Source organism: Streptomyces sp. NPDC051561, assembly GCF_044454195.1.
GTDB lineage: Bacteria > Actinomycetota > Actinomycetes > Streptomycetales > Streptomycetaceae > Streptomyces.
On the sequence record NZ_JBITDM010000007.1, the window covers coordinates 1 to 54,821 of the forward strand.

Annotated in this window: 45 protein-coding genes; 21 read left to right on the top strand and 24 right to left on the bottom strand. The window is 71.0% G+C overall.

Annotated elements, in window-relative coordinates; genetic code table 11:
• The first annotated feature begins 483 nt into the window (after positions 1 to 483).
• Together ACIA73_RS17690 and ACIA73_RS17695 are read left to right on the top strand one after the other, a co-directional pair.
• Positions 484 to 1,119, top strand: a complete 636-nt coding sequence (locus ACIA73_RS17690) for a TetR/AcrR family transcriptional regulator (protein ID WP_399439785.1) — start codon at positions 484 to 486, stop codon at positions 1,117 to 1,119.
• A gap of 164 nt (positions 1,120 to 1,283) precedes the next feature.
• Complete coding sequence (locus ACIA73_RS17695; protein ID WP_399439786.1) at positions 1,284 to 2,843, top strand: MDR family MFS transporter; 1,560 nt, start codon at positions 1,284 to 1,286, stop codon at positions 2,841 to 2,843.
• A gap of 146 nt (positions 2,844 to 2,989) precedes the next feature.
• Here the strand turns inward: ACIA73_RS17695 and ACIA73_RS17700 are convergent, their stop codons facing one another.
• Positions 2,990 to 3,469, bottom strand: a complete 480-nt coding sequence (locus tag ACIA73_RS17700; protein WP_399439445.1) for a hypothetical protein — start codon at positions 3,467 to 3,469, stop codon at positions 2,990 to 2,992.
• 164 nt (positions 3,470 to 3,633) lie between these two features.
• Positions 3,634 to 4,602 (bottom strand): D-2-hydroxyacid dehydrogenase family protein, encoded by a 969-nt coding sequence (locus ACIA73_RS17705; RefSeq protein ID WP_399439446.1) that lies wholly within the window; start codon positions 4,600 to 4,602, stop codon positions 3,634 to 3,636.
• 570 nt (positions 4,603 to 5,172) lie between these two features.
• Between ACIA73_RS17705 and ACIA73_RS17710 the strand changes: the two genes are divergently transcribed.
• Positions 5,173 to 5,727 carry a uridine kinase gene (locus ACIA73_RS17710; protein WP_399439447.1) on the top strand — a complete coding sequence of 185 codons (555 nt, stop codon included), beginning with the start codon at positions 5,173 to 5,175 and terminating at the stop codon, positions 5,725 to 5,727.
• A gap of 66 nt (positions 5,728 to 5,793) precedes the next feature.
• On the opposite strand, the gene ACIA73_RS17715 is transcribed toward ACIA73_RS17710, so the two are convergent.
• Together ACIA73_RS17715 and ACIA73_RS17720 are read right to left on the bottom strand one after the other, a co-directional pair.
• Positions 5,794 to 6,738 carry a TIGR01777 family oxidoreductase gene (locus ACIA73_RS17715; RefSeq protein WP_399439448.1) on the bottom strand — a complete coding sequence of 315 codons (945 nt, stop codon included), beginning with the start codon at positions 6,736 to 6,738 and terminating at the stop codon, positions 5,794 to 5,796.
• A 285-nt stretch (positions 6,739 to 7,023) separates the two neighbouring features.
• Entirely contained in the window at positions 7,024 to 8,247 is a 1,224-nt protein-coding gene (locus ACIA73_RS17720; protein WP_399439449.1) for a cytochrome P450, read from the bottom strand.
• A 234-nt stretch (positions 8,248 to 8,481) separates the two neighbouring features.
• Between ACIA73_RS17720 and ACIA73_RS17725 the strand changes: the two genes are divergently transcribed.
• Positions 8,482 to 10,542 carry a phosphocholine-specific phospholipase C gene (locus ACIA73_RS17725; RefSeq protein WP_399439450.1) on the top strand — a complete coding sequence of 687 codons (2,061 nt, stop codon included), beginning with the start codon at positions 8,482 to 8,484 and terminating at the stop codon, positions 10,540 to 10,542.
• A 244-nt stretch (positions 10,543 to 10,786) separates the two neighbouring features.
• Here the strand turns inward: ACIA73_RS17725 and ACIA73_RS17730 are convergent, their stop codons facing one another.
• Positions 10,787 to 11,563, bottom strand: coding sequence for a GNAT family N-acetyltransferase (locus tag ACIA73_RS17730; protein ID WP_399439451.1), 777 nt, complete (start codon positions 11,561 to 11,563; stop codon positions 10,787 to 10,789).
• A gap of 211 nt (positions 11,564 to 11,774) precedes the next feature.
• Here ACIA73_RS17730 and ACIA73_RS17735 point away from each other — a divergent pair, with 211 nt between their 5' ends.
• The 3 genes from ACIA73_RS17735 to ACIA73_RS17745 all read left to right on the top strand — a co-directional run bounded on the left by ACIA73_RS17735 (position 11,775) and on the right by ACIA73_RS17745 (position 15,049).
• Positions 11,775 to 13,397 carry a metallophosphoesterase gene (locus tag ACIA73_RS17735; protein ID WP_399439452.1) on the top strand — a complete coding sequence of 541 codons (1,623 nt, stop codon included), beginning with the start codon at positions 11,775 to 11,777 and terminating at the stop codon, positions 13,395 to 13,397.
• A 210-nt stretch (positions 13,398 to 13,607) separates the two neighbouring features.
• On the top strand, positions 13,608 to 13,985 hold the full coding sequence (locus ACIA73_RS17740; protein WP_399439787.1) for a hypothetical protein: 378 nt from the start codon (positions 13,608 to 13,610) through the stop codon (positions 13,983 to 13,985).
• 125 nt (positions 13,986 to 14,110) lie between these two features.
• Positions 14,111 to 15,049 (top strand): YihY/virulence factor BrkB family protein, encoded by a 939-nt coding sequence (locus ACIA73_RS17745; protein WP_399439453.1) that lies wholly within the window; start codon positions 14,111 to 14,113, stop codon positions 15,047 to 15,049.
• Positions 15,050 to 15,109: 60 nt separating this feature from the next.
• Here the strand turns inward: ACIA73_RS17745 and ACIA73_RS17750 are convergent, their stop codons facing one another.
• The gene (locus ACIA73_RS17750; RefSeq protein WP_399439454.1) at positions 15,110 to 15,775 is read right to left on the bottom strand and encodes an alpha/beta hydrolase; all 666 of its coding nucleotides are present in this window, start codon (positions 15,773 to 15,775) and stop codon (positions 15,110 to 15,112) included.
• 332 nt (positions 15,776 to 16,107) lie between these two features.
• Between ACIA73_RS17750 and ACIA73_RS17755 the strand changes: the two genes are divergently transcribed.
• Positions 16,108 to 17,019, top strand: a complete 912-nt coding sequence (locus ACIA73_RS17755) for a helix-turn-helix domain-containing protein (RefSeq protein ID WP_399439455.1) — start codon at positions 16,108 to 16,110, stop codon at positions 17,017 to 17,019.
• Positions 17,020 to 17,097: 78 nt separating this feature from the next.
• Positions 17,098 to 17,946, top strand: a complete 849-nt coding sequence (locus ACIA73_RS17760; RefSeq protein WP_399439457.1) for a carbohydrate-binding protein — start codon at positions 17,098 to 17,100, stop codon at positions 17,944 to 17,946.
• On the opposite strand, the gene ACIA73_RS17765 is transcribed toward ACIA73_RS17760, so the two are convergent.
• Positions 17,947 to 19,512 carry a PTS ascorbate transporter subunit IIC gene (locus tag ACIA73_RS17765; RefSeq protein ID WP_399439458.1) on the bottom strand — a complete coding sequence of 522 codons (1,566 nt, stop codon included), beginning with the start codon at positions 19,510 to 19,512 and terminating at the stop codon, positions 17,947 to 17,949.
• Positions 19,513 to 19,558: 46 nt separating this feature from the next.
• Complete coding sequence (locus ACIA73_RS17770; RefSeq protein WP_399439459.1) at positions 19,559 to 20,335, bottom strand: PTS sugar transporter subunit IIA; 777 nt, start codon at positions 20,333 to 20,335, stop codon at positions 19,559 to 19,561.
• A 137-nt stretch (positions 20,336 to 20,472) separates the two neighbouring features.
• On the opposite strand from ACIA73_RS17770, the gene ACIA73_RS17775 reads away from it, so the two are divergent.
• A complete protein-coding gene (locus ACIA73_RS17775; RefSeq protein WP_399439460.1) occupies positions 20,473 to 21,555 on the top strand; it encodes a glutamate--cysteine ligase in 1,083 nt (360 codons plus the stop codon).
• A gap of 343 nt (positions 21,556 to 21,898) precedes the next feature.
• Here the strand turns inward: ACIA73_RS17775 and ACIA73_RS17780 are convergent, their stop codons facing one another.
• Positions 21,899 to 22,069, bottom strand: a complete 171-nt coding sequence (locus tag ACIA73_RS17780; RefSeq protein ID WP_399439461.1) for a hypothetical protein — start codon at positions 22,067 to 22,069, stop codon at positions 21,899 to 21,901.
• Between the two features lie 145 nt (positions 22,070 to 22,214).
• Between ACIA73_RS17780 and ACIA73_RS17785 the strand changes: the two genes are divergently transcribed.
• Complete coding sequence (locus ACIA73_RS17785) at positions 22,215 to 23,624, top strand: glycosyltransferase 87 family protein (RefSeq protein WP_399439462.1); 1,410 nt, start codon at positions 22,215 to 22,217, stop codon at positions 23,622 to 23,624.
• Between the two features lie 136 nt (positions 23,625 to 23,760).
• On the top strand, positions 23,761 to 25,182 hold the full coding sequence (locus ACIA73_RS17790; protein ID WP_399439463.1) for a PP2C family protein-serine/threonine phosphatase: 1,422 nt from the start codon (positions 23,761 to 23,763) through the stop codon (positions 25,180 to 25,182).
• 47 nt (positions 25,183 to 25,229) lie between these two features.
• On the opposite strand, the gene ACIA73_RS17795 is transcribed toward ACIA73_RS17790, so the two are convergent.
• A complete protein-coding gene (locus ACIA73_RS17795) occupies positions 25,230 to 26,726 on the bottom strand; it encodes a hypothetical protein (protein WP_399439464.1) in 1,497 nt (498 codons plus the stop codon).
• 348 nt (positions 26,727 to 27,074) lie between these two features.
• On the opposite strand from ACIA73_RS17795, the gene ACIA73_RS17800 reads away from it, so the two are divergent.
• The 3 genes from ACIA73_RS17800 (at position 27,075) to ACIA73_RS17810 (ending at position 30,832) form a co-directional block, all read left to right on the top strand.
• A complete protein-coding gene (locus ACIA73_RS17800; protein ID WP_399439465.1) occupies positions 27,075 to 28,199 on the top strand; it encodes an aminoglycoside phosphotransferase family protein in 1,125 nt (374 codons plus the stop codon).
• Positions 28,200 to 28,527: 328 nt separating this feature from the next.
• Positions 28,528 to 28,791 (top strand): GlsB/YeaQ/YmgE family stress response membrane protein, encoded by a 264-nt coding sequence (locus ACIA73_RS17805; RefSeq protein WP_399439466.1) that lies wholly within the window; start codon positions 28,528 to 28,530, stop codon positions 28,789 to 28,791.
• A 73-nt stretch (positions 28,792 to 28,864) separates the two neighbouring features.
• Complete coding sequence (locus tag ACIA73_RS17810; protein ID WP_399439467.1) at positions 28,865 to 30,832, top strand: N-acetylmuramoyl-L-alanine amidase; 1,968 nt, start codon at positions 28,865 to 28,867, stop codon at positions 30,830 to 30,832.
• Positions 30,833 to 30,894: 62 nt separating this feature from the next.
• Here the strand turns inward: ACIA73_RS17810 and ACIA73_RS17815 are convergent, their stop codons facing one another.
• The 9 genes from ACIA73_RS17815 to ACIA73_RS17855 all read right to left on the bottom strand — a co-directional run bounded on the left by ACIA73_RS17815 (position 30,895) and on the right by ACIA73_RS17855 (position 40,747).
• Positions 30,895 to 31,392 carry a hypothetical protein gene (locus tag ACIA73_RS17815; protein ID WP_399439469.1) on the bottom strand — a complete coding sequence of 166 codons (498 nt, stop codon included), beginning with the start codon at positions 31,390 to 31,392 and terminating at the stop codon, positions 30,895 to 30,897.
• Between the two features lie 79 nt (positions 31,393 to 31,471).
• Positions 31,472 to 32,281, bottom strand: coding sequence for an alpha/beta fold hydrolase (locus tag ACIA73_RS17820; RefSeq protein WP_399439470.1), 810 nt, complete (start codon positions 32,279 to 32,281; stop codon positions 31,472 to 31,474).
• A 164-nt stretch (positions 32,282 to 32,445) separates the two neighbouring features.
• Entirely contained in the window at positions 32,446 to 35,340 is a 2,895-nt protein-coding gene (locus ACIA73_RS17825; protein WP_399439471.1) for an ATP-binding protein, read from the bottom strand.
• Positions 35,341 to 35,566: 226 nt separating this feature from the next.
• Entirely contained in the window at positions 35,567 to 36,085 is a 519-nt protein-coding gene (locus ACIA73_RS17830; RefSeq protein ID WP_399439472.1) for a DinB family protein, read from the bottom strand.
• A 69-nt stretch (positions 36,086 to 36,154) separates the two neighbouring features.
• Entirely contained in the window at positions 36,155 to 36,391 is a 237-nt protein-coding gene (locus tag ACIA73_RS17835) for a DUF397 domain-containing protein (protein ID WP_399439473.1), read from the bottom strand.
• Between the two features lie 149 nt (positions 36,392 to 36,540).
• On the bottom strand, positions 36,541 to 37,731 hold the full coding sequence (locus tag ACIA73_RS17840) for a thiolase domain-containing protein (protein WP_399439474.1): 1,191 nt from the start codon (positions 37,729 to 37,731) through the stop codon (positions 36,541 to 36,543).
• A complete protein-coding gene (locus tag ACIA73_RS17845) occupies positions 37,724 to 38,800 on the bottom strand; it encodes a thiolase domain-containing protein (RefSeq protein WP_399439475.1) in 1,077 nt (358 codons plus the stop codon). Before ACIA73_RS17845 ends, ACIA73_RS17840 begins: the two co-directional genes overlap by 8 nt.
• A gap of 1 nt (position 38,801) precedes the next feature.
• Positions 38,802 to 39,770: a Zn-ribbon domain-containing OB-fold protein gene (locus ACIA73_RS17850; RefSeq protein WP_399439476.1), complete on the bottom strand. Its 969-nt coding sequence runs from the start codon at positions 39,768 to 39,770 to the stop codon at positions 38,802 to 38,804.
• Between the two features lie 164 nt (positions 39,771 to 39,934).
• Positions 39,935 to 40,747 (bottom strand): crotonase/enoyl-CoA hydratase family protein, encoded by an 813-nt coding sequence (locus ACIA73_RS17855; protein WP_399439477.1) that lies wholly within the window; start codon positions 40,745 to 40,747, stop codon positions 39,935 to 39,937.
• Positions 40,748 to 40,999: 252 nt separating this feature from the next.
• On the opposite strand from ACIA73_RS17855, the gene ACIA73_RS17860 reads away from it, so the two are divergent.
• On the top strand, positions 41,000 to 42,616 hold the full coding sequence (locus ACIA73_RS17860; protein ID WP_399439478.1) for an acyl-CoA synthetase: 1,617 nt from the start codon (positions 41,000 to 41,002) through the stop codon (positions 42,614 to 42,616).
• Between the two features lie 64 nt (positions 42,617 to 42,680).
• Here ACIA73_RS17860 and ACIA73_RS17865 read toward each other — a convergent pair whose 3' ends face one another.
• Positions 42,681 to 43,121, bottom strand: a complete 441-nt coding sequence (locus ACIA73_RS17865; protein ID WP_399439479.1) for an SRPBCC family protein — start codon at positions 43,119 to 43,121, stop codon at positions 42,681 to 42,683.
• A gap of 356 nt (positions 43,122 to 43,477) precedes the next feature.
• On the opposite strand from ACIA73_RS17865, the gene ACIA73_RS17870 reads away from it, so the two are divergent.
• Entirely contained in the window at positions 43,478 to 43,684 is a 207-nt protein-coding gene (locus ACIA73_RS17870) for a DUF4236 domain-containing protein (protein WP_399439788.1), read from the top strand.
• Between the two features lie 55 nt (positions 43,685 to 43,739).
• Here the strand turns inward: ACIA73_RS17870 and ACIA73_RS17875 are convergent, their stop codons facing one another.
• The 3 genes from ACIA73_RS17875 to ACIA73_RS17885 form a co-directional block, all read right to left on the bottom strand.
• Positions 43,740 to 44,114: a hypothetical protein gene (locus ACIA73_RS17875; protein ID WP_399439480.1), complete on the bottom strand. Its 375-nt coding sequence runs from the start codon at positions 44,112 to 44,114 to the stop codon at positions 43,740 to 43,742.
• Between the two features lie 83 nt (positions 44,115 to 44,197).
• A complete protein-coding gene (locus ACIA73_RS17880; protein WP_399439481.1) occupies positions 44,198 to 45,727 on the bottom strand; it encodes an alpha/beta fold hydrolase in 1,530 nt (509 codons plus the stop codon).
• A gap of 59 nt (positions 45,728 to 45,786) precedes the next feature.
• Positions 45,787 to 46,242 (bottom strand): hypothetical protein, encoded by a 456-nt coding sequence (locus tag ACIA73_RS17885; RefSeq protein WP_399439483.1) that lies wholly within the window; start codon positions 46,240 to 46,242, stop codon positions 45,787 to 45,789.
• Positions 46,243 to 46,488: 246 nt separating this feature from the next.
• On the opposite strand from ACIA73_RS17885, the gene paaK reads away from it, so the two are divergent.
• Positions 46,489 to 47,775 carry a phenylacetate--CoA ligase PaaK gene (gene paaK, locus ACIA73_RS17890; protein WP_399439484.1) on the top strand — a complete coding sequence of 429 codons (1,287 nt, stop codon included), beginning with the start codon at positions 46,489 to 46,491 and terminating at the stop codon, positions 47,773 to 47,775.
• 12 nt (positions 47,776 to 47,787) lie between these two features.
• Here paaK and ACIA73_RS17895 read toward each other — a convergent pair whose 3' ends face one another.
• Positions 47,788 to 49,317 carry a fatty acyl-CoA synthetase gene (locus ACIA73_RS17895; RefSeq protein WP_399439485.1) on the bottom strand — a complete coding sequence of 510 codons (1,530 nt, stop codon included), beginning with the start codon at positions 49,315 to 49,317 and terminating at the stop codon, positions 47,788 to 47,790.
• A 162-nt stretch (positions 49,318 to 49,479) separates the two neighbouring features.
• Here ACIA73_RS17895 and ACIA73_RS17900 point away from each other — a divergent pair, with 162 nt between their 5' ends.
• The 3 genes from ACIA73_RS17900 (at position 49,480) to ACIA73_RS17910 (ending at position 54,631) form a co-directional block, all read left to right on the top strand.
• Positions 49,480 to 51,858, top strand: coding sequence for a penicillin acylase family protein (locus tag ACIA73_RS17900; RefSeq protein WP_399439486.1), 2,379 nt, complete (start codon positions 49,480 to 49,482; stop codon positions 51,856 to 51,858).
• Positions 51,859 to 52,064: 206 nt separating this feature from the next.
• A complete protein-coding gene (locus ACIA73_RS17905) occupies positions 52,065 to 54,344 on the top strand; it encodes a germacradienol/geosmin synthase (RefSeq protein WP_399439487.1) in 2,280 nt (759 codons plus the stop codon).
• A gap of 113 nt (positions 54,345 to 54,457) precedes the next feature.
• Positions 54,458 to 54,631, top strand: coding sequence for a CsbD family protein (locus tag ACIA73_RS17910; protein ID WP_399439488.1), 174 nt, complete (start codon positions 54,458 to 54,460; stop codon positions 54,629 to 54,631).
• The last annotated feature ends 190 nt before the right edge of the window (positions 54,632 to 54,821 follow it).

Here is a 54,821-nt window from a genome sequence, read left to right on the forward strand (position 1 = left end):
TGGCGTTGACTTTTGGCACGCTGTTGAGTTCTCAAGGAACGGACGCTTCCTTTGTACTCACCCTCGCGGGCTTTCCTCCGGACGTTTCGTTCGGTATTTCGTGTTTCCGACTCTATCAGACCGTTTCCGTTCCGATTCCCAGTCGAACTTGGGTTGCCCTTGCGGCTGTTGGGCCGTTCCGACGAGTGAGACATTAGCGGATTCCGGCCGCCCGAACCAAATCGGGTTTTCAGCTTCCTCATTCACAAAAGGGCACGAGAAAAGGGTGCGACGAAGCGCCGCAGATTAGTCGTGTCCTTACTTGTGGATGGTCGTCCCGGGCCAGTCGTAACCGGTGCTCACATAGGACAACCCGAAGAACTATACGGATCCCCCTGGCCTGCGTCAACCCCGGGCTGCCACACGGCCCGCGACGGCCCGTGTGGCCCAGGACACTCCCCACGCACTCAAAACAATTTTGCAGGCTCTGCATCTTTGCGTAATCTGCAACATGTGAAAAGCAAAGACGGCGTGCCCGGACTGCGTGAGCGCAAGAAGCAGGCCACCCGGGCCGCGCTGGCGGACGCCGCGGTACGGCTGGCCGCGGAGCACGGGGCGGAAAACGTAACCGTCGAGGCGATCAGCAGCGCGGCCGGGGTCTCGCCGCGCACGTTCTTCAACTACTTCGACAGTCATGACGACGCCTTCCTCATGATCGACGCGGAGGTCGGTCAACGGATCAGGCGTGCGGTGCGGGAGGAGCCGGCCTCGCTGTCGGTGCTCGACGTGCTGCGCGACGCGTTCCTCGCGGAGCTGGCGGATGTGGCGGAACGTCACGAGGTCTGGAGCCTGCGGGCCAAGGTCTTCCAGCGTTCACCGCATCTCCTCGTCCGTGGGCTGGGGGCCCATCTGGCCGAGGAGCGCGAACTGACAGAGGCCATCGCCGAGCGTCTGGGGTACGACGTCGAACACCCCGGGCTGTATCCGCGGCTGGTGGCCTCCGTCGCCACCGCCGCCATCCGGACCTCGATCGAGGACTGGTGCGGGCGGACGCCGGACGTGGACTTCGCCGACGTCTTCCGCGAAGCCTTCGATCATCTGGCGTCCGGGCTGGCCGCCCCGGCTCCCGTCGACCCCTGAGCCCGTAGACCCACGGATCCGCAGCCCCGTGGGCAGGTCAGGCCCCGCGTGCCACAGCCCCGTACCCCCAGAGCTTTCTCAGATTTCCTGCCCGATCCTCGGATCGACATTCAAAGAAGGACACCTTGACTGCAATCGAGGCGCCCGAACAGGCGCCCACCTCCATGAACCACAAGCAGATACTCCAGGCCATGTCCGGGCTGATGGCCGGCATGTTCGTCGCCATCCTGGCCGGCACGGTCGTGGCCAACGCACTCCCCCGCATCATCGCGGACCTCGGCGCGAGCCAGTCGTCGTACACCTGGGTCGTCACCTCCGAGCTGCTCGCCATGACGGCGACCGTCCCGCTGTGGGGCAAGCTCTCTGACCTCTACAACAAGAAGCTGCTGCTCCAGCTCTCCCTGGTGATGTTCGTGGTGGGCTCGCTGCTCGCCGGGTTCTCGCAGGAAGTCGGGCTGCTGATCTTCAGCCGTGTCGTGCAGGGCATCGGCGCCGGTGGTCTGACCGCGCTCGCGCAGGTCGTGATGGCCGCGATCATTCCGCCCCGTCAGCTGGGCAAGTACGCCGGTATCTTCGGTGCCGTCTTCGCGGTCGGCACGGTGGCGGGTCCGCTGATCGGCGGCGTGCTGGTGGACACCTCCTGGCTGGGCTGGCGCTGGTGCTTCTTCATCGGTGTTCCCTTCGCCCTGCTCGGCATCGTGCTGCTGCAGCGCACGCTGAAGCTGCCTACTGTCCGACGTGAAGTGAAGATCGACTTCCTGGGCGCGTTCCTGATCGTCGCGGGTGTCTGTGCACTGCTGATCTGGACCTCGCTGGCGGGACACCAGTTCGACTGGGCGTCCTGGCAGACGGCCGCGCTGACCGGTGGCGGTGTGCTGCTGCTCGTCGCCGCGGTGTTCGTCGAGGCACGGGTGCCGGAGCCGATTATTCCGCTCACTATCTTCCGCAACCGCACGATCACGCTGACCACGGTCGCGAGCCTGCTCGTGGGTGTGGCCATGTTCGGTGGCACGGTCTTCCTGTCGCAGTACTTCCAGATCGCGCTCGGCAAGTCGCCGACGGTTGCGGGGCTGATGAGCCTGCCGATGATCCTGGGTCTGCTGGTGTCCTCCACCGTCGCGGGCCAGATCATCAGCAAGACGGGCAAGTGGAAGGTCTACCTGGTCTCGGGTGCGGTCACCATGACGGCCGGTCTCGGCATGCTGGCGACCATCGACGCCGACACGCACTTCGGTCTGCTCAGCCTGTACATGGCCATCCTCGGCATCGGCGTCGGCATGCTGATGCAGAACCTGGTGCTGGCCGCACAGAACGACGTGCCCGCCTCCGAGCTGGGCGCCGCCACCTCGGTGCTGTCCTTCTTCCGCAGCATGGGCGGCACGATCGGTGTCAGCGCTCTGGGTGCGGTGCTGGCCAACCGGGTCGCGACCGAGATGACCAAGGGCATGACGGCGGCGGGCATCCCGGTGCCGGCCGGTGGCGAGAGCGGGGCTGCCGTACCGGACGTGACGAAGCTGCCCGCGCCGATCCGCGACATCGTGGAGAACGCGTACGCGCTGGCGACCGCTGATCTCTTCCTGTACGCGGCCCCGTTCGCGGCGCTGGCGCTGGTCGCGGTGGTCTTCATCAAGGAGAAGCCGCTGAAGACGACCAGCGGTATGGAGCGGCTCGCGGAGGAAGCGGCTGCTGCGGCGAAGACGGACTCGCCGACGTCGGTCGGCTGAGGCAGGAGCCTTCTGCTGACTGGCCGTAGCCCGTAGGGCGTGAGATGCGAACGGCCCCGGCGGCCCCACAGGGGCGGCCGGGGCCGTTCGCACGCCCGCGGAGCGGGCAGCCCTTCGAACAGGCTCCGAGGTGAGTACGCGGGCTCCTACGTCGTCCCGTGCGGTGGCCGCACCTCGACGAACCAGCGGCGGCGCGGGCCCCGGTAGGGCAGGGCGTCCCAGCCGAGGGTGGTCAGTACCTCGGCGCAGCGCGCGAGTTGGTCGCGCTCTTCCTCGGCGGCTCCGCTGCCGGGTGGGCCGAGCCATTCGACGGCCGCGGTATGGGGTTCGTCGCCGGCGCGGACCCGGTAGCCAGTGGTGGTGCGGTGGCCTTTGGGGTCGGTGGCGGAGGGGGGCAGGGGTGCGGCCTCCAGGGCGAGGGCCACGGCGTTCAGGAATTGGCGCAGCTCCCAGGGGGCCGGGGCGGCATCGGAGCCCTGGGTGATCCTGCGGATCTGGAGGAGTCCCTCGAAGGCTGTCCTGACGGCGGCGGCGCGTTGCCCGGGGGGCTCTGACGGTGGGAGGCCGTCGCCGTGGGCGGGCGTGAAGCGGTCCGTCGACGGGGGTGGGGAGTCAGCTGCGGCCATGGGGCAAGTCTCCTCCGACTGCTGGTGGGTCGAGCGGGGAGGGGCGGTCCGGGTGGAGGGAGAGCCGGTTGGCGGGGCGGGCCGGCCTGTGGGTGGGCCGGGGGGCCGGGGGCCGGGGGCCGGGCCACTGAACCTGCGGTCGGGGCGGACCTCCGAGCCTGCGGTCAGGCTGCTCCGCCGAGCCTGCGGATCGGGGTGCCGTCCAGGTAGGCGCGGATGTCTTCGACCGCGTGGCCGTAGTAGGTGCGGTAGTTGGCGTCCGAGACGTAGCCCAGGTGCGGGGTCGCCAAGAGGCGGGGGGCGGTGCGCATGGGGTGGTCGGCGGGGAGTGGCTCGGTGTCGAAGACGTCGGTGGCCGCGCCGGCGAGGGTGCCGGCGCGGAGGGCCGCCAGGAGGGCGTCCTGGTCGACGATGGCGGCACGGGAGGTGTTGACCAGGTAGGCGGTGGGGCGCATCAGGGCGAGTTCGTCCGCGCCGATGAGGCCTCGGGTGCGGTCACCGAGTGCCAGGTGGACGGAGACGAAGTCGCTGGTGGCGAGGAGTTCCTGCTTGGAGGCGGCGAGGGTGACGCCGACCTCGTCGGCCCGCTCCTTGGTGAGGTTCTGGCTCCAGGCGCACACGTCCATGCCGAAGGCGAGGCCGACGGCGGCGACCCGGCTGCCGATCTTGCCGAGGCCGAGCAGGCCGAGGCGGCGGCCGTGCAGGTCGGCGCCGACGGTGGACTGCCAGGGGCCGCCGGTGCGAAGGGAGTTGGCCTCCGCCACCAGGCCCCGGGCGAGGCCGAGGAGGAGGGCCCAGGCGAGTTCGACGGGTGGGGTGGAGGCGCTTGCGGTGCCACAGACAGTGACTCCGTGGTGCTCGGCGGCGGCGTAGTCAATGACGGAATTGCGCATTCCGGAGGCGATGAGGAGACGGAGGCGGGGCAGCCGGGCGAGGAGGGTGGCCGGGAAGGGGACGCGTTCGCGGAGGGTGACGATGATGTCGAAGTCGGCGAGGGCGGTGGCGAGGGCGTCTTCGTCCGCGAAGTGCTCCTGGTAGGAGACGACGTCGACTTCGTCGGCGAGGGAGGACCAGTCCGCGAGGGTGGTCGCCACGGACTGGTAGTCGTCGAGCAGGGCGCAGCGGAACTTCATCGGTGGTTCTCTCCCGGGGGTACGAATGGGCGGCCTCGCCGGCCGGGGCGTTCGACGACCTTTCCATGATCGGGGGTTGGGAGGGTGGAGTCCATGAGGGGGCGGGGATCAGCGGCGCTGTACCGAACGGGTGCGGGGGGGGGTGGGGTGGGGTGGGGTCGACCCGGTTCGGTTCGGGCCGGACGTGGTCGGGCCGGACGGGTGGGATCAGGCAGAGCGGGGACGGGACGGATCAGGCCGGACGGAGTCGAATCGGGTCGGGCCGGATTGGTTCGGTTCGGATCGGGCCGTTTGGTCGGGTCTGATTGGGACGGACGGAGTCGGATCGGTCGAGTCAGGTCCCGGACAGGTCGGATCGAGTCAGGTCCGGGACGGGTCGGGACGGGACGGAGGGAGCCGAGGCCCGCCCAGCAGGCACAAGCCCCCTCCTGTTCTCGCCCCACCCACCTCACCGACCCAACCCGCCCCCGGGCGGACCACCGGTCCTGCCGGAGAATCAACCCCAGCACTCCGCCCCCCACTCCCCATGTGCCACCCTCATTCCCTCCACAAGCGAAAGGGCCACACCCCATGCTGGTGACACTGACCGGCGGTTCCGGTGCCGGGAAGACCACGCTTGCCGTCGCGCTGGCGGCCGTGGCCCCCGCGGCCCCCGTGCGGGTTCTGCACGGGGACGACTACTACTTCCGGGACCAGGCGCACGGGATATGGGCTCCCGACGAGTCGGGAACGCCGCGCCTGGATGTCGGGGACCCGTGGTCGGTGGACCTGGCGCGGCTCGCGCGGGAGGCGGAGGAGGCGCTCGGCTCCTGCGCGGTGGTGATCGTGGAGGGGCTGTTCGCGCGGCAGATCACCTTCCCGTCCTCGTACCCCCGCCTCGATGTGTTCGTCGACCTCGCCGCCGATCTGCGGCTGGCCCGGAAGATCGCGCGCAAGTGTCTGCGCGACGGCTTCCCCCTCGACGTACTGCTGCGGAACTATCTCCTGCACCGGCGCGACGCGCACGAGAAGCACGTCGAACCGGTGCGCCACGACTGCGATCTGATCGTGGACGGGGGCGGGGATCCGACGGAGCTGGCCCGTCAGGTGTGGGAGGCGGCGGGGGCGCTCCCCGCGAGCCGCTGACCGCGCGCCCGGTCAGGCGTCAGCCACGGGTTCGCAGGCCCTCAGCAGCCACGGGTTCTCAGGCCCTCAGCGCTCGGTGCGGGCCCTGCGGACCAGGTCGGCCGCCGCCTCCGGCCACGCGGGGTGCTGAAAGCTGAAGCCCTCGGCGAGGAGGCGGCCGGGAATCACCCGCCGGCTCTTGAGGAGCAGTTCGGTGTCGGTGCGCAGGACGAACGCGCCGATCGAAGCCATCCACTTCGTGGCGGGCAGCCCCAACGAGACCCCGGTCGCCTTCCGCAGCGCCCGCATGAAGGCGCGGTGCGGCAGCGGCCCGGGGGCCGCGAGGTTGACCGGGCCTTCGATGTCGTCGCGGGCGATCAGGAACTCCACGGCCCGTACGAGGTCCTGGTCGTGGATCCAGGAGAGGTACTGCGCGCCGCCCGCGACCGGCCCCCCGAGTCCCAGCCGCACCATGCGTCGCAGCACGTCGAAGACGCCGCCGCGGTCGGGGCTCATCACCATGGCGGCCCGCAGGGCGACCTTGCGGGTGTGCGGGGTGGCTGCCTGTTCCTGGGCGCGCTCCCAGTTCTTGGCGATGCGGACGCTGTACTCCCAGTACTCCGGAACGTCCGGTTCCGAGCCGCCGATGATGCCGGTCGCCTCGTCGTGGGGTGCGTCGAAGCGGTGGGCGTAGAGGGTGGCGGTGCTCATCTGGAGCCAGAGGGCCGGGGGCTTCGTGGCGGCGGCGATGACCTCGCCGACGACCTCGGCGGAGTGCACGCGGGAGTCCATCATGGCGCGCATGTTGGCCTCGGTGTACCGGCAGCTGACGCTGCGGCCCGCCAGGTTGATAACGACGTCGCTGCCGTCGATCGCCTCGGCCCACGGCCCCGGAGTTCGTCCGTCCCAGGCGAGTTCTCCCGGGCGTGAGGGGTTTCTGGTCAGTACGACGACCTCGTGCCCCGCGGCGGTGAAGGCGCGCTTCAGGATCGCACCTACCTGCCCGGTCCCACCAGGAATCACTATCTTCATCGGGGCTCCCCCTAGCTCTCTTGGCATGAGAGTAGACCGCCGCTGAACAGGGACGATCCGGGGGCCTTGCTCCACGGCCGGTCCGAGCCACACGGCCGGCCCGTGCTCCCGGGCAGCAGGACCGAACCGGCCGGTCTTGGGAGCGGACATCGGCGGCGAGTGGGTGCCCTCGCCCCCGGACCGGCCGCCGGGTACGGGGAGGCGAATGTGCGAATGGTCGCCCGGTTCGGCTGACCGAAGCGCGAACTGCCCAGCTGGCCGAGGCAGTTCGCGCTTCCCGGCCTTCTACCGTACGGGCGTGAAGACCACCGGCACCGACTGCGGCCCGCGGGTGAACACTCCCTGCTCCGTGACGGTCGTCCCCTGTGCGAGGCGTACGTCCGGCATGGCGTCCAGCAGTTGGTTCACTCCGATCTGCACCTCGGCCCTGGCGAGCAGCGCCCCGACGCAGAAGTGACGGCCGAGGGCGAAGGCGAGGTGGTCGGCGGCTGCGGAGAAGGCGTTGGTGGTGGAGAGGTCGTCGCGGAAGAGGTCGAAGGTGTCGGGGTCGTTGTAGCGGCGTTCGTCGCGGTTGGCGGAGCCGATCAGGCAGGTGACGGTGGCGCCGGCCGGGATGGTGCCACCGCTGACCTCCACGTCGACCGCCGCCTGGCGCATGATCATGTGGACAGGCGGGGTGAGCCGCAGGGTCTCGGCGAAGGCGCGGTCGATGAGGGTGCGGTCCTTCCGCACGGCCGCCAGTTGGCCGGGGTTGGCGAGGAGGTTGGCGAACAGGGCGGCTATCGCCTTGTCGGTGGTCTCGCCGCCCGCCGCGAGCAGCAGGCTGCAGAACGCCTTGATGTCCTCGTCGCTCATCCGTACGCCGTCGACCTCGGCGGCGCACAGGGTGGAGAGCAGGTCGTCGCCGGGGGTCTCGCGCCGCTCCCGGATGACCGGGATCATGTATTCGGCGAACTCCAGGCGGGTGCGGTCGCCCGCCGCCGCGATCTCGGGGTCGCCCGCCAGGTTGCCGAGGAAGGCGATGACGCTGGTGTACCAGCCGTGGAACTTGGCGTGGTCGGCCTTGTCGAGGCCGAGCATGTCGGCGATGACGTTGACCGGGAAGCGGGTCGCGAAGGCGTCGACCAGGTCGGCCTCCCCGGCGTCGCGGAAGGCGTCGATCAGTTCGCGGGCGTTGCGCTCGATGACGGGGACGAAGGTTTCCTGGAGTTCCTTGCCTCGGAAGGCGGGGGCGACCAGGGCCCGGCGCACCGCGTGTTCGCGGCCGCTCAACTGGAGGATGGTGCGGCCGTGGACAGGCTCGATCTGCCAGTCGTAGTTCTCGGTGGTGAACTCGGACGCCTTGTCCTTGAAGACGCGCTCGACGTCCTCGTACCGCGAGACGATCCAGCTCTGGGTGGCTTCGTGCTTGATCAGTGGGGTGTGTTCGCGCATCAACCGGTAGGCGGAGTACGGGTCGGCTGCGAACTCGGGCGAGAGGATGTCGGGGACCTGGGGGTGGGTGGTCATGGTGACGCTCCTTCGGCGCTTGAAGGTCGTGCGGGGTGGGGGGAATCACTCGGCGATCCGTGGTGGGGACCAGGGTGGGACAACTGCCGGTAAAGCCGAGGTTATTGATCATCCAACAGTAGGTACGAACTGACCCCACGGCCCCCTCCGGCCCTCCGCACCCCTTCCTAACCTGCGGGTTTGTTGGAACACTCCACGTGCTTCTGTCCCCCCGCAGCAAGGGTCCCCACACTCATGCCAGAACTCAATCGCCGTCGCTTCCTTCAGATATCGGGCGCCACGGCAGGTTTCGCCGCACTTTCGGGCAGCATCGAACGGGCCGCCGCGATCCCCGCCGACCGGCGGACCGGCAGCATGAAGGACATCGACCATGTGGTCGTGCTGATGCAGGAGAACCGTTCGTTCGACCACTACTTCGGCACGATGAAGGGGGTACGGGGCTTCGGCGACCCGCGCCCGGTGGTGCCGCACGGGCTGAAGTCGGTGTTCCACCAGCCGGACGGCGCCAAGGAGGTGCTGCCGTACCACCCGGACGCCGCCGATCTCGGCATGCAGTTCATCGCGGGGCTGAACCACGACTGGGCGGGCGGCCACCGGGCGGTCAACAACGGGTCGTACGACCAGTGGATCCCCGCGAAGTCGGCGGGCACGATGGCGCATCTGACGCGCGACGACATCCCGTTCCACTACGCGCTGGCCGACGCCTTCACCGTGTGCGACGCCTACCACTGTTCGCTCATCGGGGCCACAGACCCCAACCGCTACTACATGCTCACAGGTCACGCGGGCAATGACGGCAAGGGCGGCGGCCCGGTCCTCGGCAACGAGGAGGCGGGGTACGACTGGACGACGTATCCGGAGCGACTGGAGAAGGCGGGCGTCTCGTGGAAGGTGTACCAGGACATCGGTGACGGCCTGGACGCGAAGGGCGGCTGGGGCTGGATCGACGACGCGTACCGGGGCAACTACGGCGACAACTCGCTGCTGTACTTCAACCAGTACCGCAACGCCAAGCCCGGCGACCCGCTCTACGACAAGGCCCGTACCGGCACCAACGCCAAGAACGGGGACGGCTTCTTCGACCTCCTCACCGCCGACGTGAAGGCGGGCAAGCTGCCGCAGGTGTCCTGGATCGCCGCCCCCGAGGCCTTCAGCGAGCACCCCAACTGGCCTGCCAACTACGGTGCTTGGTACATCTCCAAGGTACTGGACGCGCTCACGTCCAACCCCGAGGTGTGGGCCAGGACGGCCCTGTTCATCACCTACGACGAGAACGACGGCTACTTCGACCACGTGGTGCCGCCCTACCCGCCGGCCTCCGCCGATCAGGGCAGGTCCACCGTGGACACCTCGCTCGACTACTTCGGCGGTAACGCCAAGTACGGTGCGGGTGCCTACGGGCTGGGCCAGCGGGTGCCGATGCTGGTGGTCTCGCCGTGGAGCACCGGAGGGTACGTCTGCTCGGAGACCTTCGACCACACCTCGATCATCCGGTTCCTGGAGCGTCGCTTCGGGGTGTCCGAACCGAACATCTCGCCGTGGCGCAGGGCCATTTGCGGTGACCTCACCTCCGCCTTCGACTTCCGGCTGGCCCACCTCGACCCGGCGAAGTTGCCGGGCACGGACGCGTATCTGCCGCCGGACAACAAGCGGCACGACAGCTATGTGCCGAAGCCCCCGGCGGCCGGGGCGCTGCCGAAGCAGGAGCGCGGGTCGCGGCCCTCGCGTCCGCTGCGCTACGCACCGTACGCGGATGCGGCCGTCACGCCCGCCACCGGGCGGATCACCTTCACCTTCAGCGGTGGCTCGGCAGCGGGGGCCGGCTTCCAGGTGACCTCGGCGAATCGCACCGACGGCCCGTGGACGTACTCCACGGAAGCGGGCAAGACCCTCTCCGACACCTGGAACTGCGCCTATTCCAAGGGGCTTTACGACCTCTCGGTGTTCGGGCCGAACGGATTCATGCGTACGTTCCGGGGGACGGCCGCCACTCCCGGACCCGAGGTGACGATCCGTCACGATGCGGGCGAGGGAGGGCGGCTGGTGGTGACCGCGACCAATGCGGCGGCCGCCGCGTGCCGCCTCACTCTCACCAACTCCTACGGGGGCGCCAAGAGTTCGTTCACTGTCCCGGCGGGCGGGCGCGTGGTGCGGACCCTGGACGTACGGGGCGGGAAGCGCTGGTACGACCTGACGGTGACCTCCGCGACGGATGCCTCCTTCCTGCGGAGGTTCGCCGGGCATGTGGAGACCGGTGCGCCCGGCGTGAGCGATCCGGCGCTCGCGACGGTCTGATGACGGACTGAACCGCGTTCACGCACGGCCGAGTCGGCATGTGGGACAGAATTCGTCCCACATGCCACTTGGCGTCCATGAACCCCGTGAGCAGTGTCGCGAACGTCGAGATCCCCCCACGGGGCGGCGGGCGGTGCCGAGCGGGGTCCGCTAGCCGGACCGGGCCGGGAGGCGGGCTGGTGGAGGGGGAGGGCCGACGCACGGAGGTCGTCGACCGGCTCTCCGCGTGGATGCGACTGGCTTACTACAGGTCGTAGTTGTACGGCGTCGTGGTGGTCAGCCGTGCGAAGCCGAGGCGTTCCAGGATCGGGCGGCTGGTTTCCATCGCGTCGACCTGGAGGTAGCGCAGGCCGCGCTCGGCGGCGATCCGGGCGCGGTGGGCGACCAGGGCGCGGTAGATGCCCCTGCCCCGCCACTCCTCGACGGTGCCGCCGCCCCACAGGGTGGCGAACCGGGTACCGGACGGAAACTCGGCACGGGCGGCGCTCACCGGTTGGTCGCCCGCCATGGCGACGACCGCCGCCACCGAGTCCGGGGCCTCGGTGAGCTGTGCGAGGAGGCGCTCCCCGAGCCGCGACGCGTCGTCGCCGAAAGCCAGCTCATGGGCGCGCACGACCAGGCCGACGCCTGCCCGGTCGGTGACCGGGACCAGCCGGACGCCTTCGGGCAGCACGGGTCCCTCGGGCAGTGCGGAGACCTCGGCGACCATCACCGACTCCGGCTCATCGGGCCGGAATCCCGCCGCGAGCAGCCGTTGGCCGAGGTCAAGGGGTTCGTCGTGGGAGTAGTGCTTCCACTCGAAGGCGAGGCCGTGGGCACGGTAGTGCCGTACCTGTTCGGCGATGGCCTCATCGGCGGTGCCGGCAGTGAGGCCGGACCAGACGATGCCGTTCCAGTCGCTGTCGCCGCCGGTTTGGCGGACGACCCCGCCGACGCGTTCCTGCGTCACGCCGGGGCTGTCCTGAGGGGCCTCGCGGCGCATTTCGGTGTCGAAGACTTCCCGTACCAGTGCAAGGTCCATCCGGTCACTGGACCATGCGGGCGGGTCGTACGCCACCGGGTTTCAGCGACGCGTGCGTCGCCCGACCCAGGGCCCGGGAGCCCGGCGGCCCCCTCGTGCACCAGGGTATTCATGCACGTGCCATGTATGCGTCACTCAGTGCGCCCCGGCGACTGGATCATGACGCCTACTGTCGCCGCTGTTCGAACAGCACGACAGAAAAGGGAACTTGATGAGATTCGCCCCGCTCGTGATCGCCGCCGCCTCCGTGGCGCTCCTGGCTCCCGCCACCGCCCCGGCGCCCGCGGCCCCCTCCCCCGCTACCGCCGCGGCCCTCGCCCCGCCGGTCTTCAGCAAGCCAGGCGGACGGTACGAGCGGAGCGTGTCGCTCACCTTCCGGGCGGAGCGCGGTGCCGTCGTGCGGTACACGCTGGACGGCTCGACACCCACCCGCGCGAGCAGCCTCGCCGTCCCCGGCCGTCCGCTCCGTATCTCGAAGGACACCAATGTCACGGCGGTTGCTTTCCGGGGAAGGCAGGCCGGCATCCCGCTCTCGCACGGCTACCTGATCAAGGGCACGGAGAAGCCGGTCGCCCGGCTCGTGGTGATGTCCGACGTGCACATCGGCAACCACCAGGACAACGACAAGAAGTACGAGAGCTTCTTCGACACCATCGGCTCAATCTTCCCCAAGCCGGACGCGATCCTGTCCAACGGCGACATGATCAACGACAACGGCGACGGAAAGGGCCCCGACCACCGCATCGTCTCGGAGATCTTCAGTGCGAACCTGAAGCGCAAGGGCATGACCGGCACCCAGCTGCTGATCTCCAACGGCAACCACGACGCGTCGCTCGCCGACATCCGCGCGGGCTACCCGAAGGCCTGGTTCCCCGACTCGGGCGGCGGCTACTACGAGTCCCGGATCAACGGGCTGCATCTGTTCACGCTGAACACGGAGACGTACAACTCCAGTCCGCAGCAGCAGAGCTGGCTGAGAGAGCGACTCATCGCCCTCACCGCCGCCGCCCCGAACACGCCCGTCCTGGTGCAGGGCCACCGGCCTGCCCCGGACACCGTGATGGACGGCCAGCAGACCTCCAACCCGCAGCTGACCAAGGATCTGAGCGCCTTCCCGCAGGCGGTGTTCTTCTCCGGGCACTCGCACCTCAATCTGAATGACGACCGTTCCGTGCACCAGCGGGACTTCACCGCGGTCAACGACGGTTCGATGTCGTACGTCGAGATGGACCACGGTTACCAGGCGATCACCGAGACCGGGCTGGCGAACCGCTTCGAGTCGCCGACCGCACAGGCCCTGTTCGTCGAGGTGTACAAGGACCGCACCGAGATCGCCCGGGTGAACATGGCCGCCGACAAGCACGACATCTACAGCGGTGGAAAGTGGTCGGCCGCCTGGCAGCCGCCGTACGCGAGCGCCGGCACGCTGAGCGGCCGCACCTGGACCGTGCGGCTGAAGGGGCGGACCCCGCAGGAGATCAAGGACGGCTTCACCTACACGGCCGCGCACCGCAACAAGGCCGCACCGGTCTTCACCGACCGCCGTCCGTTGTCGGCCGTACGGGGCGCCGAGGGCGGCCTCGCACTGCGGATCGCACAGGCCAGGGACGATCAGATGGTGCACCACTACCGGGTCGAGGTCACCGAGGAGAGGACCGGGACCAAGGCGGTCTCGGCGAAAGTGCTCTCCGAGTACTACTACACCCCGCTGCCGAATGTCCTGGACGTCCCGGTTCCGGCCGCGCCCGCCGGGACCCGGTACCTGGCGAAGGTGACGGCGGTGGACGCGTACGGCAATGCCTCGCGCGTGGCCTCACTGAAGTTCCGTCGCTAGCAGGCGGGTTGGGGCGGGGCGGCCGATCGGTTACGGCTGCCCCGGCTGCGCGCGCGGTGGGCGCACAGGGTAGTTATGGGGGCTGATCATTCTCCGTTCCGTGGACGCATCCCCAGGCGGGCCACCGGGCGCATCCCCACACGAATCCGTAGGTGAAGGACCCCCGTGAAGACCTCTGTACGGCTGCCCCGTTCCCCCTCCGGCTGGACCATGGCGGTCTTCGGTGTGCTCGCCACCTCGCTGGGGGTGGTGGGGCTGGTCGCCCCGGACGCCCAGCTCGCGATGATGGGCTTCGCGCCCGAGCCGGGCACGGTGCGGGCCGACAGCGACCGCACCCTGACGTTCCTGACCGCCTCCTCGATGGCGGCGGTCAATATGGGCGTCTACTACGTGCTGGCCGCGCTGTCCGACTGGAAGGCGTTCTTCCGATGGACCGTGCCGTTCCGGCTGCTGACCTTCACGGTCTTCACCCTGGCCGTGATCACCGGCAGGGCGCCGGCCGGATTCCTCGGGGTGGGCATCTGGGAGGGACTCGGCGCGGTGGCCACCGCCATGGCCTTGCGCTGGGAGACGCAGCGCGCGCAGTGAGCGCCGGTGGCCGAACGCGCCGGAATCCATCCGGAACGTATGGAACCACATGAGGAGAAGTACGACGCCGGGGTGAGAAGGTGGGGCAAAGCCCGAATGCCCGACCGATTCACGGAAGTACGCGCATGCCGAGTGAGCCCACCGCACCGCCCGCCGACCGGAGCGGCCCAGCCCCCGCTCCCGGTGCCCTGGCGCGCTGTCGCACCGCCCTGCGACGTACCCCCGCCTCGGTGTGGAACGACGACGTGTCCGACTGGGCGGCGGCGCTCACCTACTACGCCATCCTGGCGCTGGTGCCCGCGCTGCTCATCACGGTCACACTGATCGGCCTGGCCAATCCGGAAGCCACCACGGCCCTGATCCAGGACATCTCCGAGGTCGCCCCCGCCGAGTCGGGGGCGGCCCTGCGGGAAACTCTGGGGCACGCGGTGGAGGGCACCTCCGCCCTGTGGCTCCTGCTGTTGACCGGCACCGTCAGCTCCCTGTGGTCGGCCTCCAGCTATCTGGCGGTGTTCCGGCGTGCGATGCACGCCATGCACCATGTGAAGGACTCCCGGCCCGCGCTGCGCAAGGCGCACATCAACGTGGTGACCGCGATCTGTCTGCTGCTCCTGCTGCTGGCGAGCGCGGTGGCGCTGGTGCTGACCGGGCCGATGGCACGGGGACTCGCCGACTGGCTGGGCATGGGGTCGGTGGGCGAGGCGGTGTGGGCGGCGATGAAGTGGCCGCTGCTGGTGTGCCTGGTGACGATGCTGATCATGATCCTGTTCCACACCGGGCCGGCCGTCGCGAAGGGGGTCCGGCGGGCGCTGCCGGGTGGAGTGTTCGCCGCTGTCCTGTGGCTGACCGCCTCGGCGGGGTTCGCCTTCTACGCGACCAACATCGCCAGCTACAGCAGGCTGTACGGGTCGCTCGCGGGGGTGGTGGTCTTCCTGGTGTGGGTGTGGTTCGCGAATCTTTCGCTGCTGGCGGGCGCCCAGTTCAATGTGGAGCTGCGACGGCTGGACGGGCGAGGGCCGGGGCATCCGCATCCGCGCGCGGCGCGGCGGCCGCTGCCGAGCTAGGCGGGGGCGAGGGCCCGGGCAGGGCGGGGGCTGGAACAGGGGCTGGGCCGAGGCGCCGGGTCACACCTGGATTTCTGCCCCGGTGGGCTGCTTCAGTGCCGTTTCGACGGCGGGCGGCAGTGGGGCGAAGCCCAGCAGGCCGAGGGTGACGGAGGTGGCGAGCGTGTGCCAGGTGCCGGCCCGGCGGAGCATGGCGTGATCACCGCCGTCGATGCCCACCACGCAGGCACGGGCGTCGGCCCCACGGGCGCGGGCCGCGAATTCACGGGTCGCGCGAGGGCTGGTCGTACGGTCGCGGTCGCCGTGCAGCAGTACGAGATCGCGGCCCGCGAGGTGCTCGACGGGCTCGCCCGGCGGACACCACGGGGCAAGGCCCACGACGGCCCGCACCCGGGGGTGCCCGGCGATCCGCAGGGCGGCCCGGCCGCCCATGGAGTGGCCGACCAGGACCACCGGGAGCGGGCCGAGCTCGGCGACGAGGCGGTCCAGGGCACCCAGCGCGTCCTCGACCGGGTCGGCGCGGCTGCCGTTCCAGCCCCGGTGGCGGTAGACGGCGGTGCGTACGGCGAGGCGGTGGCTGCCCGCCGCGCGGCGGAGGGCCCGGCGGAAGGGGATCATCCGGCGGCCGGGCAGATTCAGCGGCGGGGGTGCTTCCAGACCGTGTTCACGGCCGCCGTGCAGCAGCAGGACCGCGGCCTCGGGGGTGCTGGTGGGTCGGGGGGTCATCCTGCCTCCGGTGTCCGGGTGCCTGTTGGTGGTAACGGCCTCGGGGCAAGAGCGCGCGGGCTCCCGAGGTCGTAGGTGCGTCCGGTGAATGCTGGTGGTGCACGCCCGCGTGGCTGCGTGTGGTGAGTGCCGAGTCTGCCCTGTGGGGAGCCGTAACCCGCACAGAGGGTTCGGCGCGGGCGGCGCCGTGGATGGGTCGGGGAGCGGACGGCCCCGTTCCCTCGGCAGCTTCGGCGTGGCATCGTGCATTGGTCCGGACCACTTCCGCCCCGCCGCCGCCCCGCATCGGCCGGGGACGGAGCCGAGCGCACGAGCTGAGGAGCGCGGCCCTGATGGAGACCGTGGAAAGTGCCGTGCCGCTGCACCGGCTCCAGGTGCCCGCACTTCAGCAACTCCCATTCGCCATGGGCTCGTTCGACGCGGTGGGCCCGTTGTCGAGGGCCTCCTTCCCCCACCGGCACACCTTCTACGAGATCGTCTTCGTGACCAGTGGCCGGGGCGCCCATGTGCTGGACCTCTCCCGCTGGGAACTGCGGCCGCCGCATCTGTGCTTCGTGATCCCCGGGCAGGTGCACTACTGGGAGAACGCCACCGATCTGCACGGCCGGGTCATCCTCTTCACCGAGGACTTCCTGCTCGACCATCCGGGCGACCGCGATCTGCTGCGGGGCCTCGGCGAGCGCCCGTGGTTCAGCCCGACGGGCGACGACGTGTCCGCGTTCGCGCGGCTGATCGCGGACATGGAGCGCGAGTACCGCACCGGTCAGTCCGGCTTCGCCTCCGTACTCCGCGCCTATCTGCACGTCCTGGTGGTACGCGCGTCCCGACTCACCGGGCCCGTCCCGCCGCGGCCCGACCCCGCGGGGCGTCCGGCACTGGTCACTCAGGAGTTCGTGCGGTTGCTGGCGCGGCCGGGGCCCGAAGTGTGGGCGGTGCGGTCGTGTGCGGCCCGGATCGGGGTGAGCGTCGGCTATCTCAACGAGGCGGTGAAGCAGACCACAGGGCGCACCCCGGGGCAGCTGGTGCGCCAGGTGCGTACGCACGAGGCGAAACGGCTGCTGGTCCGGACCGAGTTGACGGTGCGACAGGTGGCGGCGGAGGTGGGCTTCGACGACCCGGCGTACTTCTGCCGCTTCTTCCGCCGGGAGACCGGCCTCAGTCCGGGCGCTTTCCGGCGCGGCAGCGGTGCAATGCACCACGACTACCGGGTTGGGTCCCTCGCACACCCGGAGCTGCCGTCCTAGGTTCGACGGAGGAGCTCCGGAGCGCGCCCGGAGCCCCAACTCCCCATGCATCCACGATGACTTGGAGCCGTCCCCACCATGGACCAGTCCGACTCCACGGAGCCCACCCCCGACTCCCCCACCGCCTTCCGCCCGTCCCGCAAGACCGTGCTGAGAGCCGCGCTCGCCGCGGGCGTGGCCGTGCCGGTCGCCCTGGCCGGCGTACCCGCGCTCGCCAGGACCGCCCGCGACGGCGACGCACCCCCGCAGCTCACGCCGGAGTGCGACGACGGGGACGACCCGACCCCGCCGCAGACCGAGGGCCCGTACTTCAAGCCGAACTCGCCGCTGCGCACCTCGCTGCTCGACGGGAACCCGCCGGGGACCCGGCTGACCGTCACCGGGTACGTCTTCGGGCTGGCCTGCCGGCCGATCGCCAACACGCTGCTCGACTTCTGGCAGGCGGACGTCAACGGGGCGTACGACAACACCGGTTTCCGCTTCCGGGGCCATCAGTTCACCAACGCACAGGGCGCGTTCACCCTGACCACGATCGTGCCCGGCCTCTACCCGGGCCGCACCCGGCACATCCACGTCAAGGTGCAGGCCCCGAACCGGCCGGTGCTGACCACCCAGCTGTACTTCCCGAACGAGCCGCGCAACAACACCGACAGCATCTTCGATGCCCGCCTGCTGATGACCATGCGCACCAACGGGCCGACGAGGGAAGGGAGTTACGACTTCGTCCTCAATGTCCCGCAGGGTCCGGGGCCCACCGATCCGCCGACCACCCCGCCGCCGTCGACCGGCACCTGGAAGGTGGGCACCGCCTACCGGGCCGGTGACCGGGTGACGTACGACGGCCGCTCCTACTCCTGTCTCCAGGCCCACACCTCGGGTCCCGGCTGGGAGCCGCCGAACGTGCCCGCGCTCTGGCGCGCGGGGTAGCTACTTCCCGCCGGGCCTCGGCGGCGGCGCCGGGGCCCCGGCCGGAGGGGCGATGCGGGGGTACGTTCCGGTGGGCGCTGCGGCGTCCTCCGGGGCGGGCGCCGGCTTGGTCTGCACGCCGAGGATGGCGTCGCGTTTGGCGCCGGGGTCCCAGCCGGTCTCCACCACCCGCTTCTGCATCAGGATCGCGCCGCCGAGGATGATCGCGCCGACCACCAGCATCAGGATGATGGCGCCCGTGCCGCCCACCTTGGCGACATTGCCGATGACGGAGCCGAACCAGCCGAAGTCGGCGTCGCCGAAGGTGGTGTTGGCCTCGCCGAAGGCACCGAGCACCTTGAGGAGGAGCGCGGGCAGGAAGGTGATCAGGACGCCGTTGAGGAAGGCGCCGACGACCGCTCCGCGGCGGCCGCCGGTGGCGTTGCCGTAGACACCGGCCGCGCCGCCGGTGAAGAAGTGCGGGACCAGACCGGGCAGGACCAGGGCGAGGCCGAAGGCCGGGTTGAAGATCCAGGTGAGCAGTCCGAGGCTGATCAGGCCGCCGATGAAGCTGGAGATGAAGCCGATCAGGACGGCGTTCTGGGCGTACGGGAAGACGATCGGCGCGTCCAGGGACGGCACCGCGCCCGGCACCAGCTTGTTGGCGATGCCCTGGAAGGCGGGGACCAGCTCGCCGAGGATGGTGCGGACGCCGAAGAGGATCACGGCGACCGCGATGCCGAACTGGAGGCCCTGCATCACGGACTTCATCAGGTAGTTGCCGACGTCGCTGGCGGCCGCCGCGTCGACGCCGAAGGCCTTGAAGGCGGTCTCCTGGCCGACCTTGGCGAGGAAGACGACGGACATGATGACGTAGATCAGCACCATGGACAGGGCGGTGGCGACCATCGAATCGCGCAGGAAGCGCAGGCCCTCGGGGAGGTTCATCTCCTCGGTGCTGCGACTGCGCTTGCCGACCAGCTGACCGGCCGCGCCCGCCGTGATGTAGCCGGCGGTGCCGAAGTGGCCGATGGCGACGCTGTTGTTGCCGGTGACGCGTTTGGTCCAGGGGTGCGCGAAGGCGGGCATCGCCACCAGGAGGATGCCGAGGAGCACGCCGCCGACGATGACCACGGCGACGGATCCCTGTCCCGCGGTGGCCAGCACCATGGTCAGCAGGGTCGCCATGAACAGCATGTGATGGCCGGTCAGGAAGACGTACCGCAGCGGGGTGAAGCGGGCGAGCAGCAGGCTGACCGCGAAACCGACGATCATCAGCCAGGCCACCCGGGCGCCGTACTCCGCCTGGGCGATGCCGACGATGGCCTCGTTGGTCGGGATCACGCCGTGTGCACCGGTCGAGCCCTGGATCATCTCCCCCAGTGGTGCCAGGGAGTTGACGACCAGGCCGGCTCCCGCACCGATCAACAGGAAGCCCAGCGTCGCCTTGATGGCGCCGCCGACGATCTGGCCCGCGGACTTGCGCAGGGCGATCAGACCGACGGCGGTGATGATGCCGATCAGGTAGGCGGGTTGGCTGAGGACCTCGTTGACGAGGAATGTGGCGAAGGATACGAGCCAGTCCATGTGCGGCCTCTCGATGAGCGGACGTCAGCCTGCGGTGGGTCCGTGGTCAGACGTCGTAGGTGTCCCGGAGTACGCCGTCGACCTCCGCGGTGCTGGTGAAGTCCTCCACCACCTTCACCGGCACCCCCACGTCGCCGAGCGTCCTGGCGATCTCGCGGGAGGTGAGGATGGCGACCGCCTCGGACGCCTTGCCCTTGGCGGAGATGGTGTCGGTCGCCTCGACGTTGACGTAGCGCGACCAGTTCCAGCGGTCCAGCACCTGTTCCAGGGTGTTCTTGAGGAAGAGGCTGGTGCCGACGCCGTTGCCGCAGACGGTGAGGATCTTGTGCACCGCGGGCCCGGCGGGTGCCGCCTGGGCGGGAGTACGTACGTCCTGCTGCCCGGCGAGTACGGCGTGCAGTGCCGCTGGCGTAGGCGCTTCGTGCAGGGCACGGGAGGTCTCCGGGTCGGCGAGCAGCTTGGCGAGGGAGGCCATCGCGGCGGTGTGCGCGGCGGCGTCCTTGGCGGCCAGGGCCACCACCAGCTGTACCGGGTCGTTGCTCTCGTGCCCGAACTCCACCGGCTCGGCCAGCCGCAGCCAGGACATTCCGGTTCTGCGTACGGCGGGGGAAGGGCGGGCATGCGCAAAGGCGAAACCAGGCGCGATGACGATGTACGGACCGTTCTCCTCCACGTTCCGGATCATCTCCGCGGTGTACGCGGCGGTGGTGACCCCGGTGGCGACGAGAAGTTCTCCCGCGTCCCGGACCGCTTCCTTCCAGTCCGTCGCGGAAACGTCGAGCCGTACCGCTTCCGCCGGAAGTAGATCACTCAGTGCCGACATGGATCCGATATTTGCACAGTCGTGAACATGCGGCACGGCCAGATCACCTGGGTAGAGAAAGAGGGCACTCGTGCCTTCATCACCGTTTTCACCCATGTCCACCATTTCGAGAAGCCGTTTCGAGAAGGGCCAACCGCATGCGAAGTGTGGGAGTGGAAGAGGAGCTCTTACTGGTCGACGACACCGGGCAGCCACGTGCGGTGTCCGGGGTCGTGCTGGCCGCCCTGCCCGACGGGTCGACCCTGGAGAAGGAACTGCACCGGGAGCAGCTGGAGATCGCCACCCGGCCCCGGCACACCATCGAGGGGCTGGCGGCGGAGTTGCGGCACTGGCGCGGCGAGGCCGCGGCGGGGGCGCGCCGGGCGGGGGCCGAGCTGGCGGCCCTGGCGACCTCGCCGCTGCCGGTGGACCCCTCGATCAACTCCGGGGACCGTTACCGCAGGCTGGAGGAGGAATTCGGGCTGACCGCCCTGGAACAGCTGACCTGCGGCTGTCATGTGCACGTCGCCGTCGAGTCCGACGACGAGGGGGTGGCGATCCTCGACCGGATCCAGCCGTGGCTGCCGCCGCTGCTCGCGCTGAGCGCCAACTCGCCGTTCTGGCAGGGCAAGGACACCCGGTACAGCAGTTACCGCAGCCGGGTATGGGGGCGCTGGCCGTCGACCGGGGCCACCGAGAGCTTCGGCACCGCGAAGGACTACCACCGCCGGGTGCAGGGGATGCTCGCCACCGGCACCCTGCTCGACGAGGGCATGATGTATTTCGACGCCAGGCTGTCCCGGCACTATCCGACCGTCGAGGTACGGGTGCCGGACGTATGCCTGGAGGCCGACGACACGGTGCTGATCGCGGCACTGGTACGCGCTCTGGTGGAGACGGCGGCCCGGCAGTGGGCCCAGGGCGGGCCCGCGGACAGCACCGGGGTGGGGCTGCTGCGCCTGGCGTCCTGGCGGGCGGCCCGTTCCGGGCTGTGCGGCGAACTCGTCGATCCGCGCTCGCTGACGCCCGCTCCAGCCGAGACCGTCGTACGGGCGCTGCTGTCCCACGTCTCGGAGGCGCTGCGGGACATGGGTGACATGGATCTGGTCGAGGACCATCTGGACGCGCTGCTCGCCCGGGGGAACGGGGCACATGTGCAGCGCGAGCTGCTGCGCAGGACGGGGGACCTGCGGGCGGTGGTGGAGGAGTGCGCGCGCCGGACGACGGAGGGGCGGGGGTGAGGGGGGCGGCGTGAGAGGAAGACGGCACAAGGAGGGGGGGGGGGGGGGGGGGGGGGGGGGGGGGGGGGGGGGGGGCGGGGCGCGGGGGGGGGCGGGGGGGGGGGGGGGGGGGGGGGGGGGGGGGGCGGGGCGCGCCGCCGGCCCCGCCCCCCCCCCCCCCCCCCCCCCCCCCCCCCCCCCCCCCCCCCCCCCCCCCCCCCCCCCCCCCCCGGTCTTCTGCCGGTACCGCTGTATGCGTACATCTCTGCCGGTCCGTCCCCTCGGTCCGCTCGGTTCAGTCCGCTCGGTCCGCGTCCACTCAGACCGCTCGGTCCCCTCGGTCCGCTCAGTCCGCCCGGTCCGCTCAGTCCGCCGGCTCGTCGACGGACGTGTTGCCGGGGTGGGCGTCCTCGTGGCCCGGCCCGTCCCCGGACGGTCCGGGCCGGTCGTCGTCCGAGCTCGCCTGCTGGTCGGGCAGGTCGCGGGGAATGCCCGGAGGCTGTTCTTCCGGTCCGTCCTGGCGGCGGTCGGTCATCGCGGTCTCCTTCTCCCGTGGGCGGACGCTGGCAGTGCGGCAGGTACCCGACCCACCGGCAGCCATGCACCGGACTCCCCGACGACCGGCAGCGAACCCCTGACCTGGCGTTCTGCTGTCCCGGCCGGACTCGTAGAGTGCGGGAATGCCCAGTCCCCGCACGAGCAGCACCGCCGGCACCTCCACCGCCGGCACCCCCAGCACTCCCAGCACCGGGGAAGGCGCCGACGCGGTCCGCCCGCGCTCACTTCCCGCCCGCCTCGCCCGCAGCCCCTGGACCCTGGTGGCCGTCTGGGTGCTGACCAGGCTGTGGCTGGTGCCCGCCGCGCTCAAGCTGCCGCCGCTGGACGGGGACGGCACGCTCGACCCGTCGGTGGACAAGGTGTACCGGGGCTGGTTCGACGTACTGGCCTCCGGGGCCTTTCCCGCGCACGACGTGAGCTGGCAGTACCCGCCGGGCGCGGCGCTGCCGATCCTCGCGCCGGGGCTGCTGCCGTCGCTGGACTACGGGCTCGCCTTCATCGTGACGGCCGCGCTGGCCGATGCGCTGGTGGTGGCGGGGTTGCTGTGGCTGGCGGTACGGCGGGGGCGGTCGCTGGCCGGGGCATGGCTGTGGACCGTGGCGCTCGCGGTGCTCTCGACGATGCCGTGGAACCGGTTCGACCTCCAGGTGACGGCGGTGGCGATGGCCGCCCTCGCGGTGGCGGCGTCCTCGCGGGCCTGGGCGGACAAGGCGTTCGGGGCGCTGGTCGCACTCGGAGCACTGATCAAGGTGTGGCCGGCGCTGCTGCTGGTGGGCACCGAGCGGGCCCGCCGCACCCGGGTCTCCTGGCTGTCGGCAGCCGTCGCCGGGGCCGCGCTGCTCGCCGTGTTCGCCCTCGCCATGCCGCACGCGCTCTCCTTCCTCACCGCCCAGAAGTCGCGCGGCATCCAGATCGAGTCGGTGGGCGCGCTGCCGTTCCACGTGGCGCGGCACTTCGGGTGGAGCGGCACCTGGAAGGCGAAGGACGGCTCGCACGAGTTCGTCGGCCCGTACGTGGAGAGCGTCTCGCTGGTGATGCAGTGCCTGACCGTGCTGGCGCTCGGCTGGCTTCTGTACTGGCGGCTGCGTTCGACCCGCGGCGCGCCCTGGCTGCTCCCGGACGCGGCACTGACTGCCGTACTGCTGTTCGTGGTGACGAGCCGGGTGATCAGCCCGCAGTATCTGGTGTGGCTGGTGGGTCTGGCCGCCGTCTGTGTGCTGCGGCGGGAAACCTCGCAGCGGCCGGTTGCCTGGCTGATCCTGGCGGCCTGCCTCTTCACCACCCTCGGATTCCCTTTGCTTTACCGGGAGTTGAGGGACGACGCCGACTGGTTGGCGATCGCCAACCTCTTCGTACGGGATCTGCTGCTGGTGACGGCGGCGGGCCTGTCCGCCGTACGGCTGTGGCGCGCGGGACGCAAGGGGCACACGGGGCGCTCACACGCGGCGGCCTTCGGCATATGCCAGATGCACCACCGGATCGAGTGTTGCCAAACGCCTTACGGGCCCCCGCTCCCTGTGCCAAAGTCTTAACGGTCGACTTCCTCCAACCGCGCCTGCGACCGCACGAAGACCCGACACCAGGCCCGGCACCCGGGCCCGACAGAGCGAGCACCCGCCAGACCCAGCACCCGACTGACCCCGGCCGCGCCTGCCCACGGAGAACGCCATGCCGCCCCCACTGTTCGCGGACCGTTCCGCGCCGCAGCCTCCCGAGCGGGGCATGGTCGACGCACTGATCACGCAGACCCGTCGGCTGCGCGGCGACATGGACGCGGTCCGCCGGGACGCGGCCGTGGACGAGGACGACGCCGAGGTGCGCTGGCAGCGGGCGTTGTGCGATCTGGCAGTCCATCAACTCGACGATCTGGGCGCCCACTTGGGACAGCTCAAGGACGGGCTGCCGTCCCTGCCGATGGATCAGCTGGCCAGCGTCGCCTTTCCGGGGCCCGCGCCCGTCTCACTGCTCTCCCGCGTCGGCAGCGCCGAATGGAATCTGCTCACCGACCAGGTCAACTGGTCCGACGAGCTGTACGAGATCTTCGGGCGCACGCCGTCCAGCGGCCCGCTCTCCCTGGACGAGCTGCCCTCGATGCTGCTGGCCGAGGACCAGTGCCTGCTGACCGCGATGGTCACCGACTGCCTGGTCGACGGGAAGCCGCTGGACGGCGAGTTCCGCATCGTGCGGGCCGACGACGGCGAGGTCCGCACCCTGCACATGATGGGCGAGCCGGTCCTCGACGACGATGGCGGTACGGCCTCGATGTGGGCGGTGCTGCGCGACGTCAGCGCCTTGCGCCGCACCCAGCGCGCCGTACACGAGAACCAGGACTCCCTCCAGCGCGCCCGCCAGTTAGCCCAGGCGGAGCGCAAGGTGGCCGTCCAGCTCCAGGAGGCGGTCCTCCCTTCCTGGCGCGGCGCCGCCCCCCTCCCGGTCGGCGGCGCACTCGACCTGGCCGCGTACTACCTCCCCTCGGCCGGCGGCGAGCTGGTCGGCGGCGACTGGTACGACGCGCTGGAACTGCCCGACGGCTCGTCACTGCTGACCGTCGGCGGACTGACCGGGCACGGTGTGACCGCCACCTCCTCCATGGCGATGCTGCTCGGCGCACTGCGCGGGATGGCGCTCGCCGGGGTGCGTCCGGGCATGCTGATGGGACACCTCAACCAGCTTCTGGAGACCTCCTCGGCGCAGCCCTCGCTGGGCAGCGCCCTCTGCTGTCAGTACGACCCCGGATCCCGCCTCCTCACCTGGGCGCAGGCCGGACATCCGGCCCCGCTCCTCTTCCGTGACGGCGTGGGCCGTCCACTGACCCCACCCAGCGGCATCCTGCTCGGTGCGACGCCGGGTGCGACGTACGAGCAGGCCGAAGTGACCCTGCGCCAGGGCGACTTGCTGCTGCTGCACACCGACGGTCTGTCGCGGCGCAGCAGTACCGACCACGAGAGCCGGGGCAGGCTGCTGTCCCTCGCCCCTCGGCTGACCGACGCCCGCAGCGCACGCGACTGCGTGCGACTGGTGCTGGAGGAGTTCGGCGAGACGCAGCGCGAGGACGACGCCTGTGTGCTGATCGCCAGGATCGGCGGATAGCGGCTACCGGCACCGGGTGGTCCGTTCCGGCAGGTACGTGCCGGAACTCAGACGGCCGAGGTCCCCTTGGCCGATCCGCCTCCCACCTTCTTCGGCATCACGCGCTCCAGGTCCCTGCGCAGGTCATCGATCATCGGGTAGTCGGCGTACTGCGCGGTGAGCCGGTACATGTCGCGCAGCCGGTCCCAGGTGCGGTGCGAGGAGGTCTCCCCCATGGAGTGCAGGGCGAGCTTGGCGTATCCGGCAGCCTGGTCGGGGTCGTTGCCGATGAAGCACGCCGAGGCCATCGAGATGTGGTCGAAGAGCTTGGAGCGCTGACGCCCGTCGGGGCGCAGCTGGAGGGCCAGCCTGGCATGGCGTTGCGCCATGGCGACGGCCGACGGTTCGTGCTCGGCGAGCGTACGGAACGCGAGGGCCTGCATGCCGTGCAGGTCGGCCTCGTCGAACATCTGCATCCAACTGGGCGGCGGCACATCGCCGTTGTCGGAGACGAACAGCTCCTCGGCCTCACCGAGGGTGCGCCGCATGGCCTGCCCCTGCCCCATCGACGCCTGCGCCCAGGCCTCGATGGTGTGCAGCATGGCGCGGGTGCGCGGCAGGGTCTGCTCGCCGGAGCCGGACTTGGCGAGCTTCATCAGGTCCAGTGCGTCGTCGGGCTTGCCGAGGTGCACCATCTGACGGGCCGCCCTGGAGAGCGCTTCGCCGGCGCGCGGGCGGTCGCCGCCCTCGCGGGCCGCGTGCGCGGCGATCACGAAGTACTTCTGGGCGGTGGGTTCCAGGCCGACGTCGTGCGACATCCAGCCCGCCAGGACCGCGAGGTTGGCGGCCACTCCCCACAGCCGTCGTTGCAGATGGGCGGGTTGGCGGTAGGCGAGCATGCCGCCGACCTCGTTGAGCTGGCCGACGACGGCCTTGCGCTGGAGGCCGCCACCACGTGAGGCGTCCCACGCGCGGAAGACGTCGACCGAGCGCTCCAGGGCGTCGATCTCCTGCGACCCGACGGGGGCCGCTTCGTACAGGTCGTACCCGGCGCGTTCCACGTGCAGGGGGTCGTTGAGCCGCGGCCCCTCGGCCGCGAGTGAGGGGTCGGAGTGCAGCCAGTCGTGCATGGCGCTGGTCAGTGCGGAGCCGGCGGCGAGCGCGGCGCCCGCGCCCACCAGGCCGCGTCGGTTGAGCATGAGGTCCATTCCCGTGAATTCGGAGAGGATCTCGGCCAGTTGCTCGGACGTCCACGGCATGCCGTCGGGGTTGTCTGTCTTGCCCTGAGTGCGGCGTACCGTGCGGCCAGAGCGAGCGAACCCGAGGTCCTCGATGGTCACGACACGGCCGAGCCGCTCGGTGAACAGAGCTGCCAGCACCCTTGGTACCGGATCGCGGGGGGACTCCCCCATGTCGATCCAGCGGCGGACCCGCGAGGTGTCGGTGGCCAGTTGCGGATGGCCCATGGCCGCCGCCTTCCGGTTCACCATTCTGGCGAGTTCGCCCTTGGACCAGCCGGTGAGACCAAAAAGGTCGTTCAGGCGGGTGTTGGGTTCTCCGGTCACGTCAAGCCCCCAGGTTCTCGGCTGACTTGACATTAACCCGCCGCGATATGCGGTGCGACTATTCGCCAGGGTTCGCCAGGGTGCGCCACATGGTGTGCCACCCGCGGCCGGTGGTCAGGTAGGAAAGCGCCACCCCGGCTCGGCAACCGGCTCGTACTCCCCAGGGTGCGGACCGTGTGCCGGGGCGGGGAGCGCACCGCACGGAGCAGTCGAAGAAGAAGAGCAGTACCGCCACAGAGCAACACGGCTGCACATGCGACACCGCCACACGGCTCCACCGCTCCACATGCAACACCGCTCCACAGCTACAACGCAACTCGTCGGCGCACGAAGGGACCCGTACCGCCCATGTACACAGCATCGTCCTCCGTGTCCGCCCCGCCCCGGCCGCACCGTCCGCTGATGGCGGGCAGCGGCCCGTACCTCGATCCCAACCACGCCGCCGCTGCGGTGGGCACCGGTCGGGCGCGGCGTGCGGCGGGTCCCGGAACCCAACCGCTCAGCGGGAGAATCGACTTGTCCGGCCCTCAGGGCGCCCAGCTGCGGATGGCGCTCCAGTCGGTGCACCGGATCTGCCCGGAGTTCCAGCCCGTTCAGGTGTTGCGACGCAGCGGACGTTCCGTGCTGCTGGTCGGCCAGACCGGGCGTACGACCGCGGTCGCGAAGTGTTTACTCGATCATTCCGATCAGTGGACCGAGCGGTTCAGGCACGAGATAGCCGCCTATCGCGCCTTCGTCCGGCACCGCCCACCGGTGCGGGTGCCACGGCTGATCGCCGCGGATCCCGACAACTGCACACTGGTGATCGAGCGGATGCCGGGCCGGGCGGCGGCCCTGACGCGTCACCCGGCCGAGGCTCCTCCGCGTGCCGATGTCAGGGCCGCCCTCGGCGCGATCGACAAGCTGAACCACTGGCGGCCGCCGGCCGAGATGTTCGGCCAGCCCCTCAACTACGGCAAGCGGCTCACGGACTTCCACGCGCTGGGCCTGCTCACCGACCGCGACCTGGGTGACCTGCAAAAGCTGCTGCACGGCATCTCCAGGTCCTCGCTCCCCTGGCAGTTCTGCCACGGCGATGCCCTGCTCTCCAACATTCTCCTGTCACCGGCCGGTCCAGTGCTGGTCGACTGGGAACACGCGGGCTGGTATCTGCCGGGGTACGACCTGGCGACCCTCTGGATGGTCCTCGGCGACGCCTCCCCCGTCGCCCGACGGCAGATCAGCCAGCTGGCGCAGGCCGCGGGCACGGCGGCCCGGGACGCCTTCCTGGTGAACCTGATGCTGGTGACGACCCGGGAGGTCCGGTCGTACGAGGCGAAGGTGCAGCGCACCATGCGGGAGGCCCCGCCGGTCTCCACTCCGACCTCGGCCGGGCTCTCCCCCGGTGAGGAGCAGCGGCTGCTGCTGCGGCGGTTGCACGACGACTGTGCGCTGGCCCGTCGGGCGGTGCGCGCGGCGGTGGGCACCCGCTGAGCGGGGCGCCCGCAGGTCGTGGGCTTCCCGCCGGCTCGGCGGGCGCGGGCCGGCGGGGGTGGAGGGGAAGCGCGGAGGGCAGTACCTGGGCGCGGGTACTGCCCTCCGCGCTGTGCGGGCGTCGCCGTGCGGACCGCACGGCCGGGCACGGCGGGCACCGGCGTGCCCGGTCGGGACCAAAGCCCCTCCCCCGTCCGGGACCTTCGTCACCAACTGCTCCGATCAGGCACTCTCTTCCCGCCGCCGATGGTTTCGGGGGCACCTGCGGGGAAAGCCGGAGAAAGCCCCGGCCACCGCCGGGGTGCTTGTCGCACGGAGGTTGAACACAGTGGGCATCATCGCTTGGATCCTGATCGGACTGCTCGCCGGAGCCATCGCCAAGGCCCTGATGCCGGGCAAGGACCCTGGTGGCTGCCTGATCACCATGCTGATCGGCATCGTCGGCGGTCTGCTCGGCGGCTGGCTCGGCAAGGTGATCTTCGGGGTCGAGTCCATCAACGGCTTCTTCTCGCTGTCGACCTGGATCGCCGCGGTCGTGGGTTCGGTGATCGTGCTGATCCTCTACCGGATGGTCAGTGGGCGCAGGGGCTGAGGCTGCCGCTGCGAGTACGCCGACGGGCCCGGCTCCGTACCTCTTCAGCGGGGTACGGGGCCGGGCCCGCCGCATGCCCCGTCCGCCCGCGCCACGCGACGGTTCCGGGCGCGGCCTCCGCGGTCCGGGGCGGCACGGTGGGCATCATGAGCGATTCCGGTTGCCCGATCCGTCCCCGGAGGTCGCCTTGCACCTTTCCGCCATCAGGACGGGGGGCGCCGCGGCGTCCACCGCCCTTCTGCTGCTCCTCGCCCCGCTGCCGTACGCCACCGCCGCGCAGGAGCCGTCACCCGGCACCCTGCAGCAGGAGTTCGACGCCGCCGCCGCCAGGTACCGGGTTCCGCCGAGTGTGCTGCTCGGGGTGTCGTACCTCCAGTCACGGTGGGACACGCATGCCGGAGCGCCGAGCGCGACCGGCGGGTACGGACCTATGCACCTCACCGACGCACGGAGCCGTTCTCCCCAACTCGCCTCAGGGGACGGGATGTTGGCTCAGGCGGCGACGCTGACCGGGATGCCCGTCGAGCGGCTGCGGAGCGATCCGGCGGCCAATGTGCGCGGTGGGGCCGCGCTGCTGGCCGCCGCCCAGCGGAAGGCGGGCGGGGAGCTGAGCGAGGATCCGGCCGACTGGTACGGGGCGGTGGCGCGGTTCGCCGGTTCCGACGACCCGGCGGCGGCACGGGCGTACGCGGACGAGGTGTTCTCGGTGATCCGGGCGGGGCAGCGGCGTACCACCGACAGCGGTGAACCCGTCGCGCTGCCCGCCGCACCGGCCGTCGCGACCCCCGTCGCACCCCGCAGCGCACCGGCGAACGGCGTGGTCGAGTGCCCCCTCTCGGTGTCCTGCACGTGGGTTCCGGCGCCGTATCAGAAGATCAAGGGCAGCAAGGACGACGACTACGGCAACCATGATCCGGCCGGCCGTCCCGACGCCCTGGACATCGACTACATCGTGGTGCACGACACCGAGGGTTACTGGCAGCCCGCGCTGGACCAGGTGCAGGACCCGACAGGGGTGTCCTGGCACTACACACTGCGCCCGACGGACGGGGCGGTCGCCCAGCACGTGCGGACCAAGGACGTGGCCTGGCACTCCGGCAACTGGTACGTCAACACGAAGTCGGTCGGCCTGGAGCACCAGGGCTTTCTGACCGAGCCGGACGCCTGGTACACGGAGGCGGTGTACCGGTCCTCGGCCCGTCTGGTGCGGCACCTGGCCGCCAAGTACGGCATTCCGCTGGACCGCCAGCACATCATCGGCCACGACAACGTCCCCGGCGCGCTCCCCGCGACGGTGCGCGGCATGCACACCGACCCCGGCCCCTACTGGGACTGGGCGCACTACTTCGAGCTGCTGGGCGCCCCCTTCACCGCCAAGGCGGGCCCGAGCGGCGAGGCCGTCACCATCCGTCCCGACTACGCGGAGCATCGCCCGGCCTTCACCGGCTGCGAGCGGAAGAAGCCCACGGCAGCGCCCTGCCCCGCGCACGGCTCCGGTGCGGTCCGCCTGCACACCGCGCCGGACCCGGCCGCCCCCCTGGTCAAGGACATCGGTCTGCGCCCCGACGGCAGGGGCTCGACGACCGGCGTCAGCGACACGGGCGCCCGTGCCTCGACCGGGCAGCGATTCGCGGTCGCCGGGCGGCAGGGCGACTGGACGGCGATCTGGTACCTCGGACAGCGGGCCTGGTTCCACAACCCGGCCGGCCGGCCGGCCGCCGTCAACGCCGCGGCGCCGCTGCTCACCCCGCGCGAGGGCCTGAAGGCGATCCCGGTGTACGGCAGGGCCTACCCGGAGGCGTCCGCGTACCCGGCGGGCATCCCCGTCCAGCCGGTGGTCCCGCTGGCGTACCGGATCCCGGCCGGGCAGCGGTACGTCGTGGGGGAGCGCACCCCCGGCGAGTACTTCTTCGCGAAGGAGTACGGGAAGCCGGGGCGGGTGGTGCGCGGCGGGCAGATCTACTACGAGATCCAGTACGGGCACCGCATCGGGTACGTGAAGGAGTCCGACGTACGGCTGCTGGGACCGACGCGGGACTGACCGGTGGACCGGGGCGGTCGCCGGCCCGGGGCGAGCGCAGGACCGCTGCCGGTGGGGCGGGCTCAGCCCTGGAACATCTCCGCGGGCAGCGGCTTCAGCAGTGCGTAGAGGTCGTCCGTGATCGGACGGTCCCAACTGGCAATGGTGACAAGGACGTTGTCGCTGCGGTCGAACTGCACGCAGGAGATCCGGCTCTCGGAGAGCTTGAGGCGGCGCACGATCAGCAGGTTGTCGCCCTGCATCACGGGGACGTCCTCGGTGGAGACCACCTCGACCTCCTCCTCGTTCTCCAGCGCGAGCAGCAGCTGGGCGACCTCGAAGGGAACCTGGCCCTCGGCGAGCTCGCGGGCCGGGGACCCCTCGGGCAGGTTGCCGATGATCATCGCGGGACCGCGGCCGCCGAACAGGTCGTACCGGAGGAAGACGCCCTGGCAGCTGCCGTCGGGGGCGGGCAGCAGCCCGGCCCCGAGGTTGCCCGGCCAGTCGCCCGGGTCCATCGCGAGGACGTCGAATTCCGGGCCCGCGGGCGTGGCGGAGGGGCGGCGGCGGAGGAAGGACATGCCGACATGGTACGTGGCCCGGGCGGGCCGGGGACAAGCGGAGGTGGCCGGGCTGTGGGGTGCTCCCGGAGGCTGTGCCTCAGGTGTGTGCGGGGCCGGGCGTCTCGGGGCCCGGCGCGATCCGGTGTCCCTCCCCGTTGGCCGCGCCTACCAGGACTTCGGCGAGCCGGTCGGGGACGGACAGCATCGGGTAGTGGCCGGTGTCGAGCTCGAAGAAGGTGACGCCGGGGTCGGTGAGCTGCTGGAAGCGGGGGTGCCCGGTGGCCACGATCTCCTCGATCGCGGCGATCGAGGCGCGGCCCTCGCGGGTACAGAGGATGCCGGTGACGGGCGGGCGGGTGCCTTCGCCGGTCAGGTGCGCCGGCTGGGTGAGGGTGGCCAGCGGCTGAGGTGCGGCGAGCTGTTCCAGGCGCTTGAGTGCATCGTGGCCGACTCCGGCGAGGGAGCCCCAGAGGAGGGTGTCGGACAGGTCGGGGACGGGGAGGCGCCAGCCGTCGTGGTCGGCGGCCCTGCGCTGGATGCGGGCCCGCCACTCGCCGTCGGGGATCTGGTCGAGGACGGACTCGCCGTCCTCCGGAATCGGCGCGTCCAGGCAGATGAGCCTGCTCACCCGGCCGGGGCGGCGGCGGGCGGCGCAGAGGGCGGGGTGGACGCCGTAGCTGTGGCCGACCAGAACGCACTCGGGGCTGTCCAGATGGTCGAGGGTTTGCGCGACGTCCTCGGTGTGGGTCTCCAAGTCCGTGGTGGGGGTGGCGAGATGACGTCGGTCGCCGAGGCCGGTGAGGGTGACGGCGGTCGCCTCGTGACCCTGCCCACGCAGGATGCGGACGGTGTCCTGCCAGATCCAGCCGCCGGTGTAGCCGCCGTGCACGAGAACGAAGTGGGTCATGGGGGATCACTCTCCTGTGGTCGGTGGGATCTACGGCCGGTTGAACGGCATGCGGGGTTCCGCTTCACGGGCGCGGCACCGCCGCACGGACCGGGCCCGTGAGGATGGGCCTGGCCCCCGAGGTATGGGTCGCTTCCGGTGCCGAGCAGTGAAGCGGCCCGGATTCATGGGATCAGACCGGCTTTCGGGCTCGGGCCGGCCTGCGGGCTCAGTGCCTCGCGCAGGCCCACCCGCCCCGTCCCCAGTTTCCGGTAGACCGACGACAGCAGGCGGTGGACCTCTGACACGTCCGTGTCGAGCGCGGCGGCGACGGACGCCGCCGATTCGTCGCGGGCCGTCATGACGGCGGTCGTGCGCTCGCATGCGGTGAGGGTCAAGGTGTCCGCGTCGGTGCCGCGCAGCCGCCTCGGCCGCAGGCCCGCGGCGGCCAGTTCCTCCCGTGCCTGCTCGGCCAGTGCGTCGGCCCCGCACTGCAGGGCTCCTTCCAGTGCCCGGTACAGGTACTCGCCCGCTTCCTTGGCCCTGGCGGAGCGCCGCAGCTCGCGCCCCAGCGCGTACAGCGAACTGGCCAGTTCGTGGGCGGCCGGTGACGCCTCCAGATACGTCACCGACTCCTCCAGCAGCTTCACCCGCTCCGCGGGTCCCGCCGACACCTCGGCCGCCACCCGCAGCGCCTGCCCGATCGCGGACGGGGTGCCCGTCTGGCGGGCCCTGGCGACGGCTTCGCGGGCGGTCTCCACGGCTGCCTCGGGTGCGGTGTGCACCTCGGCGAGCGCCAGGTGCAGCTGCCACGGGCACCACCACGGGTTGCGTATCCCCCGGGGCTCCAGCCTCCGTCCCGCCGCGGCGAGTTCGGTGACGGCGTCCTTGGTGCGCCCTTGCGCGAGCAGCAGCGCCCCGTACACCGTCTGGGAGTCGGGGAAGGTGACGGCGGCCGGGAAGGGCTCGTGGAAGCCGTGCTCCCTGGCGACGTCGGCCGCCTCCTCGACGCGCCCCCGGGCCAGCAGCACCTCGACGAGCGCGCCGACCCCGTACCACTGCACGGGGGTGCGGACCCCGGTGCGCGCGGCCAGCCGCACTCCGGCGCGGACGAAGTCCTCCGCCTCGACGAGCCTGCCCCTGCGCAGCCTGATGTAGCCGAGCAGGGTGTACGCGAAGGAGAGGTGCGCCCCGCGCCATCCCTGGCGCTCGAACTCGGCGATGCCCGGGGTGAAGAGTTCCTCGGCGCGGCCCGGCCGGTCGGCGTACATGAAGACCAGCGCGGACAGCACCGGCACTTCGAAGCCGCGGGTGTCGTCCGCCCAGCTCAGGCCACCCGCCAGCGCGCGTTCGGCGTGGTGGGTGGCGATGTAGGAGGGTTCGCCGCGCAGGGTCGCGTCCCAGGCGCGGAGCCCGATGATGTACCGCTCGGTGACGTCGCGGCCGGTGAGCCGGTCGGCGAGGCGGGCGAGCCTGCGGGAGCGGGCGGGCGAGTCGGGTTCGTCGGCCCGGAAGGCGTCCCACATGAATTTCTCGGCCTGCATACGCAGCCGGGTCCGCGCGTCGGTCGCCGTCCGCGCCTCGTGCTCCAGGGTCTCGCAGGCCTCGGCGAGGCGGTCGCTGTGGGCGAGGACCTGGGAGAGGCGGTAGACGATGCCCTGGCGGAGCGCCGGGTCGGAGATCGGCTCCTCCAGGGCGGCACGCAGGTGGTTGACGGTGGTGGCGGGCTCGGTGAGGAGCGAGGCGCATCCCAACTCGAAGAGCACGGAAGCCCGTTCGTCGAGGGGAGGGGGTTCGCGCAGAGCACGGGCCAGGGAGCGGCGGGCGGCTTCCGGGGCTCCGGCGCGGAGCGTTTCGCGGGCGGCGGCGCGCAGGTGCTGCACGGTCCAGGCGTCGCCCTCGGGGTGGGTCTCCTGGAGGTGGCGGGCGGCGGCCGCGGAGCCCAGCCCGGCGTTGACCACGCACCAGGCGGCCTGCCCGTGCAGGGCGACCCGGAAGGCGTCGGGGATGGCCCGGTAGATGGCGGTGGCGATCAGCGGGTGGACGAACCCGAGGGTGCCGTCCGGGGTTTCGGGGCCGGTGAGTATGCGCGCCTCGCGCAACCGGTCGGCGGCGTCGGCGGCCGCTTCGGTGCCGAGTCCGGCCAGGTCGGCGGCCAGGTCGGGGGCTATCTCCGTACCGAGGACGGCGCACGCCCAGGCGTACCGGACCGTGGCGGTGCCCAGCCGCTCCAGCCGGGCGACCAGTCCACTGCCCTTGACCGCGGCGGCGATGTCCCGCACCAGGTGGACGCCGGCCTCGGTGGGGGCGAGCCCCCGGTCGTGGCACTTCGCGGCAAGTTCCACCGTCTCGAAGGGGTTGCCGCCGGTGACCGACCAGCATTCGTGGCAGAACGCCTCGTCGGCGTCCGCCCCGAGCCACTCCCGGACGACCCGCCCGGTGGCGGCGGGGGTGAGCGGTTCCAGGCCGAGCGGACGACGTCCCGCCCGCCCCGGCAGGGACCTCAACTGGCTTGCGTGTTCCGGGAGTTCCTCGGGTCGGTAGGCGACGACGAGGAGCATCGGCAGATCCTCGACGCGCGGTGCGAAAGCGGCCAGCCAGCTCAGCGACTCGGGGTCCGCCCAGTGGGCGTCGTCGACGACCACGACCAGCGGTGCCTGCTGTACGGCGAGGTGGGTGAGTACCCAGTCGAGCCCGTCCCGCAGTCCCTGAGGGTCGGGCGGGGACCCCTCGGCCAGCGTGCACAGCCCGAGTGCGGGGCCCACGATGTCGTACCAACTGCCCAGCCGTGAACGGAGTTCGGTGTCGGACTCCCCCGCCAGCTGCGGTTGCAGGAGCTGCCGGGCGACATGGAAGGCGACGTTCTGTTCCTGGTCGCCGCCGCGCGCGGACACCACGGTGCAGCCCTGGGCCGCGGCCCGGCGGCGCACCTCCGCGAGGAGTGTCGTCTTGCCGAGCCCCGCGTGCCCCGCGACGGCGAGCAGCCCACCGCTCGGGGGCTCCCCGTGCCCGGCACGCAGGCCGGTGAGGGCGCTCAACGCGTCGTCGACGGCGGTGAGTTCGTCCTCTCGCTCAAACATTCTGCGTCCGGTCGCGCCGGTGCTCCGCGGCATGGTCACACCCCCACAAACTCCGGGCGTGCGCCCGGCGCGAGAGGGCGTCGGCACGGTCGGACCGGAGGCGTTCCAGCATATGCCCGGAGATCCGGGGAGGGTATGCGATCCCCGGTGTTGCTCCCTCGGCGCAAACCGGTCCGTTCCCCCACCGGCGAGGGCCGGTGGGGAGCTCACGCACCGCGCGGCAGGGTCAGTGCTTCCCGCCGCTGCGCAGCACTCCCCGTACGTACGCGGCCTGACCCGCATGCTGAAGGTCGTCCGCGAGGACGCTGATCAGCCGCACGCCGAGCGTCACCGGCGGATTCCACCCCTTGTCGACGACCCGGTCGAGATCCTCGTCGCCGACGCCGGCCAGCTGGGCCAGCGTCCGCGCGTGCACCGCGTCGTAGTACCCGAGCAGCTGGTCCGCCGAGGACACCCGTACGGCGGACATCTGTTGCGGCGTGTGCCCGTACCCGGTGTCGCCCGGCTCCAGCGGCAGGGCGAACCGGGCGTCCCAGCCGTCCGCCGTCCAGACCTGCTCGTGGCCCGCGACCTCCGCGACATGGTCGTCCTGCACCCGGGTCAGATGCCACACGAGCCATCCCACGGTGTTCGCCCCGTCCCACGGCTGCCGCGACAACTCCTCCGCCGACAGCCCCTCGACGGCCTCGTGGACCACCTCGCGGATCCGTTCGAACCCCTCGGCGAGCACCTCACCGGTACGCATCAACAGCCTCCGAAGAATCGGCCCGCAGCCCGCTCCCTCATCTCCTCAGGTCCCCGGCCCCGCAGGCCCTCAGGTCAGATCGAAAGCACCACTGCGCGCATTGAGCACGAACGCACGCCACTCGGCAGGATTGAAGATCAGCGAAGGACCTCCGGGACTCCCCGCGTGACGCATCGCGATAAACCCTTCCACGAAGGCGACCTGCGCACCACCGGTCCCCCTGCCACTGGACTGCCAGTTCGCCCCACTGAGATCCAGTTCCGGCTTGACCCACCCGGCCGGCCCCTGCTGCGTGCTCGTCGCCACGTCGCGCTCCTCCCGTTACGTCGTCGTCCCCGAGCCACAGTAGCGAGCACCGGGGAGCTCCGACAGGCCGCGGCGAGGGGCATCGAGTGGGGCGGCTGCGCGCGGCGGGGCGCGGGTGCGGGCCCCGCCGCGCAGCGGATGTCCGGCCGTCACCGGGACGGCGGCTCCGCCCCCACGATCCACATCGCGAAGAACTGGGAGCCGCCCCCGTAGGCGTGGCCCATCGCCCTGCGCGCCCCGTCGATCTGGTGCTCGCCCGCCTGGCCGCGCACCTGGAGGGCCGCCTCCGCGAAGCGGATCATGCCGGAGGCGCCGATGGGGTTGGTGGAGAGGACGCCGCCGGACGGGTTGACCGGGAGGTCGCCGTCGAGTTCGGTGACACCGGATTCGGTGAGTTTCCAGCCCTCGCCCTCTCCGGCGAAGCCGAGGTTCTCCAGCCACATGGGTTCGTACCAGGAGAAGGGGACGTACATCTCCACGGCGTCGATCTGGCTGCGGGGGTCGGTGATGCCGGCCTGACGGTAGACGTCGGCGGCGCAGTCCTTGCCGGCCTGGGGGGAGACGGAGTCCTTGCCGGCGAAGAGGGTGGGTTCACTGCGCATGGCGCCGCCGTGCACCCAGGCGGGCGGGTGGGGGGAGCGGGCGGCGCCGGTGCGGTCGGTGAGGATCATGGCGCAGGCGCCGTCGGAGGAGGGGCAGGTCTCGGAGTAGCGGACCGGGTCCCAGAGCATCGGGGACGACTGGACCTTTTCGAGGGTGAGGGTGGGGTCCTGGAGGTGGGCGTACGGGTTTTTCAGGGCGTTGCGGCGGTCCTTGTAGGCGACCAGGGAGCCGATGGTGTCGGGGGCGCCGGTGCGGCGCATGTAGGCGCGGATGTGGGGGGCGAAGAAGCCGCCCGCTCCGGCGAGGAGGGGTTGCTGGAAGGGGACGGGGAGGGAGAGGCCCCACATGGCGTTGGACTCGGACTGCTTCTCGAAGGCGAGGGTGAGCACGGTGCCGTGGACGCGGGCGGCGATCAGGTTGGCGGCGACCAGGGCGGTGGATCCGCCGACGGAGCCCGCGGTGTGGACGCGGAGCATGGGTTTGCCGACGGCACCCAGTGCGTCGGCGAGGTAGAGCTCCGGCATCATGACGCCCTCGAAGAAGTCGGGGGCCTTGCCGATGACCACGGCGTCGATGTCGGACCAGCTCAACTGGGCGTCGGCGAGCGCCCGTTGGGCAGCCTCGCGGACGAGTCCGGCGATGGATACGTCGTGCCGGGCGGAGACGTGTTTGGTCTGGCCGATGCCGACGATCGCTACGGGTTCCTTGCCGGTGGCGGCGTTCGGGGACTTACTCATCGCGGTCTCCCTCCAGGACGGCTACCAGGTTCTGTTGCAGGCAGGGGCCCGAGGTGGCGTGGGCAAGGGCCCGGTCGGACTCGCCCCGGTGGATGCGGGCGGCGGCCTCGCCGAGGCGGATCAGTCCGGCGGCCATCATGGGGTTGGCGGCCAGAGCGCCGCCGGAGGGGTTGACGGTGACGTCGTCGGCGAGGCGCAGGGCCTTGCGCAGGACGACCTCCTGAGAGGTGAAGGGGGCGTGCAGCTCGGCGGTGTCGACGGGGTGCTCGAAGACTCCGGCACGTTCCGCGGCCCGGCGGGTGGAGGGTGAGTCGGTGAGGTCGCGGACGCCCAGGCTGTGGGCTTCGATGCGGTGGTCCATGCCGCGTATCCAGGCGGGTCGGGCGCACAGCTCGCGGGCCCGGTCGCCGGCGGCGAGGATCACGGCGGCGGCGCCGTCGCCGATGGGCGGGCAGTCGCCGGTGCGCAGCGGTTGCACGAGGTAGTCGCCGGGGGGGACGTCTCCGGTGAGCTGGGCGTGCGGGTTCGCGGTGGCGGAGGTACGGCTGCGGGCCGCGATACCGGCGAGGGCGGGTTCGTCGGTGTCACCCGCGTCGATCAGGGCCTGGGCCTGGAGTGCGGCCAGCGAGACGGAGTCCGGCCAGAGCGGGGCGACGTAGTACGGGTCGAGCTGGCGGGTGAGCACATCGCGGACCTCGCCGGGCGAGGACTTGCCGTAGGAGTAGACGAGGGCGGTGTCCGCCTCGCCGGTGAGGATCTTCACCCAGGCCTCGTAGAGCGCCCAGGCCCCGTCCATTTCGACGTGCGACTCGGAGATGGGCGGCCAGGCGCCGACGCCGTCGAGGGCCATGGTGAAGGAGAAGGCACGTCCGGCGAGGTAGTCGCTGGAGCCCGAGCAGGTGAAGCCGATGTCGCTGGTGCGCAGGCCGGTTTCGGCGAGCACCTTGTGCAGGACCGGCATCAGCATCTCGACCTCGGAGAGGTCGTCGGTGCGGCGGCGGTGGTCGGTCTGGGCGAAGGCGACGATGGCGACGTCGCGCACCGGGGGCCCGGGGCGTTGCTGTCCCATGTCAGATCAGCTCCTTGTACGCGTCGTAGTCGGCGTCCGGTTCGCCGGTCGGCCGGTAGTGGTCGGGGTAGCGGCCTTCGCCGACCCACACGGGTTCGACGCGCAGGCCCATCCGGACCTGGTCGTACGGGATGCCGGCGATCCGTCCGTGCAGGGCGAGGCCCGCGCCGTCGAGCGCGATGTGCCCGTAGACGTACGGCACTTCGATGTCGAGGTTGCGGGCCTTGATGTTGACGATGCAGAAGGTGGTGACGGTGCCGTGCGGACCGACCTCGACCTGTTCGTCGGTGGCGATTCCGCAGGTGGGGCAGGCACCTCGGGGCGGGACGTAGACCTTGCGGCAGGAGGGGCAGCGTTCGCCGACGGTGCGGTGGTCGGCGAGGGCGGTGAGGTAGTCGGTGGGGGCGCGGCCGGGACTGTAGGTGTAGTCGAGGCGGGCGGGGGCGGTGAGGAGGGTGATCATGTCGTCGAACCGGCCGTCGTGGGAGGCGGGTCGGCCCTCCGGGCGGGTGTCCGGTTCGGCGTCGTACGGCTCGAAGCAGGCGATGTCGGTGATGGCGCCGGTGCGTTCCTCGGCCCAGCGGATGCGGACCCGCATGCCGGTCCGTACGTGGTCGGGGCCCGGGGCATCGAGTGCGTGCAGCATCGCGGTGCCGGCACCGTCGAGTGTGACGAGCACCCAGGCGAAGGGGGTGTCCAGGGGCTGGAAGCGCCGGGGGGAGGGGTTCCAGGCCCAGGTGGTGACCGTGCCGGTGGGGGCGACTTCGACGAGGTCGCGGATCTCTTCGGCGGTACGGGGGTCGTATTCGGTGGGGGGCACCAGTATCCGGTCGTCGGACGTCCGGACGCCGAGGACGGTGCGGTGGCTCAGGCCGGTGAGGAAGGCGGACTGGACGGGGCCGAGGGAGCGGGTGAAGGGGAATTCGACGGTGAGGGGGGCGCGGAGGGGGGTGGGGTTGGTGGTGGCCATGTGTGGAACTCCGTTCCTGGGTGGAACCGGGTGGAAGGGGCGGGATGAGGGGCGGGCCGGTGACAAGGGCTCGCACCCGCGCGGCGGAACCGTGGCACGACACGGCATCGCGGCCCTGAAGGGGCGTTGTCCGGCGGTACGGTCGCGCCCGCTCGGCGGTGCGGCTACGCCCGCCGGTACTCCGGGTCCCGTTTCTCCGCGAAGGCCCGCGCGCCCTCCTTGGCATCGGCCGTGTCGAAGACCGGCCACCCCCTCTTCAGCTCCGCGGCCAGCCCCTCCTCCTCGGTCAGCTCGGCGGCCTCGTACACGGACGCCTTGACCGCTTCCACCGCCAACGGCCCGCACGCGTTGACCCGTTCGGCGATCTCCAGGGCCTTGTCGAGCGCGGTGCCGTCCGGCACCACATGGCCGATCAGGCCGATCCGGGCCGCCTCCCGGGCGTCGTACGGGCGGCCGGTCAGCAGCATTTCCAGGGCGTGGGTACGGGCGATCTGCCGGGGCAGCCGGACCGTGGAGCCGCCGATGGGGAAGAGTCCGCGGCGTACCTCGAAGAGACCGAAGGTGGCCGACTCCCCCGCGACGCGGATGTCGGTGCCCTGGAGGATCTCGGTGCCGCCGGCCACGCAGTAGCCCTCCACGGCCGCGATCACCGGCTTGCGGGGGCGGTGGTGGCGGAGCATGGCCTTCCAGTGCAGATCGGGGTCGGCCTTCATCCGGGCGCGGTACGCGTCGTCGTCGCCCCCCATGCCGCGGGTGCCGGCCAGCGCCTTGAGGTCCATGCCCGCGCAGAAGCTGCCGCCCGCGCCGGTCAGCACGATCGAGCGGACCGATTCGTCCGCGTCGGCCTCCAGCCAGCCGTCGTAGAGGCCTACCAGCATGGGAAGCGAGAGCGCGTTCTTCGCCTCCGGCCTGTTCAGGGTGAGCACCAGCGTGGCGCCCTCGCGCCGTACGCCCAGGTGTTCCGTGCCAGCCGCCATGACCGTCCTCCCGTTGTGGGACCTGCCGCCCGCAGTGGGACTGCCGCCCCGTTGTCGGACCTGCCGTCGGACCTGCCGTCGGATCTGGAACAGGTTGCAGCAGAGCACTTCGCACTTCAAGAGTTTTCTGACAGTCAGTCAGATTTCTTCGGTGCGCACCCTTCCCACTTGAAGCGGCCTTTGCTGTGATGGCCGACACATCACACACGGCGCATCAACTGGGGTGCGGTCACCCGGGGTTCAGGAGGAGCGGTGGAGTACAACCTTGCCGACCTGTTCGAGTCGGTTGTCGACGTGGTCGCCGACCGCGAGGCACTCGTGTACATCGACCACCCCGGCACGGGCGCGGAGCGGCGCCTCACCTATGCCGAGCTCGACGCCGCCGCCAATCGGGTCGCCCACCATCTGATCGACGCGGGGCTGAAGCCCGGCGAGCACCTGGGACTGCACCTCTACAACGGCATCGAGTACCTCCAGACGGTGCTCGGCTGCCTGAAGGCCCGCATCGTGCCGGTGAACGTCAACTACCGTTACGTCGAAGAGGAGTTGGTCTACCTCTACCGGGACGCCGACCTGGCCGCGCTGGTCTTCGACGCCGAGTTCACCGAGCGGGTGGCGGCCGCGCTGCCGCAGACGGAGAAGCTGCGGCACCTGGTCCGGGTCGGGAATCCGCCCGCGGACGCACCGCCGCTGGACTGTGTCGGTTTCAACGAGGCGCAGGAGGGGGCGTCTTCGGTGCGGGGCTTCGGGCCGCGCTCCCCCGACGACCTGTTCATCATCTACACCGGTGGCACGACGGGCATGCCCAAGGGGGTGATGTGGCGTCAGGAGGACTTGTTCTTCGCGGGGTTGTTCGGCGGTGAGCCGACCGGCGAGCCGGTGAAGCGGCCCGAGGAGCTGGCCGAGCGGGTGGCGGCGGGCGGCGCCGGGCTGACCTTCTTCCCCACTCCCCCACTGATGCACGGCACCTCCACGCTGACCTCGTTCATCGCCTTCAACTACGGGCAGCGCGTGGTGATTCACCGCAAGTACGCGCCCGAGGAGGTGCTGCGGACGATCGAGAAGGAGAAGGTGTCCAGCGTCTCCCTGGTGGGCGACGCGATGCTTCGGCCACTGGTCGACGCGCTGCACGGGCCGCTCAGGGGCACCGATCTCTCGTCGCTGTTCAGCGTCTCCTCGTCGGGGGCGATCATGTCGGACACGGTGCGGGAGCAGTTCCAAGCGCTGGTTCCCCATGTGCTGCTGCTGAACAACTTCGGTTCCTCGGAGTCGGGTTCCAACGGCCGGGCGACGGCCGACTCGGGCCCGGAGAAGGGCTTCCGGCTGGAGGTCAACGAGCGGACGCTGGTGGTCGATCCGGCGACCTGTGCCCCGGTCCCGGTCGGCGAAGTGGGCCGGCTCGCCCAGCGCGGCCATGTACCGCTCGGCTACTACAACGACGCCAAGAAAACCGCCGAGACCTTCTTCCAGCGGGACGGCGAGCGCTGGGTACTGCTCGGCGACATGGCGACCGTGGACACCGAGGGCATCGTCACCGTCCTGGGGCGCGGCTCGCAGTGCATCAACACCGGTGGCGAGAAGGTCTATCCGGAGGAGGTGGAGCAGGCGCTGAAGTCCCATCCGGATGTGTACGACGCGCTGGTGGCCGGGGTGCCGGACGCCAAGTGGGGCAACCGGGTGGCGGCCGTGGTGCAGCTGCGCGAGGGCGCCGGCGTACCGGATCTGACAGCCATTCAGGAGCACTGCCGGACCCGGCTCGCCGGTTACAAGATCCCCCGGAAGCTGGTGATCACGGACGCGATCCGGCGTTCACCCAGCGGCAAGGCGGACTACCGGTGGGCGAAGTCCACCGCCGCGCAGGGGGACTGAGCGCGCGGGTGAGCGGTCGGCCGCGGTCCGTCCGCGGCTGCCGCACCCGCGCGTGCAAGGCCTCTCAGCGCTCTCCCGGCGACCTCAGCATCGCCCGCATCGCCCGCCCGAAAACCACCTTCCCCGCGCGGGCCAGCAGCGGATCGCACACCCGTGGCAGCCCGCGCAGACGCAGGTCCTCGGTCCACAGCACCCGGGCCCCACTGCCGCCGTCCGGCTCCTCCCGTACGTCGATCTCGGCCCACCCGGTCACCACCCGGCCGTGTTTCTCCAGCCGGCAGTGGTACGGCGGTTCCCAGACGGTCACCTCCATCGGGTCGTCGAACCCGAGGCGTCCGATCCCGGTGCGGGCCACCAGACGGGTGCCCTGCCGGGTCGGGTTCCCATGGGTGACGGTGATGCGGGTGAGGGGGATTTGGGCGGCGTGCCGTTCCCAGGCGGTAAGTCGGCGCCAGGCTTCGGCCGGGGCGAGCGGGGTGCGGTCTGCGATACGGAAGAGGGCCACGGGTCAGACGTTACGTCGGCCGGGTCGGACGTCATGACAGCCGGGCCCAAACCCGACCGGCAATGTCTCACGGGCCGGTGACAGAGCGCGCGCCGCTCCCGCCGGACCTTCGGCAACCTGGACGGCGCGGCCCGCCCGGAACCCCGGCCGACAGCGCGCCCCGCACCGTGCGCGCCGGGGCATCGGCGTACGCCACGGTCCGCACCGTGTTGGCCCCACCCACCCCCGCCGATGTGCGCGTCGTCCGGGACATCCGAGGGCGCCCGCCGCGCATTGACCCGCCGGATCCGGGCAACACGTACGGCATCGGACGCGACAGCCACGGCGACACCCACGGACACCCACGGAGGAAGACGATGCCGCTCACCTTCCGCAAGAGCTTCCGGATCCTGCCGGGCGTACGGCTGAACATCAACCGCCACTCGTGGTCGATCACCACGGGTGGCGGCAGTCACGGCCCGCGTCACACCCACAGCAGCACCGGCCGCCGCACCACCTCGATGGACCTCCCCGGCCCCTTCGGCTGGCGCAAGACGACCACCAAGCGGCGCCGTCGCCACTGAACCGCCGCTGTTTCAGAGACAGTTCAGGGCAGGGGCACCTCAGGCCGAAGGCACTTCAGCGTCCGGCATCGCGCCCCACCTTGACCGCCCAGAGCACCAGCGGGACCTGGAGCGGGATGCGGGCGTAGGCGCCGGCCTTCAGCGGTGCCGGCTTGTCGCGCCAGTCGTAGGCCATCTTGAAGTGCGCGGGGAGGATTCCCGCGAAGAATCCGGCCGCCGCCAGTGCGCCGGCCTTCCTCGTCTGCGGTACCGCGATGGCGGCGGCCAGGAGCAGTTCGGCGACACCGCTCGCGTGTGTCCAGGTGCGCTGTCGGCCGGGCAGGAACTCCGGAACCATGTCGTCGAAGAGCTTCGGCGCCACCACATGGGCGGCACCGGCACCGGCGAGCAGGCCGACAAGCAGCCGGGCGGGACGGTCGTTCGCGGTCAACGTGGGCCTCCAGGAAGAGAAGTCGGACGGGAGAGTCAGCACAGGGCCGTGCTTCTGAGCACGCCGCACTACTAGACACTGCGTCAGTAAATACCGAAGCCCTTCAGCTCCGCCAGGAATCCTTCGGGATCGTTGCGGTGGATCAGATGCCCCACGGGCATCGTCACCGTCCTCGCGCCGGGAATGAGCCCGCCGAGCCGCCGTACGTCCGCCTCGGCCAGGAAGCTCTGCGCACCGCCCGAGAACAGCAGGGCGGGCGCGGTGATCGCCGCCAGCCCCGAGAGCCACGCCGGATCGGGATGGTTGGCACCCTCGTCGGTGTCCACCAGCACCTCCCAGTCGATGCCGAGCGCACGCTCCTCCTCCGGACCCGGCCGCTCGACGGGCGGACGGGGCGGTACCACCGGGAACGGCGGCAGCGGATCCTCCAGAACCAGCTTCGCCACGCGCCCCGGCAGGGCCGACGCCACCTGGTAGGCGACGCAGCCGCCCATCGAGTGGCCGATCAGGTCGACCCGGTCGAGGCCCAGAGCGTCGAGGAGTTCCCGTGCGTCCTGGGCGAGCCTGCCGTACGTGTAGTCGCCGGGCCAGTCGCTGAGGCCGTGCCCCCGGGAGTCGGGGGCGTAGACCCGGCGGGTCGCGGCCAGTGCTTCGGCGATGGGGGTCCAGTCGGCGCCGGTGGCGCCCCGGCCGTGCAACAGGACCACGGGCGGGGCCTCGGGGTCTCCCCAGGCGCGGTACGCCACACGGTTTCCGCCGGGCAGGCGCGTGCTGTGCACCGAGGGGTCGAGGAAGGCGGCGACCGTACGGACGAAACCGCCGGGGTCGTCGAGCCAGGGGAAGTGGCCGCCGCCGGGCTGGACGGCGACCTCGCCGTGCGGGAAGAGCCCGGCGATCTCGGCGGCCTTCGAAGGGTCGGGCACCCCGTCGAGTCCACCGGCGAGGACCAGGACCGGTGCGTCGAGCGCGGCCAGCCGGGTGCGGACGGCCGTCGCGTCGATGCGCTCGGGGTCGATGTAGCGGGCGGCGGCAACCGCGTTGATCCGGCCGGGACTCGCCGCCGCGTGCGCCTGCGCCGCCTCGTCCCAGCGGCCGTAGGAGAAGGCGTCGTACGAGGCGGCGGCGGGCCGGCCGGCGAGGGCCGCCTCGTAGGCGGCGTACGCCTCTTCGAACCAGGACTCCCCGTTGCGCAGCCGGGCCGCCGCGAGCCGGTCGTCGGCCGTGACCGGCACGCCCGCCTCCCAGGCGGTCGGGGTGATCAGCGCCAGCCGGCGGACCCGTTGCGGGTGGGCGGCGGCGTACCGCAGGGCCAGGTTGCCGCCCGCCGAGTGGGCGAGCAGGTCGATCCGGTCCAGTCCGAGGTGCTCGCGCAGCGCCTCGACGTCCGCGACCTGCTGTCCGCAGTGGTACGTCGCCGGGTCGGCCGGGGTCTCGGAGTCGCCGGTGCCGCGCAGGTCCAGCAGGACGAGCTGCCGGTGGCCGTCGAGTCCGCCCAGGTCTCCGAGGTAGGCGGAGGCGCTCATCGCACCGCCGGGCAAACAGATCAGCGGCTCCCCCTCGCCCACCGAGTGGTAGGCGAGGCGGGTTCCGTCGGGGGCGCTGAAGATCGGCATGGCCTCATCCAAACAGGTGAACGCCCCGAACGCACGCCCCATTTCGGCAGCTGTGGGCGCTACATCTCCTCACCGCTCTCGTTGGCCGCCTCGACCGCCGCGACGCCCGCCGGGGTCCAGCCGCCGCCCGGTGCGATGTACCCCTTGCTCAGCCATCTGTCGAACTGCTGGAGGGTGGTCACCGCGTCGTCCGAGTACTCGATCTTGTCCGGGTTCCACCAGCCGGTCTTCTTCAGCCGGACCAGTTCCCTGGCCGCGGCGGCGTCGTCCCCGGTCAGCTCGACGGTGGGCCGGCCGGAGGCCTGCGGCCGCGCGGGCGCGGTGGGCGGGGCCGTGGTCGGTGCGGGCGCCGGAGCGGTGGGCGTCGCGGTCACCGTGACGGTCGGGGCGGGAGCGGTCACGGTGGTGGTGACGGCCGGGGCGGCCTTGTCGTCACCGGTGCATGCCGCCAGCACCACCGATCCGGTCACCGTGACCATCACGGACAGTGCGGTCCTGCGGATCCCACGCTGCATGGGGACGTCCTCGTCTTCGATCCGGTTCTTCCTTGATGAAGCGATACCCCATACTTTGCGGAAGTTCGTCCCGCGAGGTCGGGGGCACACCCGAAAGGACGCCGGCCGACCCCGTACAACCCCTTGTCAGGAACCCTCGCACCCTGAATTACTGACCCCTGGCGGAGATCGACCGAATGATCGGTAGTCCGCTTTGGGCTGCACGAGCGGTGCGGCCACAAGGGTGCGAGGAACGGGAGAGCGACCATGACGGCACTGCTCGACGCGGCGGAGCGGCTCAGCCGCGAGGAGCTCCGGGTCATGCAACTGGAGCGATTGCAGAGCAGTCTGCGTCAGGCCTACGCCCATGTGCCGCACTACCGGGCGGCCTTCGACAAGGCGGGGCTGACTCCCGAGGACTGCCGTTCGCTCGGCGATCTCGCGAAGTTCCCGTTCACCACCAAGGCCGATCTGCGGGAGAACTACCCCTTCGGGATGTTCGCCGTCCCGCAGGAGGACATCCGCCGGGTCCATGCCTCCAGCGGCACCACGGGGCGCCCGACGGTGGTCGGCTACACCGAGAACGATCTGTCGATGTGGGCCGACGTGGTGGCCCGTTCGATCCGCGCCGCGGGCGGGCGTCCCGGCCACAAGATCCATGTGGCGTACGGGTACGGCCTGTTCACCGGCGGGCTCGGCGCGCACTACGGCGCCGAGCGGCTCGGCTGCACGGTCATCCCGGCGTCCGGCGGGATGACCGTGCGCCAGGTCCAGCTGATCCGGGACTTCGAGCCCGAGATCATCATGGTGACGCCGACGTACATGCTGACCCTGCTCGACGAGTTCGAGCGGCAGGGCATCGACCCCCGGACGACCTCCCTCAAGGTCGGCATCTTCGGGGCGGAGCCGTGGACCCAGGAGATGCGGCGGGAGATCGAGGAGCGCTTCGCGATCGACGCGGTGGACATATACGGACTGTCCGAGGTGATCGGTCCCGGCGTGGCCCAGGAGTGCGTGGAGACCAAGGACGGGCTGCACATCTGGGAGGACCACTTCTATCCGGAGGTCGTCGATCCGATCACCGGCGAACTCCTGCCGGAAGGCGAGGAGGGGGAACTGGTCTTCACCTCGCTCACCAAGGAGGCGATGCCGGTGATCCGGTACCGCACCCGGGATCTGACGCGCCTGATGCCGGGCACGGCACGGAACTTCCGCCGGATGGAGCGGATCACCGGGCGCAGCGACGATCTCCTCATCGTCCGCGGGGTGAACCTCTTCCCCACCCAGGTCGAGGAGATCGTGCTGCGCACACCGGCGCTGTCGCCGCATTTCCAGCTGCTGTTGACACGTGACGGCCGACTGGACTGTCTGACCGTACGGGTCGAGGCGCGGGCCGGCACGAGTACCGGGCAGCGGGAGGCCGCCGCGTCGGCGGTCGCGGCCGGGGTCAAGGACGGCATCGGGGTCACGGTGAGCGTCGAGGTGGTGGATCCGGAGACGCTGGAGCGCTCGGTGGGCAAGTTCAAGCGGATCGTGGACCGGCGGCACGAGTGAGCGTCGCCGGGCTCACTGCGCCCTCTCCTGGAAGCGGTCCCGCAGCTCCCGCTTGAGGATCTTCCCGCTGGCGTTGCGCGGCAGCTCGTCCACGAACAGGATCCGCTTGGGTGCCTGGAAGTGGGCGAGCTTCTCGCGTGCGTACGCCATGAGTTCCGCCTCGGTGACCTGCTGTCCCGCGCGCGGCACGACGATCGCGGTGACCGCTTCGATCCAGTGCGGGTCGGGCAGTCCGACGACGGCGGCCTCGGCGACGGAGGGGTGGGTGTAGAGGGCGTCCTCGACCTTGCGGGAGGCGACCAGCACTCCCCCGGAGTTGATGACGTCCTTCACCCGGTCGACGATGGTGAAGTACCCCTCGCTGTCGCGCACCGCCATGTCGCCGGAGCGGAACCAGCCGTCCCGGAAGGCCCCTGCCTCGCCGAGACCCCAGTAGCCCTCGCACAGCTGGGGCGATCGGTAGACGATCTCACCCGAGGTGCCGTCCGGGACGTCCCGCCCGACCTCGTCGACGACCCGTGCCTCGACGTGCCGCACCGGCCTGCCGCAGGAGTCCATCCGGCCCTCGTGCTCCTCGGGGCGCAGCACGGTGGCGAGCGGTCCGATCTCGCTCTGGCCGAAGCAGTTGTAGAAGGCGAGGCCGGGCAGGTGGGCGCGGAGCCGTTCCAGCACGGGTACCGGCATGATCGAGGCGCCGTAGAACGCCTTGCGCAGTCCGCCCAGCCGGCGCTTCTCGAACTCGGGGTGGTTGGCCAGCGCGATCCACACGGTCGGCGGCGCGAAGAAGCCGTCGGCGCGGTCCGCCTCCACCAGGTCGAAGAGGGTGACGGCGTCGGGCCCGTCGAGGAGGGTGCTGGTCGCGCCGGCCGCGAGGTAGGGCAGCAGGAAGACGTGCATCTGCGCGGAGTGGTAGAGCGGCAGCGCGTGGACCGGCCGGTCGGTCTCGGCGAGGTCCAGCGCCTCGATGGCGCTGGCGTATTCGTGCACCAGGGCGCGGTGCGTCATGATCGCACCCTTGGGGTCGGCGGTGGTGCCGGAGGTGTAGAGCAGCTGGACGGGCTCGCGGGGGTCGCGGGCGTCGCGGTCGTACGCCGTCGGGGTGGCCAGTGCCTCCAGGAGTGCGCCGGGGGCGTCGCGCAGCGGGAGGGTGGCGAAGCCGTCCGGGACGCGGTCGGCGAGGTCCGGGTCGGCGAGGACCAGGGCTGCGCCGGACTGGCCCAGGATGTGGGCGAGGTCGGGGCCGGTGAGGTTCTGGTTGACCGGGACGTGGATCAGGCCGGCGCGGGCGCAGGCGAGGTAGGCGATGAGGTACGTGTCGGAGTTGTGGCCGTAGGTGGCGACCCGGTCGCCCTCGGCCAGGCCCCGGTCACCGCGCAGCAGGGCGGCCGCGGTGGAGACCGCCGCGTCGAGTTCCGCGTAGGTCCAGGTGCGGTCCCGGTAGTGGAGGGCGGTGCGGTCCGGGACGCGCCGGGCGGTGCGTCGCAGCAGGCCGTCGACAGTGCTGTCGAGGAAGTCCGAGTGCGCCGGTCCTGATGTCGTCATGGCGTGATCCTGCGGGCGGCGGTGGGCCGGGTCAAGAGTGAAGCGGCCGGATGACATACCGGCCGGGATGTTGACAGGTACCCGACGGTAATGACTGAGTGGCACGTGACATCCGGCACCCCCTCACAACTACCTTGTTGTGACGCCCTGTTGGGAGGCATTTTGTCCCTCCGTACCCGTACGAGAACCTTCGCCCTCGCCTCGTTGGCCCTGCTCACGGCGGCGAGCACGCTCGCGCCCGCGGCTTCCGCCGATCCGCGCGGGGACGAGAAACGCCCTTCGCACGGCGGTCTTTCGGCCGTGATCAGGTACACCGAGTACGGCATTCCGCACATCCTCGCCAAGGACTACGCGAACCTCGGGTTCGGCAACGGCTGGGCGCAGGCGAACGACCAGGCGTGCACCCTGGCCGAGGGCTTCGCGACCGTACGCGGGGAACGGTCGCGGTACTTCGGCGCGGAGGGCAGGCCGGACGGTTCACTGTCCTCCGCTTCCACCAACCTGGCCAGCGACCTCTACTTCCGGGGCGTGCGGGACAGCGGCACGGTCGCCAAGCTGATGGCGCGGCCCGCTCCGGTGGGCCCGACCCGGCAGGTCAGGGAATTGATGCGCGGCTTCGTGGCCGGTTACAACGCCTGGCTGAAGCAGAACCGGGTGAGCGACCCGGCGTGCAAGGGCGCGGCGTGGGTACGTCCGGCCGCCGTCGAGGACATCCACGCGCTGAGCTACGCGTTCGCGGTGCTCGGCGGGCAGGGACGCGGGGTGGACGGCATCACGGCCGCCCAGCCGCCGGGCGCGGCAGCGCCCCGCACCGCGGCACCCGCCAAGGATCCGGGCGAGGCCGCCAGGGAGCTCTTCGACACCTCGGACGCCGCGATGGGTTCCAACGCCGTCGCGTTCAGCGGGAGGGCGACGGCGAACGGGCGCGGGCTGCTGCTCGGCAATCCGCACTACCCGTGGTCCGGCGGGCGCCGCTTCTGGCAGTCGCAGCAGACCGTTCCCGGTGAACTCAATGTGATCGGCGGCTCGTTGCTGGGCGCGGCGACGGTGTCGATCGGCCACAACGCCAAGGTCGCCTGGTCCCACACGGTGGCCACCGGCGTCCCCATGAACCTCCACCAGCTGACCCTCGACCCGGCCGACCCGACGGCGTACCTGGTCGACGGCAAGCGGGAGCGGATGACCAAGCGCACGGTGACCGTCCAGGTCAAGGGCGCCGAGAACGTCACCCGTACCCAGTGGTGGACCCGGTACGGGCCGGTCGTCACCGGTCTCGGCGCCCAGCTGCCGCTGCCGTGGACCGCGACGACGGCGTACGCCCTGAACGACCCCAATGCCACCAACCTGCGCGCGGGCGACACCGCGCTCGGCTTCAGCAAGGCGGGGAGCGTCTCGGGGATCCAGGACGCACTGCGCCGCTCGCAGGGTCTGCCGTGGGTGAACACGATCGCCGCGGACTCCTCGGGCGGTTCGCTCTTCACCCAGTCGCAGGTGCTGCCGCGCCTCACCGACGAGCTGGTCCAGCGCTGCTCGACGCCGATGGGCAAGGTCACCTACCCGTCGGCGGGGATGGCGATCCTGGACGGTGCGCGCGGGGACTGCACCCTGGGCCGGGACAAGGACGCGGTGGAGCCGGGGATCTTCGGCCCGTCGAAGATGCCGACGCTGAAGAACGCCCCGTACGCCGAGAACTCCAACGACAGTGCCTGGCTGGCCAATACGGACCGGCCGGTCACCGGCTACGAGCGGGTCTTCGGCACCATCGGGACCCCGCGCTCGATGCGTACCCGTGGTGCGATCGAGGACGTGTCGGCGATGGCCGCGAAGGGGCGACTGACGGTCGGCGACCTCCAGAAGCAGCAGTTCGCGAACCGGGCCCCGGCCGCCGACCGGGTCCTGCCGGAGCTGCTGAAGTCCTGCTCCACCGGTGAACTCGCCGCCGCATGCGCCGTGTTGGCGGGGTGGGACCGCAAGATGGACACCGGCAGCCGGGGCGCGCTGCTCTTCGACCGGTTCTGGCGCAAACTGGTCGCGGCGGTTCCGGCGGACCAGTTGTGGAAGGTGCCGTTCAGCGCGGCCGATCCGGTGCGCACCCCGAACGTCCTGAACACCGCCGCGCCCGGGGTCGCCGCGTCGCTGAGTGCGGCGGTCGCCGAGTTGAAGGGGGCGGGGATCGCACTGGACGCCCCGCTGGGTGAGAACCAGTTCGTGGTACGGGGCGGCAAGCGCATCCCGATCCACGGCGGCACCGAGTCGCTGGGTGTCTGGAACAAGGTCGAGCCGGTGTGGAACGCGGCGGCCGGCGGTTACTCCGAGGTGACCACCGGGTCGAGCTACATCCAGGCGGTCGGCTGGGACGGCGGGCGCTGCCCGGTGGCGAAGACCCTGCTGACGTACAGCCAGTCGTCGAACCCCGGCTCGCCGCACTACCGCGACCAGACCGAGCTGTACTCGGGCGAGAAGTGGGTGACCTCACGTTTCTGCGAGCGGGACATCCTGACCTCGCCGAAGCTGAAGGTGGTGTGGGTGCGGGAGCGCTGAGCAACCGCCGCTCGCGTACGGGTCGCACCCTGACCCATGTACAAGATCGTTAATCGGCCCCGGGCGTGAATTCACCACTTCGGTGGTGATCGTCCGGGGCCGGGTTCGTGTCCGGGGCGCCCTGCTTAGCGTGAGGAGAAAGCATCCGTCGCACCACCCACGCCAGCGGTCCACGCTGCCGAGCAGAGAAGGCGATCCCCGGAACCATGCCCCAACCTTTCAAGCTGCCCGATTTCTACATGCCGTATCCGGCCCGGCTGAATCCGCATCTGGAGCATGCGAGGGAGCACTCCAAGGCCTGGGCGCGCGCGAGGGTGATGATCGAGGGCTCGGAGATCTGGGACGAGCACGACTTCGACAGTCATGACTACGCGCTGCTGTGCGCGTACACCCATCCCGACTGCACGGCCGAGCAGTTGGCACTGGTCACCGACTGGTATGTGTGGGTGTTCTTCTTCGACGACCACTTCGTGGAGCTCTTCAAGCGGCACCCCGACATGCAGGGCGCGAAGGCCTATCTGGACCGGCTGCCGGCGTTCATGCCGGTGGAGGCGGGCGCCGCGATGCCGGAGCCGACGAACGCGGTGGAGGCGGGGCTAGCGGACCTGTGGACGCGCACCTGCCCGTCCATGTCCGAGGACTGGCGGCGGCGGTTCGCGGTGGCCACCGAGCATCTGCTGGAAGAGTCGATGTGGGAGCTGATGAACATCAGCGAGGGGCGGGTGTCCAACCCCGTCGAGTACATCGAGATGCGCCGCAAGGTGGGTGGCGCGCCGTGGTCGGCGGGGCTGGTGGAGTACGCGGCGGGGGCCGAGGTGCCGGCCAGGATCGCCGCGTCGCGGCCGATGTGTGTGCTGCGGGACGCGTTCTCGGACGCGGTGCACCTGCGGAACGATCTGTTCAGCTATGAGCGGGAGATCCTCGACGAGGGCGAGCTGTCCAACGGCGTCCTGGTGATGGAGACCTTCCTGAAGTGCCCGACGCAGGAGGCGGCGGAGGCGGTCAACGACCTGCTGACGTCGCGGCTCCAGCAGTTCGAGACGACGTTCTTCACCGAGCTGGAGCCGCTGTTCGCCGAGTACGGGGTCGGCCCGAAGGAGCGGCTGGACGTGCTGGCGTACGTCAAGGGGCTCCAGGACTGGCAGTCCGGCGGCCACGAGTGGCATCTGCGCTCCAGCCGGTACATGAACGGGGCGGGCGAGGACGCCCACGAGGTCACGGCGTACCCGCTCGCGGGCCCGACCGGGCTGGGCACCACCGCCGCCCAGCTGTCGGCAGCCCTCTCGGTCGGCGTCCCCGCGCGACTGAGGAACGTGGCGGTGCACCGCTTCGAGAAGGTCGGTCACCTCGACGTACCCGATCTGGGCATGCCGTTCACCACCACCCTGAGCCCGCATCTGGAAGCGGCCAGAGAGAACGTCGTGGAGTGGGCGCACGGGGTCGGGATCCTGAAGGGCATTCCCGGAATTCCTCACTCCGGTGTCTGGGACGAGGTCAGGATCCGGGACTACGACCTGGCGCTGTGCGCGGCGGGCATCCATCCGGACGCCACGCTGCCGGAGCTGGACATCGGCACGGCCTGGCTGGCCTGGGGGACGTACGGCGACGATCTCTTCCCCGCGCTCTACGGGCGGACGCTGGACCTGGCCGGCGCGAAGGCGGCGAACGACCGGCTGTCCCTGTTCATGCCGGTGGACGGCGAGCCGATGCCCACCGCGGTGACTCCGCTGGAGCGCGGACTGGCCGATCTGTGGGCGCGGACGGCCGGGCCCATGGAGGTGGCGGCGCGGCGGAAGTTCCGCCGGACGGTCGAGGACATGCAGGCGAGCTGGCTGTGGGAGCTGGCGAACCAGGCGCAGGACCGGGTGCCGGATCCGATCGACTACATCGAGATGCGGAGGTTCACCTTCGGGTCGGACCTGACGATGAGCCTGTCGCGGCTGGGGCACGGGAACACGCTGCCGCAGGAGATCTACCGGTCACGGCCGTTCCTGTCGATGGAGCGGGCGGCGATGGACTACGCGGCGCTGATGAACGACGTCTTCTCGTACCAGAAGGAGATCGAGTTCGAGGGCGAGATCCACAACGGGGTGCTGGTGGTGCAGCACTTCCTCCAGTGCACGGTGGAGCAGGCTCGGGACGTGGTGGTCGATCTGATGAAGGCGCGGATGGCCGAGTTCCAGCATGTGGTGGCGAGTGAACTTCCGGGACTGGCAGCGGAGTTCGGGCTGGACGCGGAGGCCAGGGAAGTGCTGGCCGGATACACACGGGAGCTGGAGAACTGGATGGCCGGGATCCGCACCTGGCACGAGGGGTGCCTTCGGTACCGGGAGGAGGATCTGCTGCGGCACCACTCGCAAGGGGCGCCGGAGGTGGTGGCGGCCGATGCGGGCCCGCTCCACGGACCGACGGGCTTCGGTACGTCGGCTGCGCGCGTCGCGGAGCTGTGGGGGCAGCGGTCGGGGGCGGACGTGTTCACGGGGTAGCCGAAGACCGATCCGCGACGGGGGGTTTTCGCTCCGGAAGCCGGGGCACGCGATCTTCTGTCAAGGCAGCGCCTCAGAGCCTGTGTCTCAACGAATCAGGGAGTGCGACCCCCATGACCGCAGAGAAGAAGTCGAAGGCCAAGTCCGACCAGGCCGTCGGTGCCGCGAAGGAAACCGCGGGCCGTCTGGTGGGCAACGAGCGGCTGACCGCCGAGGGCCGCGCCCAGCGCGCCAAGGGCGATGGACGCCAGTCGGTGGAGAAGGCCAAGGACGCGTTCAAGCGCTGATCCGGGCCGGTCTTCACCCCCTTCAGGTGATTTCAAGTACGCCGCGTCCGGCGCAACGCGGCAGCACAGGGGCGGGGGGGGGGGGGGGGGGGGGGGGGGGGGGGGGGGGGGCGCCGCGCGCGGGGGGGGGGGGGGGCGGGGGGCCGGGGGCGGGCGGGGGGGGGGGGAGGCGGTGAGGGGAGAGAAAGAG

Bases quoted from the DNA above. Each gene is read 5' to 3' on its own strand.
- ACIA73_RS17695 (WP_399439786.1), top strand. From the start codon at position 1,284: ATGAACCACAAGCAGATACTCCAGGCCATGTCCGGGCTGATGGCCGGC.
- ACIA73_RS17700 (WP_399439445.1), bottom strand. From the start codon at position 3,469: ATGGCCGCAGCTGACTCCCCACCCCCGTCGACGGACCGCTTCACGCCC.
- ACIA73_RS17705 (WP_399439446.1), bottom strand. From the start codon at position 4,602: ATGAAGTTCCGCTGCGCCCTGCTCGACGACTACCAGTCCGTGGCGACC.
- ACIA73_RS17710 (WP_399439447.1), top strand. From the start codon at position 5,173: ATGCTGGTGACACTGACCGGCGGTTCCGGTGCCGGGAAGACCACGCTT.
- ACIA73_RS17715 (WP_399439448.1), bottom strand. From the start codon at position 6,738: ATGAAGATAGTGATTCCTGGTGGGACCGGGCAGGTAGGTGCGATCCTG.
- ACIA73_RS17720 (WP_399439449.1), bottom strand. From the start codon at position 8,247: ATGACCACCCACCCCCAGGTCCCCGACATCCTCTCGCCCGAGTTCGCA.
- ACIA73_RS17725 (WP_399439450.1), top strand. From the start codon at position 8,482: ATGCCAGAACTCAATCGCCGTCGCTTCCTTCAGATATCGGGCGCCACG.
- ACIA73_RS17730 (WP_399439451.1), bottom strand. From the start codon at position 11,563: ATGGACCTTGCACTGGTACGGGAAGTCTTCGACACCGAAATGCGCCGC.
- ACIA73_RS17735 (WP_399439452.1), top strand. From the start codon at position 11,775: ATGAGATTCGCCCCGCTCGTGATCGCCGCCGCCTCCGTGGCGCTCCTG.
- ACIA73_RS17740 (WP_399439787.1), top strand. From the start codon at position 13,608: ATGGCGGTCTTCGGTGTGCTCGCCACCTCGCTGGGGGTGGTGGGGCTG.
- ACIA73_RS17745 (WP_399439453.1), top strand. From the start codon at position 14,111: ATGCCGAGTGAGCCCACCGCACCGCCCGCCGACCGGAGCGGCCCAGCC.
- ACIA73_RS17750 (WP_399439454.1), bottom strand. From the start codon at position 15,775: ATGACCCCCCGACCCACCAGCACCCCCGAGGCCGCGGTCCTGCTGCTG.
- ACIA73_RS17755 (WP_399439455.1), top strand. From the start codon at position 16,108: ATGGAGACCGTGGAAAGTGCCGTGCCGCTGCACCGGCTCCAGGTGCCC.
- ACIA73_RS17760 (WP_399439457.1), top strand. From the start codon at position 17,098: ATGGACCAGTCCGACTCCACGGAGCCCACCCCCGACTCCCCCACCGCC.
- ACIA73_RS17765 (WP_399439458.1), bottom strand. From the start codon at position 19,512: ATGGACTGGCTCGTATCCTTCGCCACATTCCTCGTCAACGAGGTCCTC.
- ACIA73_RS17770 (WP_399439459.1), bottom strand. From the start codon at position 20,335: ATGTCGGCACTGAGTGATCTACTTCCGGCGGAAGCGGTACGGCTCGAC.
- ACIA73_RS17775 (WP_399439460.1), top strand. From the start codon at position 20,473: ATGCGAAGTGTGGGAGTGGAAGAGGAGCTCTTACTGGTCGACGACACC.
- ACIA73_RS17780 (WP_399439461.1), bottom strand. From the start codon at position 22,069: ATGACCGACCGCCGCCAGGACGGACCGGAAGAACAGCCTCCGGGCATT.
- ACIA73_RS17785 (WP_399439462.1), top strand. From the start codon at position 22,215: ATGCCCAGTCCCCGCACGAGCAGCACCGCCGGCACCTCCACCGCCGGC.
- ACIA73_RS17790 (WP_399439463.1), top strand. From the start codon at position 23,761: ATGCCGCCCCCACTGTTCGCGGACCGTTCCGCGCCGCAGCCTCCCGAG.
- ACIA73_RS17800 (WP_399439465.1), top strand. From the start codon at position 27,075: ATGTACACAGCATCGTCCTCCGTGTCCGCCCCGCCCCGGCCGCACCGT.
- ACIA73_RS17810 (WP_399439467.1), top strand. From the start codon at position 28,865: ATGCCCCGTCCGCCCGCGCCACGCGACGGTTCCGGGCGCGGCCTCCGC.
- ACIA73_RS17815 (WP_399439469.1), bottom strand. From the start codon at position 31,392: ATGTCCTTCCTCCGCCGCCGCCCCTCCGCCACGCCCGCGGGCCCGGAA.
- ACIA73_RS17820 (WP_399439470.1), bottom strand. From the start codon at position 32,281: ATGACCCACTTCGTTCTCGTGCACGGCGGCTACACCGGCGGCTGGATC.
- ACIA73_RS17825 (WP_399439471.1), bottom strand. From the start codon at position 35,340: ATGTTTGAGCGAGAGGACGAACTCACCGCCGTCGACGACGCGTTGAGC.
- ACIA73_RS17830 (WP_399439472.1), bottom strand. From the start codon at position 36,085: ATGCGTACCGGTGAGGTGCTCGCCGAGGGGTTCGAACGGATCCGCGAG.
- ACIA73_RS17840 (WP_399439474.1), bottom strand. From the start codon at position 37,731: ATGAGTAAGTCCCCGAACGCCGCCACCGGCAAGGAACCCGTAGCGATC.
- ACIA73_RS17845 (WP_399439475.1), bottom strand. From the start codon at position 38,800: ATGGGACAGCAACGCCCCGGGCCCCCGGTGCGCGACGTCGCCATCGTC.
- ACIA73_RS17850 (WP_399439476.1), bottom strand. From the start codon at position 39,770: ATGGCCACCACCAACCCCACCCCCCTCCGCGCCCCCCTCACCGTCGAA.
- ACIA73_RS17855 (WP_399439477.1), bottom strand. From the start codon at position 40,747: ATGGCGGCTGGCACGGAACACCTGGGCGTACGGCGCGAGGGCGCCACG.
- ACIA73_RS17870 (WP_399439788.1), top strand. From the start codon at position 43,478: ATGCCGCTCACCTTCCGCAAGAGCTTCCGGATCCTGCCGGGCGTACGG.
- ACIA73_RS17880 (WP_399439481.1), bottom strand. From the start codon at position 45,727: ATGCCGATCTTCAGCGCCCCCGACGGAACCCGCCTCGCCTACCACTCG.
- ACIA73_RS17885 (WP_399439483.1), bottom strand. From the start codon at position 46,242: ATGCAGCGTGGGATCCGCAGGACCGCACTGTCCGTGATGGTCACGGTG.
- paaK (WP_399439484.1), top strand. From the start codon at position 46,489: ATGACGGCACTGCTCGACGCGGCGGAGCGGCTCAGCCGCGAGGAGCTC.
- ACIA73_RS17895 (WP_399439485.1), bottom strand. From the start codon at position 49,317: ATGACGACATCAGGACCGGCGCACTCGGACTTCCTCGACAGCACTGTC.
- ACIA73_RS17905 (WP_399439487.1), top strand. From the start codon at position 52,065: ATGCCCCAACCTTTCAAGCTGCCCGATTTCTACATGCCGTATCCGGCC.
- ACIA73_RS17910 (WP_399439488.1), top strand. From the start codon at position 54,458: ATGACCGCAGAGAAGAAGTCGAAGGCCAAGTCCGACCAGGCCGTCGGT.